The sequence below is a fragment of the Synechococcus sp. MU1651 genome, from assembly GCF_023630635.1.
Classification (GTDB): Bacteria; Cyanobacteriota; Cyanobacteriia; order PCC-6307; family Cyanobiaceae; genus Parasynechococcus.
In genome coordinates this window covers 111,671-167,247 of record NZ_JAKUHJ010000003.1, presented here as the reverse complement: position 1 = coordinate 167,247, position 55,577 = coordinate 111,671, and the positions used below count along the sequence as shown (strand labels likewise).

Annotated in this window: 56 protein-coding genes (2 of these 56 running past the window's edge); 19 read left to right on the top strand and 37 right to left on the bottom strand. The window is 61.6% G+C overall.

Translation table 11 applies throughout. The annotated features are described in order from the left end of the window. The 6 genes from purL to NCN05_RS04880 all read right to left on the bottom strand — a co-directional run. Window positions 1-1,346: the 5' portion of a phosphoribosylformylglycinamidine synthase subunit PurL gene (gene purL / locus NCN05_RS04905; RefSeq protein ID WP_250397231.1), read on the bottom strand. It extends 961 nt beyond the left edge of the window; 1,346 of the gene's 2,307 nt are visible here — the first part of the coding sequence; its start codon is at window positions 1,344-1,346; its stop codon lies beyond the left edge, outside the window. A 40-nt stretch (window positions 1,347-1,386) separates the two neighbouring features. Continuing rightward, window positions 1,387-2,142, bottom strand: coding sequence for an RNA methyltransferase (locus NCN05_RS04900; protein WP_115131421.1), 756 nt, complete (start codon window positions 2,140-2,142; stop codon window positions 1,387-1,389). A 1-nt stretch (window position 2,143) separates the two neighbouring features. After that, a complete protein-coding gene (gene dnaN / locus NCN05_RS04895) occupies window positions 2,144-3,301 on the bottom strand; it encodes a DNA polymerase III subunit beta (RefSeq protein ID WP_186509507.1) in 1,158 nt (385 codons plus the stop codon). A gap of 436 nt (window positions 3,302-3,737) precedes the next feature. Next, a complete protein-coding gene (thrC, locus tag NCN05_RS04890; protein ID WP_250397245.1) occupies window positions 3,738-4,796 on the bottom strand; it encodes a threonine synthase in 1,059 nt (352 codons plus the stop codon). A 101-nt stretch (window positions 4,797-4,897) separates the two neighbouring features. Continuing rightward, a complete protein-coding gene (locus tag NCN05_RS04885; RefSeq protein ID WP_250397230.1) occupies window positions 4,898-5,479 on the bottom strand; it encodes an alpha/beta hydrolase in 582 nt (193 codons plus the stop codon). 24 nt (window positions 5,480-5,503) lie between these two features. After that, window positions 5,504-7,363, bottom strand: coding sequence for an ABC1 kinase family protein (locus NCN05_RS04880; protein WP_250397229.1), 1,860 nt, complete (start codon window positions 7,361-7,363; stop codon window positions 5,504-5,506). Between the two features lie 77 nt (window positions 7,364-7,440). On the opposite strand from NCN05_RS04880, the gene recN reads away from it, so the two are divergent. The 4 genes from recN (at window position 7,441) to NCN05_RS04860 (ending at window position 15,955) form a co-directional block, all read left to right on the top strand. Continuing rightward, window positions 7,441-9,123 (top strand): DNA repair protein RecN, encoded by a 1,683-nt coding sequence (gene recN / locus NCN05_RS04875; protein WP_250397228.1) that lies wholly within the window; start codon window positions 7,441-7,443, stop codon window positions 9,121-9,123. A gap of 45 nt (window positions 9,124-9,168) precedes the next feature. Further along, window positions 9,169-12,132, top strand: a complete 2,964-nt coding sequence (uvrA, locus tag NCN05_RS04870; protein WP_250397227.1) for an excinuclease ABC subunit UvrA — start codon at window positions 9,169-9,171, stop codon at window positions 12,130-12,132. Next, window positions 12,132-13,625, top strand: coding sequence for an alpha/beta fold hydrolase (locus NCN05_RS04865; protein ID WP_250397226.1), 1,494 nt, complete (start codon window positions 12,132-12,134; stop codon window positions 13,623-13,625). Before uvrA ends, NCN05_RS04865 begins: the two co-directional genes overlap by 1 nt. Before the next feature lie 206 nt (window positions 13,626-13,831). Beyond that, window positions 13,832-15,955, top strand: a complete 2,124-nt coding sequence (locus NCN05_RS04860) for an HAD family hydrolase (protein WP_250397225.1) — start codon at window positions 13,832-13,834, stop codon at window positions 15,953-15,955. Here the strand turns inward: NCN05_RS04860 and purT are convergent. Next, window positions 15,941-17,119, bottom strand: a complete 1,179-nt coding sequence (gene purT, locus NCN05_RS04855) for a formate-dependent phosphoribosylglycinamide formyltransferase (RefSeq protein WP_250397224.1) — start codon at window positions 17,117-17,119, stop codon at window positions 15,941-15,943. The genes NCN05_RS04860 and purT overlap by 15 nt on opposite strands. A 137-nt stretch (window positions 17,120-17,256) precedes the next feature. On the opposite strand from purT, the gene NCN05_RS04850 reads away from it, so the two are divergent. Next, window positions 17,257-17,829, top strand: a complete 573-nt coding sequence (locus NCN05_RS04850) for a L,D-transpeptidase (RefSeq protein ID WP_250397223.1) — start codon at window positions 17,257-17,259, stop codon at window positions 17,827-17,829. Between the two features lie 101 nt (window positions 17,830-17,930). Here the strand turns inward: NCN05_RS04850 and NCN05_RS04845 are convergent, their stop codons facing one another. Then, window positions 17,931-18,530, bottom strand: a complete 600-nt coding sequence (locus NCN05_RS04845) for an alpha/beta hydrolase (RefSeq protein ID WP_250397222.1) — start codon at window positions 18,528-18,530, stop codon at window positions 17,931-17,933. Window positions 18,531-18,701: 171 nt separating this feature from the next. On the opposite strand from NCN05_RS04845, the gene NCN05_RS04840 reads away from it, so the two are divergent. Next, entirely contained in the window at window positions 18,702-19,124 is a 423-nt protein-coding gene (locus tag NCN05_RS04840) for a M23 family metallopeptidase (protein ID WP_250397221.1), read from the top strand. Window positions 19,125-19,128: 4 nt separating this feature from the next. Here NCN05_RS04840 and NCN05_RS04835 read toward each other — a convergent pair whose 3' ends face one another. The 4 genes from NCN05_RS04835 to NCN05_RS04820 all read right to left on the bottom strand — a co-directional run bounded on the left by NCN05_RS04835 (window position 19,129) and on the right by NCN05_RS04820 (window position 21,262). Next, window positions 19,129-19,296, bottom strand: coding sequence for a hypothetical protein (locus NCN05_RS04835; RefSeq protein ID WP_250397220.1), 168 nt, complete (start codon window positions 19,294-19,296; stop codon window positions 19,129-19,131). Beyond that, the gene (locus tag NCN05_RS04830) at window positions 19,296-19,544 is read right to left on the bottom strand and encodes a hypothetical protein (RefSeq protein WP_011365602.1); all 249 of its coding nucleotides are present in this window, start codon (window positions 19,542-19,544) and stop codon (window positions 19,296-19,298) included. The genes NCN05_RS04835 and NCN05_RS04830 overlap by 1 nt, the downstream gene beginning before the upstream one ends. Window positions 19,545-19,821: 277 nt before the next feature. Beyond that, complete coding sequence (gene mraY / locus NCN05_RS04825) at window positions 19,822-20,856, bottom strand: phospho-N-acetylmuramoyl-pentapeptide-transferase (RefSeq protein ID WP_250397219.1); 1,035 nt, start codon at window positions 20,854-20,856, stop codon at window positions 19,822-19,824. 136 nt (window positions 20,857-20,992) lie between these two features. Beyond that, window positions 20,993-21,262: a DUF3134 domain-containing protein gene (locus NCN05_RS04820; protein ID WP_114988803.1), complete on the bottom strand. Its 270-nt coding sequence runs from the start codon at window positions 21,260-21,262 to the stop codon at window positions 20,993-20,995. A 152-nt stretch (window positions 21,263-21,414) separates the two neighbouring features. Between NCN05_RS04820 and NCN05_RS04815 the strand changes: the two genes are divergently transcribed. Both NCN05_RS04815 and NCN05_RS04810 read left to right on the top strand, forming a co-directional pair. Beyond that, window positions 21,415-21,555 (top strand): hypothetical protein, encoded by a 141-nt coding sequence (locus NCN05_RS04815; RefSeq protein ID WP_170950503.1) that lies wholly within the window; start codon window positions 21,415-21,417, stop codon window positions 21,553-21,555. After that, window positions 21,555-22,766: an argininosuccinate synthase gene (locus tag NCN05_RS04810; protein ID WP_250397218.1), complete on the top strand. Its 1,212-nt coding sequence runs from the start codon at window positions 21,555-21,557 to the stop codon at window positions 22,764-22,766. The genes NCN05_RS04815 and NCN05_RS04810 overlap by 1 nt, the downstream gene beginning before the upstream one ends. Here the strand turns inward: NCN05_RS04810 and NCN05_RS04805 are convergent. The 4 genes from NCN05_RS04805 to NCN05_RS04790 all read right to left on the bottom strand — a co-directional run bounded on the left by NCN05_RS04805 (window position 22,758) and on the right by NCN05_RS04790 (window position 24,972). After that, complete coding sequence (locus NCN05_RS04805) at window positions 22,758-23,105, bottom strand: hypothetical protein (RefSeq protein ID WP_250397217.1); 348 nt, start codon at window positions 23,103-23,105, stop codon at window positions 22,758-22,760. The two genes, NCN05_RS04810 and NCN05_RS04805, sit on opposite strands and share 9 nt — an antisense overlap. A 41-nt stretch (window positions 23,106-23,146) precedes the next feature. Continuing rightward, window positions 23,147-23,521, bottom strand: a complete 375-nt coding sequence (gene rpsF, locus NCN05_RS04800; RefSeq protein WP_114988800.1) for a 30S ribosomal protein S6 — start codon at window positions 23,519-23,521, stop codon at window positions 23,147-23,149. Window positions 23,522-23,600: 79 nt separating this feature from the next. Then, window positions 23,601-24,113, bottom strand: coding sequence for a Tic20 family protein (locus NCN05_RS04795; RefSeq protein ID WP_255446152.1), 513 nt, complete (start codon window positions 24,111-24,113; stop codon window positions 23,601-23,603). Then, window positions 24,103-24,972 (bottom strand): shikimate dehydrogenase, encoded by an 870-nt coding sequence (locus tag NCN05_RS04790; protein WP_250397244.1) that lies wholly within the window; start codon window positions 24,970-24,972, stop codon window positions 24,103-24,105. Before NCN05_RS04790 ends, NCN05_RS04795 begins: the two co-directional genes overlap by 11 nt. A gap of 116 nt (window positions 24,973-25,088) precedes the next feature. On the opposite strand from NCN05_RS04790, the gene dnaK reads away from it, so the two are divergent. Beyond that, entirely contained in the window at window positions 25,089-27,002 is a 1,914-nt protein-coding gene (dnaK, locus tag NCN05_RS04785; protein WP_114988798.1) for a molecular chaperone DnaK, read from the top strand. A gap of 44 nt (window positions 27,003-27,046) precedes the next feature. Here dnaK and NCN05_RS04780 read toward each other — a convergent pair whose 3' ends face one another. Together NCN05_RS04780 and psbQ are read right to left on the bottom strand one after the other, a co-directional pair. Further along, on the bottom strand, window positions 27,047-28,114 hold the full coding sequence (locus NCN05_RS04780) for an NAD(P)/FAD-dependent oxidoreductase (protein WP_250397216.1): 1,068 nt from the start codon (window positions 28,112-28,114) through the stop codon (window positions 27,047-27,049). 14 nt (window positions 28,115-28,128) lie between these two features. Next, window positions 28,129-28,578, bottom strand: coding sequence for a photosystem II protein PsbQ (psbQ, locus tag NCN05_RS04775; protein ID WP_250397215.1), 450 nt, complete (start codon window positions 28,576-28,578; stop codon window positions 28,129-28,131). Between the two features lie 74 nt (window positions 28,579-28,652). On the opposite strand from psbQ, the gene purU reads away from it, so the two are divergent. Beyond that, complete coding sequence (purU, locus tag NCN05_RS04770; RefSeq protein ID WP_250397214.1) at window positions 28,653-29,507, top strand: formyltetrahydrofolate deformylase; 855 nt, start codon at window positions 28,653-28,655, stop codon at window positions 29,505-29,507. Further along, a complete protein-coding gene (locus NCN05_RS04765) occupies window positions 29,504-30,784 on the top strand; it encodes an O-antigen ligase family protein (RefSeq protein WP_250397213.1) in 1,281 nt (426 codons plus the stop codon). Before purU ends, NCN05_RS04765 begins: the two co-directional genes overlap by 4 nt. On the opposite strand, the gene NCN05_RS04760 is transcribed toward NCN05_RS04765, so the two are convergent. The 3 genes from NCN05_RS04760 to acnB are packed head-to-tail and all read right to left on the bottom strand — an operon-like array spanning window position 30,771 to window position 36,448. After that, entirely contained in the window at window positions 30,771-32,345 is a 1,575-nt protein-coding gene (locus NCN05_RS04760; RefSeq protein WP_250397212.1) for a B12-binding domain-containing radical SAM protein, read from the bottom strand. The two genes, NCN05_RS04765 and NCN05_RS04760, sit on opposite strands and share 14 nt — an antisense overlap. Before the next feature lie 56 nt (window positions 32,346-32,401). Then, window positions 32,402-33,847, bottom strand: a complete 1,446-nt coding sequence (locus NCN05_RS04755; RefSeq protein WP_250397211.1) for a ClC family H(+)/Cl(-) exchange transporter — start codon at window positions 33,845-33,847, stop codon at window positions 32,402-32,404. Window positions 33,848-33,865: 18 nt separating this feature from the next. Continuing rightward, the gene (acnB, locus tag NCN05_RS04750) at window positions 33,866-36,448 is read right to left on the bottom strand and encodes a bifunctional aconitate hydratase 2/2-methylisocitrate dehydratase (RefSeq protein WP_250397210.1); all 2,583 of its coding nucleotides are present in this window, start codon (window positions 36,446-36,448) and stop codon (window positions 33,866-33,868) included. Between the two features lie 96 nt (window positions 36,449-36,544). Here acnB and NCN05_RS04745 point away from each other — a divergent pair, with 96 nt between their 5' ends. Continuing rightward, complete coding sequence (locus NCN05_RS04745) at window positions 36,545-37,612, top strand: 3-deoxy-7-phosphoheptulonate synthase (RefSeq protein WP_250397209.1); 1,068 nt, start codon at window positions 36,545-36,547, stop codon at window positions 37,610-37,612. Window positions 37,613-37,628: 16 nt separating this feature from the next. Here the strand turns inward: NCN05_RS04745 and NCN05_RS04740 are convergent, their stop codons facing one another. From NCN05_RS04740 to NCN05_RS04725, 4 genes are all read right to left on the bottom strand, one after another. After that, a complete protein-coding gene (locus NCN05_RS04740) occupies window positions 37,629-38,240 on the bottom strand; it encodes a diacylglycerol/polyprenol kinase family protein (protein ID WP_250397208.1) in 612 nt (203 codons plus the stop codon). Between the two features lie 44 nt (window positions 38,241-38,284). Then, a complete protein-coding gene (locus NCN05_RS04735; protein WP_115009753.1) occupies window positions 38,285-39,271 on the bottom strand; it encodes an RpoD/SigA family RNA polymerase sigma factor in 987 nt (328 codons plus the stop codon). 203 nt (window positions 39,272-39,474) lie between these two features. Next, the gene (ppk1, locus tag NCN05_RS04730) at window positions 39,475-41,613 is read right to left on the bottom strand and encodes a polyphosphate kinase 1 (protein ID WP_250397207.1); all 2,139 of its coding nucleotides are present in this window, start codon (window positions 41,611-41,613) and stop codon (window positions 39,475-39,477) included. 45 nt (window positions 41,614-41,658) lie between these two features. Further along, complete coding sequence (locus NCN05_RS04725) at window positions 41,659-42,900, bottom strand: MFS transporter (RefSeq protein WP_250397206.1); 1,242 nt, start codon at window positions 42,898-42,900, stop codon at window positions 41,659-41,661. Between the two features lie 45 nt (window positions 42,901-42,945). Between NCN05_RS04725 and NCN05_RS04720 the strand changes: the two genes are divergently transcribed. Then, on the top strand, window positions 42,946-43,413 hold the full coding sequence (locus NCN05_RS04720) for a GNAT family N-acetyltransferase (RefSeq protein WP_250397205.1): 468 nt from the start codon (window positions 42,946-42,948) through the stop codon (window positions 43,411-43,413). Here the strand turns inward: NCN05_RS04720 and NCN05_RS04715 are convergent. Beyond that, entirely contained in the window at window positions 43,374-44,444 is a 1,071-nt protein-coding gene (locus NCN05_RS04715; RefSeq protein WP_250397204.1) for an anthranilate phosphoribosyltransferase family protein, read from the bottom strand. The two genes, NCN05_RS04720 and NCN05_RS04715, sit on opposite strands and share 40 nt — an antisense overlap. Window positions 44,445-44,516: 72 nt before the next feature. After that, window positions 44,517-44,666, bottom strand: a complete 150-nt coding sequence (locus NCN05_RS04710; RefSeq protein ID WP_350223285.1) for a cyanate hydratase — start codon at window positions 44,664-44,666, stop codon at window positions 44,517-44,519. 218 nt (window positions 44,667-44,884) lie between these two features. On the opposite strand from NCN05_RS04710, the gene cynS reads away from it, so the two are divergent. Beyond that, window positions 44,885-45,319, top strand: a complete 435-nt coding sequence (gene cynS, locus NCN05_RS04705) for a cyanase (protein WP_284500283.1) — start codon at window positions 44,885-44,887, stop codon at window positions 45,317-45,319. 52 nt (window positions 45,320-45,371) lie between these two features. On the opposite strand, the gene NCN05_RS04700 is transcribed toward cynS, so the two are convergent. The 5 genes from NCN05_RS04700 to NCN05_RS04680 form a co-directional block, all read right to left on the bottom strand. Continuing rightward, window positions 45,372-46,094 carry a HEAT repeat domain-containing protein gene (locus tag NCN05_RS04700; RefSeq protein ID WP_250397243.1) on the bottom strand — a complete coding sequence of 241 codons (723 nt, stop codon included), beginning with the start codon at window positions 46,092-46,094 and terminating at the stop codon, window positions 45,372-45,374. Between the two features lie 7 nt (window positions 46,095-46,101). Next, window positions 46,102-46,989 (bottom strand): formate/nitrite transporter family protein, encoded by an 888-nt coding sequence (locus NCN05_RS04695; protein ID WP_115081352.1) that lies wholly within the window; start codon window positions 46,987-46,989, stop codon window positions 46,102-46,104. 35 nt (window positions 46,990-47,024) lie between these two features. After that, the gene (locus NCN05_RS04690; RefSeq protein ID WP_006851080.1) at window positions 47,025-47,159 is read right to left on the bottom strand and encodes a hypothetical protein; all 135 of its coding nucleotides are present in this window, start codon (window positions 47,157-47,159) and stop codon (window positions 47,025-47,027) included. Window positions 47,160-47,229: 70 nt separating this feature from the next. Continuing rightward, window positions 47,230-48,771, bottom strand: a complete 1,542-nt coding sequence (locus tag NCN05_RS04685) for a ferredoxin--nitrite reductase (RefSeq protein WP_250397202.1) — start codon at window positions 48,769-48,771, stop codon at window positions 47,230-47,232. A 257-nt stretch (window positions 48,772-49,028) separates the two neighbouring features. Beyond that, window positions 49,029-49,334: a hypothetical protein gene (locus NCN05_RS04680; RefSeq protein ID WP_250397201.1), complete on the bottom strand. Its 306-nt coding sequence runs from the start codon at window positions 49,332-49,334 to the stop codon at window positions 49,029-49,031. A gap of 42 nt (window positions 49,335-49,376) precedes the next feature. On the opposite strand from NCN05_RS04680, the gene NCN05_RS04675 reads away from it, so the two are divergent. Then, on the top strand, window positions 49,377-50,024 hold the full coding sequence (locus NCN05_RS04675) for a DNA mismatch repair protein MutS (RefSeq protein ID WP_250397200.1): 648 nt from the start codon (window positions 49,377-49,379) through the stop codon (window positions 50,022-50,024). Beyond that, window positions 50,021-50,809, top strand: a complete 789-nt coding sequence (cobA, locus tag NCN05_RS04670) for a uroporphyrinogen-III C-methyltransferase (RefSeq protein WP_250397199.1) — start codon at window positions 50,021-50,023, stop codon at window positions 50,807-50,809. Before NCN05_RS04675 ends, cobA begins: the two co-directional genes overlap by 4 nt. 21 nt (window positions 50,810-50,830) lie before the next feature. On the opposite strand, the gene moaB is transcribed toward cobA, so the two are convergent. Beyond that, entirely contained in the window at window positions 50,831-51,328 is a 498-nt protein-coding gene (gene moaB, locus NCN05_RS04665) for a molybdenum cofactor biosynthesis protein B (protein WP_250397198.1), read from the bottom strand. 45 nt (window positions 51,329-51,373) lie between these two features. On the opposite strand from moaB, the gene NCN05_RS04660 reads away from it, so the two are divergent. Continuing rightward, the gene (locus tag NCN05_RS04660) at window positions 51,374-51,610 is read left to right on the top strand and encodes a MoaD/ThiS family protein (protein WP_115081347.1); all 237 of its coding nucleotides are present in this window, start codon (window positions 51,374-51,376) and stop codon (window positions 51,608-51,610) included. Window positions 51,611-51,613: 3 nt separating this feature from the next. After that, window positions 51,614-52,042 (top strand): molybdopterin synthase catalytic subunit, encoded by a 429-nt coding sequence (locus NCN05_RS04655; protein ID WP_250397197.1) that lies wholly within the window; start codon window positions 51,614-51,616, stop codon window positions 52,040-52,042. On the opposite strand, the gene NCN05_RS04650 is transcribed toward NCN05_RS04655, so the two are convergent. After that, a complete protein-coding gene (locus NCN05_RS04650; protein ID WP_250397196.1) occupies window positions 52,006-52,869 on the bottom strand; it encodes an NAD-dependent epimerase/dehydratase family protein in 864 nt (287 codons plus the stop codon). The genes NCN05_RS04655 and NCN05_RS04650 overlap by 37 nt on opposite strands. Window positions 52,870-52,928: 59 nt before the next feature. Here NCN05_RS04650 and NCN05_RS04645 point away from each other — a divergent pair, with 59 nt between their 5' ends. After that, window positions 52,929-53,738 (top strand): DUF3598 family protein, encoded by an 810-nt coding sequence (locus tag NCN05_RS04645; RefSeq protein ID WP_250397195.1) that lies wholly within the window; start codon window positions 52,929-52,931, stop codon window positions 53,736-53,738. Here NCN05_RS04645 and NCN05_RS04640 read toward each other — a convergent pair. The 3 genes in view from NCN05_RS04640 to NCN05_RS04630 are tightly spaced (each overlapping or abutting the next) and all read right to left on the bottom strand, a layout consistent with a single transcriptional unit that may run on beyond the window. Then, window positions 53,723-54,973, bottom strand: a complete 1,251-nt coding sequence (locus NCN05_RS04640; RefSeq protein ID WP_250397194.1) for a molybdopterin molybdotransferase MoeA — start codon at window positions 54,971-54,973, stop codon at window positions 53,723-53,725. The two genes, NCN05_RS04645 and NCN05_RS04640, sit on opposite strands and share 16 nt — an antisense overlap. Next, window positions 54,957-55,433, bottom strand: a complete 477-nt coding sequence (gene moaC / locus NCN05_RS04635; protein ID WP_250397193.1) for a cyclic pyranopterin monophosphate synthase MoaC — start codon at window positions 55,431-55,433, stop codon at window positions 54,957-54,959. Before moaC ends, NCN05_RS04640 begins: the two co-directional genes overlap by 17 nt. Further along, window positions 55,430-55,577: the 3' end of a carbonic anhydrase gene (locus tag NCN05_RS04630; RefSeq protein WP_250397192.1), read on the bottom strand. It continues 551 nt past the right edge of the window; 148 of the gene's 699 nt are visible here — the last part of the coding sequence; the start codon falls outside the window, past its right edge; it ends in the stop codon at window positions 55,430-55,432. Before NCN05_RS04630 ends, moaC begins: the two co-directional genes overlap by 4 nt.

The following is a 55,577-nucleotide window of genomic DNA, read 5'->3' as shown; positions in this document are numbered from 1 at the left end:
CGCACCACAGCGGCATCAGCGGCTCCAGACGAGACCACTGTGTTGGCCAGCACCTGCTGGTCGTACTGACGGTGAACCCACTGCTTGCTCGCAATGGTGGGGTCATCCAGAAGCTGAAGCAGGGCTGCCGCTGCATCGCTCAGCTCCGGAAGCTCCTGCTCGGTCCAGCTCCAGAGCGCCTGAAGGTCTGCCGGGGGCTCCTGCAACAGGGCATGTTTTTCGATTGGGGTGTCATCGGCAAGAGCCGTGGCCGGCACCTCAGCGGCGACGGCACCGTGATGCAACACCCGCACAATCGGTTCACGAAGCACCTTGCCCACAACCGCCGCCTGCAGGCCCCAGCGACGGAAGCGCTGCATCAAGGCGTCCTCCCGGCCGGCCTTCACCACGAACAACATCCGTTCCTGGGATTCCGACAACAGGAACTCGTAAGCCGTCATCCCGGTTTCACGGGCCGGAACACGGTCGAGATCCAGTTCCACCCCCAGGCCCCCTTTGGCAGCCATTTCCGAACAGCTGCAGGTGAGACCAGCGGCGCCCATGTCCTGAGCAGCCACCACATCACCACTGGCGAAGGCCTCAAGGCAGGCTTCGATCAGCCCTTTCTCCAAAAACGGATCGCCCACTTGCACGGCAGGACGATCATCCAAGGAATCGGCACTGAGCTCAGCACTGGCAAAGCTGGCTCCCCCCATGCCGTCCCGACCGGTGGTGCTGCCCACATACACCACAGGATTGCCGACGCCGATCGCACCGGATTTGACGATCTCCTCGGTCTCCATCAGGCCAAGGGCCATGGCATTCACCAGCGGATTGCCGGAATAGGAGGGATCAAAAGCCACCTCGCCACCCACCGTCGGCACCCCAACGCAGTTGCCGTAATGGGCAATGCCGGCCACAACGCCTTCCATCAGGCCAACGTTGGCAGGATCCTCAAGAGGGCCGAAGCGCAGAGCATTCAGCAGCGCGATCGGACGGGCCCCCATCGTGAAGATGTCACGCAAGATGCCGCCCACCCCTGTGGCCGCCCCCTGAAAGGGTTCGACGGCGGAGGGGTGGTTGTGGCTTTCGATCTTGAAGGCCAACCGATGGCCCCCACCGAGATCCACCACACCAGCGTTTTCGCCGGGTCCCACAAGGATGCGTGGTCCCTCCGTAGGGAAGCCACTCAGCAAAGGCCGGGAATTGCGATAACAGCAGTGTTCGGACCACATCACGCCGAACATGCCCAGTTCGGCTCGATTCGGCTCGCGGCCGAGACGCCGACAGATCTCATCCCAGTCACTGGGCTTGAGCCCTTCCTGCTTCAGGGCTGCAGCTATGTCGTACGCAGGGGAGGAAACCACGAATCGCGGAGCACCTCCCCCCAGTGTTGCCGACCGCCCGTCAGACCCAGGGATCTTCGTCCTCGCGACGGCGGCGAGAGGGGGGCTCATCCCAGCTTTCGTCATCCCAGACTTCAGGTCCAGACACCTCTCTTGGTTCATCCTCGTCGTCGGATCTGAAGCGCACGCTTTCCGATCGCAGCTCATCGATGGGCGAGTCGTCCAACCAACCCTCCAGGCGATCGCTGGCCCGATCACCCATGGAACGCAACTGGTCCCGCCAGTGTTGGGTCCGTTGGAGCAGATCGTGCCGAACGCTGGCGCGGGCCATGGGCAGATCGTCCAATCCCATCAGGCCAGTTTGGATCTGACCCGGTTGTTGATCAAGGATGCGATCGGGAGCCAAACGCCATCGGGAACTCCCCGGCAACCGCGGGTCGCTGCGGGCGATCAGGTAGTGAAGAATCGCGCCATCGGCAGGTCGAAAATCAAGGTCCACTACGCTGCCGATCCGCTCACCGTCACGATCCAGCAAGGCTGCATCCATCAGCGTGGGCAAGCGCTCCAGAGTCACCTGATCGGTGACCGCCGGCTCGCCACGGACAAACACCTGTTGATCGCTCAAACCACAACACTGGTTCAAACGCCAGACATCCCGTGACATGCGCAAGGCTGATGGACGGCTGACCCAGCCCAGAAGACGATGCACCGGCGGATGCATCCAGGCCATGACCCCAGGCCCGTGATCCAGACCCAGATCACAACGAACCGTATGACTCAGAAGATCACTGAGGAGCAGCTGATCCGGTAGCGACACATCAGGAACGAATCTGAACAGGCATCACCAGATAGGTGAAGGCTTCGGACGCTTCCTCGGAACGGAGCACAGCCGGCGTGGTGGGCGCGTTGCAGTGCAGAACAATCCGATCAGAGCCCATGGCTTTCAGGCCATCCAGCAGATAGCGAACATTGAAGGCAATCTGCATGGCGTCACCCTCCAAGTTGGAGGGAAGCGATTCAGAGCCACTGCCCACATCCTGAGCATCAGCACTGATCTGGACAACACCGTCCTCGGGCTGACTGCTGAATTTCACAACGTTGTTGTGTTGATCAGCGAGAACAGCAATCCGCTCCAAAGCAGCGATCAGAGCGCGACGGTCCATTCCAAAGGTGCGGGTGAAACCATCGGGGATCAGCTGGCCGTAATTGGGATAGGTACCTTCCAAGGTGCGGCTGGTGACCATTTGGTCGGCCGCAAGAAACACCACCTGGCCGCGATCACAGAACAAACTGACCGGTTCATCGGACCGCCAGGACGCCATCAGCCGCTCCACCTCCCGCAGTGAGCGCGATGGAAGCGTCACGGCGAACCCCTCGTCGTCCACCGCATCGGTCACGGCCGCATCCTGCAGGGCATCTTCAACATTGAGCACGGCAAGGCGGTGACCATCGGTGGCAGCCGCTTCCAGAGCTCGCTGGTTGAACTTGAGATGCACGCCGGTGAGCAGTTGCTTCGCTTCATCAGCACTGCTGGCAAACAGGGTGCCTTTGAGCGCCTGCACCAACCGTTCAGGTTGCAGCTTGAGCGTCATGCCGCTCTCCACCATCGGAAGATCGGGATAGTCGTCAGCGCTCATGCCGCGCATCTGATAGCTACCGCTGAGGCTGGTGAGCTGAACCTGCTCACCGGAATCGTCTACGGCGAGGGTGACCGGAGAATCGCTGGACAAGCGCGACACGATCTCTCCCAGCAGCCGGGCCGGCAATGTGATGGCCCCGCTGGTTTCCACACTCGCGGCGAGGGACGTCTGAATTCCCAGACTCAGGTCAAAACCGGTCAGGCTGAGGCGGTTGCTGCCGGCATCGGCGGTGAGCAAAACATTGGCCAAAACCGGGTGCGTGGGGCGTGTAGCGACTGCACGGCTCACCAATTGCAGAGCGCTATTCAGTTCGGACTGTGAACAGACCACCTTCATCGTCCTGAAGACCTGAGCGCGCTGAGGTGTCCCACGGTTTCACAGGCTGAGGGGAAGTGCAATGGCCAACGGTTCGGGAGCCTTTGCTCGGCTGTTTGGTTCTTATGGATTTAAAAAATAAAAAACAAAAACAGCCGTCGTAGGGCCTGGGGAAAAGGGGGAAAGGAGCTCAGAAACCAGCGTTCATCACAGTTCTCGATGAGCCAGGGCTGAGGAGAATTTTTCACAGGATGGGGAGTGAGGCTTCGTTTTCCACCTCTTCACAGCGGGTGGAAAACAGGCGAGGCAAACGGGTGGATAGTTCTCGCCTGTTTTCCCCAGCTTGTTGGGATGGTTTTCGGGCGTCTTCCGCAGCCGCTTTGTCGGTTGGTTTTGTCTTACGTCCATAAAAAAGCCCCCTGACGGGGGCAGAAGTGCGTTGATGCAAGGCGGTGTGTCAGAAGCCCATCACACTGGCGACGGTGCCCAGATCAGGATTGAGGTCCGTGTGGAAGGCGGCGTCGTTGTTGCTGATGGCGCAGTCGGGATCCTTGAGGCCGTTGCCGGTCAGAACGCAGACCACCGTGGCGCCGGCTGGCACTTCATCTTTGCGCTTGAGCAGGCCTGCCACAGAGGCAGCGCTGGCGGGTTCACAGAAGATTCCCTCCTGGCCGCCTAGAAGCTTGTAGGCCGCGATGATCTCCGCGTCAGTCACATCCAGGAACGCGCCATTGCTGGCTTCGCGAGCTGCCAGGGCCTTAGCTCGGTTGACCGGGTTGCCAATGCGAATGGCGGTGGCGATGGTTTCGGGGTCCGTCACCGTGGTGTTGTTCACCAGAGGGGCGGATCCGCTGGCCTGGAATCCCATCATTCGGGGCAGGCTGCGGCTCCGGCCGGCCTGTTGATATTCCTGGAAACCCATCCAATAGGCGGTGATGTTTCCGGCGTTGCCCATGGGAATGCACAGCCAGTCGGGTGCATTACCGAGGGCATCCACGATTTCGAAGGCCGCCGTTTTCTGGCCCTGCAGCCGGTAGGGATTCACCGAGTTAACGAGGGTGACGGGATACTTCTCTGCCGCTTCGCGAACGATGTCGAGGGCGCGGTCGAAGTTGCCGCGGATCGCCAACACCTCAGCGCCGTACACCAACGCCTGAGCCAGTTTTCCCTGGGCGACATAGCCATCCGGGATTAAGACGAAGGCACGCATCCCACCCCGCCTGGCATAGGCCGCAGCCGCAGCACTGGTGTTGCCCGTGCTGGCACAAATCACCGCTTCACAACCGGCTTCCTTGGCTTTGCTGATGGCCATGGTCATGCCCCGGTCCTTGAAGGACCCCGTGGGGTTCAGGCCGTCGTATTTCACGAACACCTTCACGCCCTTGCCGATCTGTTCCGCAACCGATGGCACGGGGATCAGAGGGGTGGCGCCTTCACGCAGGCTGATCACGGGCGTCGCATCGCTGACGGGCAGCCAGCTGCGATAGGCCTCAATCAGTCCAGGCCAGTCCTGCATCACAGGGGTGGCAGTGAAACGCCGACGGAGGTTCTGAAACAGGGACACCGGCTGGGATGGGGGGATTGCCGGAATCTAGGCGGCGTCCGTTCAGGGCTTGGTCAGGGTTGCGCTTCCTTCAATCCGTCCAAGGGGGAGTCGGAGAAAAACTGCACCAGACCGGCGATGGATTCCGCTTTTTCGATCACTCCAAACAGAGCCGGAAGATTCACCGCCATGACGGCATTGGGGTAGCTCTTCAAAAAGCTCACTGCCGTGAGGCCATCTTCGTTCTGCAATCCACTGATCACTCCGGCGCGGATCGCCGGAACACTCACCTCAGGTTCCGGTGTGTAGATCGGATGAATGATGCGTGCGACACGACGCAGGATGGCCTCACCGATCCGTGTGTTGATCAGACGGCTTGTGAGCACCAGGGGAAGCTCGAGGCTCTGGTTGAGCATATGCGCCACTTCGATGGGGTCCTGCCCGGAGAGCTCCAGCAGATCCTCCAGCAGACCAGTGGCATCACCGGTTTCGGCCAGGTGTTCGATTTCTTTCACCGGAATGGAGCGGCGGAAGGCACCACTCACCAGGGCGACTTCCGTGGCGGCATGCAGGGGTTGCATGACGCAGCTCCAACTCAGCCCAAGCCCTGCCGCCATGGCCAGCAGAGAGGAACCGGTGAAGGGCTTGGGGAGCATCACGCTGAAGGTGTTGGCCGGAAGTTAGGCCGGAACTCCAGCAGCGACCCGCACCAGGCGGACAACTCCCCGTTCGGCCAGCCCCTGAGCCACCTTGAAGCCCATGCGCCGGGTGTCTGGTTCATTGAGCACCCTTGGCATTCGACGCAGCAAAAGCTCAGGGGTGAATCCCGGCAACGATTGCAACACCTGGATCAACTCCCGCACCGGCTCCAGTTGCATCAGTGGATCGGAGAGCCCGGGAGGTGTCTTGGCAAGGGCGGAGGGTTGCAGTCGTTTGGGGAGGCGTCGACCCAGGCGTTGCATCGTCGACCAACCCAGGGCATCCAGACGATCAACCGTGGCGGTCACCAGTTGATCCCGAAGCAGTCCTGCCTTGGGTGAGAACAGGAAGTCGAGCAGTTGATCGAGCAAGGCCTCCAGATCCAGCTGGGCCTGGCTTGCAGCGCTGGACACCAGATTTTCCAGACGGGTCCAACGGAACGCGTCCCCGTCGAACAGCATCTCCTTAAGGCTCTGACGCAACTGGGGATCGGGATCCTCCATCAGCCGCCTGGCGAAGTAGGGGTAGGCAGCACCGAGGATCTTGAAGTTCGGATCAACACTGAGGGCGATGCCTTCCAGGGTGACCAGCGATCGAATGATCAGGGCGTAATAAGGCGGCACCCGGAAGGGGAATTTGTACATCACACCGGACATGTCGTCGGTGACCGCTTTGAAATCCATGCGGTTGACGCCGGCTTCCAAGGCCTGGCTGAAGACCTTTTCAAAGGCGGGAACAATCGGTTCCAGGTTCACGTCTTCCGCCAGGAACCCCAGGGTGACGAAGTCTTTGGAGAGCTTCCCGAAGTTCCGGTTCACCAGATGAACCACGGCCTGAATCAAGCCGGTGCGTGACTCGCGGCTCACTTCGCTCATCATCCCGAAGTCGAGATAACAGAGGCGACCGTCCTCCAGAGCCAGGAGATTGCCGGGGTGGGGATCGGCATGGAAGAAGCCATGCTCCAGCAACTGTTGAAGGCTGCAGTTCACGCCCACTTCCACCATGTCGTCCGGGTCCACACCGAGCTCGCGAACCGCATCAAGGTTGGTGAGCTTGACGCCGTCGATCCACTCCATCGTCAGCACCCGGCGGCTGGTGGCGTTGCGATAAATCTTTGGAACAGCGATGCGAGGGTTGTGTTGATGCAGCTCAGCGAAGGTCTCAGCGTTCGAGGCCTCGTTGAGGTAATCCATCTCTTCGAACACCCGTCGCCCCAGTTCATCGATCAGGGCGACGAGGTCACTGCGGATCAATCCGATGTTGCTGTTCAACCAGGCGGCGATGTTGCGCACGATGTACAGATCCAGGGTGATCTGTTCGCGCAGCCCCGGGCGCTGCACCTTCACCGCCACCCTTGCGCCACCCTTGAGGATTCCCTTGTGCACCTGACCCAACGAAGCGGCTGAAATCGGTTCCCGGTCCAGCTGCTCGAAAATGTCATCCACCGGTGCGCCCAGGTCTTCCTCGATGCAGGCCATGGCCAGGCCGCTGTCGAAGCCGGGCAGTTGGTCCTGGAGCTGGGCCAGTTCTTCCAGCAGCAGTGGGGGGACGATGTCCGGTCGGGTGGAGAGCGCCTGGCCGGCCTTGATGAAGGCGGGACCAAGATCCACAAGAAGTTCAGCGCATTCGCGAGCTCGAGCCCGGGCCCGTTCCTCATCCTTCAGCAACTGGAAGATCCAGTCGAAGGCGACGCCCAGCAGCAACAGGCCGATGGGTACGAGGGTTTGCCAGAGCCGGCGGATCAGCCGCTGGGGATGGCCGGCATAAATACGTGTGATGGCGGCGGGGTCGTACTCGAGCAACCCAGCGGCTTCGATGAAATCCCCGAGCTCCTGCGCCATCAATTCATCGGGATGTCAGACACCCCTTCTAAACGAACCGAGCTGCCGCTACGGTCGGCATCATCACAGGGCTGGACGTGCTCACCGGTCTGCTGCTGCAGAACATCGCTCTGATTGAGAGTCTTGAACTGGAGTTCAGCTCGGGTTTCACGGTGCTCACCGGTGAGACCGGCGCCGGTAAATCGATCCTTCTTGATGCCCTCGATGCGGTGCTGGGTGGAGCGCAGGGTTCCAGCGGCGTTCGTCTGCTGCGGACGGGTGCGGATCGCGCCAAGATCGAGGCTGCGTTTCAACTCAACCCAGTCCTGGAGCAGTGGTTGATTGCGGCGGAGTTTGATCCCGAAGAGGAGCTTCTGATCAGCCGGGAATGGAAACGGCAGGAGGGTGATCGTTATTCCAGTCGTTGTCGGCTGAATGGCAGCACAGTGAACCGTCAGCAGTTGCTTGAGCTGAGGCCGCTGTTGATTGATCTCACGGTTCAGGGACAGACCCAGCTGTTGTCGCGGGCGGGGCAGCAACGGCTCTGGCTTGACCGTCTCGGTGGATCTGCATTGGCTGAGCTCAAAGTTCAGGTGGCTGATGCCTGGACCGAATGGCGCCAGGTTGCAGATGCCCTGACGGCACTTGAGCAGGAGCAGCAGCGCTCCGAACAGGTGCAGGCTGAACAGGAAGAGCAGTTGGAGCAGCTGCAAGCTGCCGATCTCGACGACCCCGACGAGCAGCAGCGGCTGGAACAGGATCAAGACCGCCTCGTCCATGGCGTGAGGCTGCTGGAGGGTTTGGCCTTGTTGTTTGGGCGTCTCCGCGACGGTGTGGATCAGGCGCCTTCCCTGCAGGATCATTTCGCGGCGTGCATCCAGGAGCTGCAGGCCATGGCGCAGCTGGATGGTTCGCTTGAGCCCCTGCGTGATCAGGCGCTGGATCTCGAAGCAGGTGTGGAAGGTTTGTTGCGCTCCCTCGATCAATACGGTCTGGCGCTGGAGAGCGATCCAGACCAGCTGGAGCGGATTCAGGACCGTCTGTCGGTTTTAAAACGCCTGCAGCGCCGTTATGGCCTTGATCTGGCCGGTTTGATTCAGCGGCGCGACGAGCTGCTGCATCGTTTGGGATCGGAAGGCTTCGCGGCGGATCTCGCCCGCCTGCAACAGGCCGAAACCGTCCGTCGCCAGACGCGTGATCAGGCCAATGCGGCCTTGCGTCGCGAGCGGTCCAAGGCGGCGGAGGCTTTAGAGGCCTCGTTGCTGAAACTGTTGCCGCCCATGGGCCTGGCCAATGTGCGTTTCAAGGTGGATCTCACCCTCTGTGACCCAGCTGAGCATGGTGCGGACGCTGTTCAATTCCTGTTCTCCGCCAATCCCGGCCAACCGATGGCGCCGCTGACGGAGGTGGCGTCCGGCGGTGAGATGTCCCGTTTTCTGCTTTCGCTCAAGACCACCCTTGCCGCGGTGGATGGCTCCAGCACGCTGCTGTTCGATGAGATTGATGCCGGCGTCAGTGGACGCGTTAGTGGAGCGATGGCGGATCTGCTTCAGACCCTGGCCCGTCAGCGTCAGGTGTTCTGCGTCACCCACCAACCGCTTGTGGCAGCGGTTGCCGATCACCATTTCCGCGTGAGCAAGCATGTGGAAGACGGTGTCACCCACTCGCGAGTGTCCCGACTGCGGGACACTCAGGAACGCCGCCAAGAGCTGGCAGACCTCGCTGGTGGCGAACAGGCTGATGCCTATGCAGCAAGCCTGCTGGACCAGCGAACAGCTTGAAGGTTTCGGTTCTTCCTAAGCTCTTGAGCTTTCCAACGGGTCCTGATGGCGCGAGCTGCTGCCAAGATCGCTGACTCAGCTGGCCCACTGGCGACTCAGGACGATGTGATTCGAGTGAGGGGTGCCCGGCAGCACAACCTCAAGAACGTCGACGTCACCATTCCCCGCAACAAGCTGGTGGTGTTCACCGGGGTGAGTGGCAGCGGCAAGAGTTCACTTGCCTTTGACACGATCTTTGCCGAGGGACAGCGCCGCTACGTCGAAAGTTTGTCGGCCTATGCCCGCCAGTTTCTCGGGCAGGTGGACAAGCCCGATGTCGATGCCATCGAGGGGCTGTCTCCGGCGATTTCGATTGATCAGAAATCCACCAGTCACAACCCCCGCTCCACGGTGGGCACCGTCACGGAGATTCAGGACTATCTCCGTCTGCTGTTCGGCCGTGCCGGCGAGCCCCACTGCCCCAAGTGTGGCCGTTCGATCAAGCCGCAGAGCATCGACGAAATGGTCGATCAGATCCTGCTGTTGCCGGAGGGAACCCGCTATCAGTTGTTGGCGCCGGTGGTGCGCGGCAAGAAGGGCACCCACACCAAATTGATCAGCGGTTTGGCGGCCGAAGGTTTCGCCCGGGTGCGCATCAACGGTGAGGTGCGCGAGCTGGCCGACAACATCGAGCTCGACAAGAACCACAGCCACAACATTGAGGTGGTGGTCGATCGTCTTGTGGCCCGTGAGGGGATCCAGGAACGGCTGACCGATTCGTTGCGAACGGCCCTCAAACGCGGCGATGGTCTGGCCTTGGTGGAGGTGGTGCCCAAGAAGGGGGAGGAGCTCCCCGAGGGCGTTGAGCGGGAGCGTCTCTACTCAGAGAACTTCGCCTGCCCCGTGCACGGCGCTGTGATGGAGGAGCTGTCACCGCGGCTGTTTTCGTTCAACAGCCCTTACGGCGCCTGTGAGGCGTGCCATGGCATCGGCCATCTGCGCAAATTCACCGTGGACCGTGTGATTCCGGACCCAACGCAGCCGGTGTATTCCGCGGTCGCTCCCTGGGCCGAGAAAGACAACAGCTACTACTTCTCTCTGTTGTATTCGGTGGGGGAAGCCTTCGGCTTTGAGATCAAGACCCCATGGAATGAACTCACGGATGAGCAGCGGGATGTGCTGCTCAACGGAAGCCGCGAACCGATTCTGATCCAGGCCGACAGCCGTTACCGCAAAGGCAAAGGGGGATACACCCGGCCCTTCGAAGGCATTCTTCCGATCCTCGAGCGGCAGCTCCGCGATGCCAGTGGTGAAGCCCAGCGTCAGAAGTTGGAGAAGTATCTCGAGCTGGTTCCCTGTGAAGCCTGTGGCGGACAGCGGCTCCGCCCTGAAGCCCTGGCGGTGAAAGTGGGGCCGTACCGGATTCCAGAACTTACGGCCGTCAGCGTCGGTCAGACCCTGGAACGGATCGAAAAACTGATGGGTGTGGGCGCCTACGAGGGTTCAGAGCCCTTGCTGAATGCCCGTCAGATCCAGATCGGTGATCTGGTGCTCAGGGAAATCCGCCTGCGTTTGAAATTCCTGCTTGATGTTGGTCTGGACTACCTGAGCCTTGATCGACCGGCGATGACGCTCTCCGGCGGTGAAGCCCAGCGCATCCGTCTCGCAACCCAGATCGGTGCCGGTCTCACCGGGGTGCTCTATGTGTTGGATGAGCCAAGCATCGGCCTGCATCAGCGGGACAACGACCGTCTCCTAAACACCCTGGTGCGGCTCAGGGATCTTGGAAACACCCTGGTGGTGGTGGAACACGATGAAGACACCATCCGTGCTGCCGATCACGTGGTGGACATCGGTCCTGGTGCCGGCGTCCATGGGGGCCACATCGTTGCGGAGGGAAGTTTCGATGACCTTGTGGCTAGCAGCGAATCCCTCACCGGCGCCTACCTGAGTGGCCGTCGCTCGATTCCAACGCCGGCCGAACGCCGCCAGAGCGGTTCGCGCTTACTCAAGTTGATCGATTGCAACCGCAACAACCTCAAGAACGTTTCGGTTGAGTTCCCCCTGGGCCGTTTGGTGTCGGTCACCGGAGTGAGCGGCAGCGGCAAGAGCACCCTGGTGAATGAGCTCCTGCATCCCGCCCTGGAGAACGGCCTGGGTCTGAAGGTGCCTTTTCCGCAGGGTCTGGGGGAGCTGCGTGGGTTGAAGTCGATCGACAAGGTGATCGTGATCGACCAGAGCCCGATTGGACGCACGCCCCGCTCCAATCCAGCCACCTACACCGGTGCCTTTGATCCGATCCGTCAGGTGTTCGCCGCCACGGTGGAGGCCAAGGCTCGCGGTTACCAGGTGGGTCAGTTCAGCTTCAACGTGAAGGGTGGCCGCTGTGAGGCTTGCCGTGGTCAGGGCGTGAACGTGATTGAGATGAACTTCCTGCCGGATGTGTACGTCCAGTGCGACGTCTGCAAGGGCGCCCGGTTCAACCGCGAAACCCTGCAGGTGAAATACAAGGGCCACACCATCGCGGATGTGCTGCAAATGACGGTTGAGCAGGCCGCTGAGGTATTTGATGCGATTCCTCAGGCGGCAGATCGCTTGCGCACCTTGGTGGATGTGGGCCTGGGCTACGTGAAGCTCGGTCAGCCGGCACCAACCCTCTCGGGGGGTGAGGCCCAGCGGGTGAAGCTCGCAACGGAGCTGTCACGGCGGGCCACTGGCAAGACCCTTTATCTGATTGATGAGCCCACCACCGGCCTCAGCTTCTACGACGTCCACAAGCTGATGGATGTGATGCAGCGGTTGGTGGACAAGGGCAACTCGATCATCTGCATCGAGCACAATCTTGACGTGATCCGTTGCAGCGACTGGATCATCGATCTCGGTCCTGAAGGCGGTGACAAGGGTGGTGAGATCCTGGTTACCGGCACTCCAGAGGAAGTCGCCCAGCACCCCACCAGTCACACCGGCCGTTACCTGGCTCGAGTTTTGGAGCAGCATCCACCAGAACTCCCCGTTTCCCTCGCGGCTTGATGGCCCGACTTCGCACCGACCTGGCGGCCCTGGCGTTTGGCACGTCACTGGCCCTCAGCGGAGGGCCTGCTTCAGCCTTAGAGCGGTTCGTCTTGCGTCTGCCGTTTCTGGAGACGGAGATCACGATCAATTTCGCTGACGGTGAGTCGGCTGAACAATTGATTCAGGCCAGTCCAGACCTGCAGGATCTGGAATTGGCCAGTGGTGGCAAGTTGTTGCCGCTGCTGCGCCAGGTGTTCCTGACGCCACTGCCCCTGGAGACCAAGGCCCTGCTGGCGGGATCGACCGGTCAGCCGCTGCTGGAGCAGGCCCTTTATGCGGCGACGCAGGTGGTGGATCTTGAGGGGGTGGAGCTGGACGAAAGCGGACGGATGCTGACCGAAGCCTTGATTCGTGCTGAACGCCGGGGGCAACCCAACATTCTTGGCTTTTTGAGGGAGTTGCCTGGAGAGCAGGCATCGATCGATTTATCCCGCCTCGCTGAGGTGGCCAACCGGCTTAAAATCAATCTTGAGGAGGGGGTTGCCTTGGCCCGTTCCCTTGAGGCTGCATCCGCGACGGCCGCTCTGCGGGAGCTACTGCGCTCCGGTTGGTCCCGTGAGGTTGTTCAGGTGTCCGTGCCCCATCGGCCCAAACCCTTGCGGGTTCTGACGCTTCAGCCTGCAGCGCCAGCCAACGGACGTTTGGTCGTGATTTCCCACGGGCTCTGGGACGATCCGGAATCCTTTGAAGGTTGGGGTGAGGTGCTGGCTGCCCATGGCTACACCGTGCTGCTGCCAGACCACCCCGGCAGTGATTTCAATCAGCAGAAGGCGATGCTCGCTGGTGATGCGCCACCGCCTGGGCCTGAAGAGTTGCGGCTTCGGCCCCTTGATGTGTCCGCTTTGTTGGATGCGGTCAGTGCAGGGCGTCTTCTGCCTGGGGCCAGGTTGAACACCGATGCCGTTGCGGTGGTGGGCCACTCCTGGGGAGCCACCACCACGCTTCAACTGGCCGGTGGTATCCCAACTGATCGACAACTCAAATCCCGTTGCAACGACCTCAAGGATCCGGAGCGCAACATCAGCTGGGTGCTCCAGTGCAGTTGGCTTTCGGGGGTGAACCAGGCCGCTGTTGCCGATCCAAGGGTCAAGGCTGTTGTGGCCGTCAGCCCACCCTTGCGTCTTTTATTCGACGGCAGCCGCCTGGAGAGCCTTCCAGCCAAGTTGTTGCTGATCAGCGGTACCCGCGATTGGGTGGTGCCTTCGGGTCCGGAAGCGATCGCTCCGATGCGTGAAAGCAAGGCCGCGCGCTTGGGTCACCGCTTGGTGTTGGTGCAGGGGGCAGACCACTTCAGCCTTCGCAGTTTTCGCGGTGAGCTGTCCCCGGCACAGGTTGGGCCGGTCATCCTTGGCTGGATCAACGAGCAGCTTGAGGTGGATGGCTCCACCTTCTCTGCGGGTGGTTGGGGTGACGAGCGGCGCAGCCTTGTTGATGTAAGCGCCCGCCTCTGACGTTGCTGGCTTGTTACAACAAGCCGAGCCTTTGACTGTTGTCCCCACGGCTCAGATCCATTGCACGACAACACAACTCAGCTTTCTTGCTCGGTTTGATTCGCAGGTCTTCTAAGGTTTTTTTCATTTTTTACCCCTTCTTCCGCCTCTAAAGAAAAAACAACGGCACCGAATCTGCGTCCCGTTGTTGTTTGTGAGTGGAGCGAATGGGGATCCGGTTGTTGCATCTGCACCTTCACGGTCTGTTTCGTTCCCATGAGCTCGAACTGGGGCGGGATGCTGATACCGGTGGCCAGACGTTGTATGTGCTGGAGCTCGTGCGCAGCCTGGCGCAGCGGGCGGAGGTTGAGCAGGTTGATGTGGTCACCCGCCTGATTCAGGACCGTCGGGTCGATCTCGATTACAGCCAACGGGTCGAAGCCATTGCTCCAGGGGCCCGCATCCTGCGCTTCCCCTTTGGTCCGAAGCGGTATCTGCGCAAAGAGTTGCTTTGGCCCCATCTCGAGGAGCTGGCTGATCAGCTGGTGGAACATCTGAGCCAGCCCGGCCAGAGGGTGGATTGGATTCATGCCCATTACGCCGATGCCGGTCTGGTGGGTGCACTCGTTAGTCAGCGGTTGGGGATTCCGCTTGTCTTCACCGGCCATTCCCTCGGCCGGGAGAAGCAGCGTCGTCTCCTGGCCGGTGGCTTGGATCGCTCTCAACTTGAGCAGACCTATGCCATCAGCCGGCGCATTGACGCTGAAGAGCGGGCTCTCGCCCAGGCGGATCTGGTGATCACCAGCACCCGTCAGGAGGCGGATCAGCAGTACTGCCGCTACGGCCACTTTCAGGCGGATCAGGCGGCGGTGGTGCCCCCTGGCGTTGATGCTTCCCGGTTCCATCCCCACGGTTCATCCCAGGAATGCTCCGCGTTGCACAGCCTGTTGCAGCCTTTCCTCAGGGAGCCGGATCGTCCGCCCCTGCTGGCGATTTCCCGTGCGGTGCGGCGCAAGAACATTCCCGCTCTGGTGGAAGCCTTTGGTCAGTCGCCGGTGCTGCGGCAGCGTCACAACCTGGTGCTTGTGCTGGGCTGTCGGGATGACCCGCGTGAGCTCGAGAAGCAGCAGCGCGATGTGCTCCAGCAGGTGTTCGATCTGGTGGATCGCTTTGATCTCTATGGCCAGGTGGCCTATCCCAAACAACACAGCCGTGCCCAGATTCCTGCCCTTTATCGCTGGGCGGCGCGTCGTGGGGGGCTGTTTGTGAACCCGGCGTTGACCGAACCCTTCGGACTCACCCTTCTGGAGGCCGCGGCCTGTGGTTTGCCGATGGTGGCCACCGACGATGGGGGTCCACGGGACATCCAACACCATTGCGACAACGGTCTTCTGGCGGACGTCACCGATCCCAGGGCACTTCAGGAGGCCCTGGAATTGGCCGGCAGTGATCGCTCCCGTTGGCGCCGTTGGAGTGACAACGGGGTTGAGGCCATCAGTCGGCACTTCAGCTGGGATGCCCATGTGTGTCAGTACCTCGCCCTGATGCAGCAGAAAGTTCGCGTGTCACCTGTGCGTGGAATGTCGGTGGTGCGGCGGCCCAGCCCCGTCTCCAGGCTGTTGGCGCTGGATCTCGACAGCTGCTTGGAGCTGCCAGAGGAACGCTCCCTTGCGCATCTGCGCGATCGGCTTCAGGCCGAACCCTTCGCCGCGTCGACAGGCTTGGTGATTCTCACGGGGCGGTCGCTGGATCAGGCGCGTCAGCGCTACCAGGAGTTGCATCTTCCCGACCCCAAGGCCTGGATCTGCCGGGCTGGAACCGAGATTCACCACAGCTCGGATCGCGCGGAAGATCCCGTTTGGGCGAAGCGCATCAGCCAAGCCTGGGATCGCGAGGCTGTGCTCGCAGCGATGGGTCAACTCGAGGAACACCTTCAGCTTCAGGACCCGGATCATCAGAGTCCCTTCAAGGTCAGCTACCTGTTGCGTGCTTTCAACCGCGGCCTGATTGGTTTGGCCCGTCAGTGCCTGCGCCGCCATGGTCTGCAGGCGGAGCCCCAGCTCCGTTGCCATTGGTTTCTGGATGTTCTTCCCCAGCGCGCGTCCCGCAGTGAGGCCATTCGTTTTCTGGCCCAGTCCTGGCAGCTCCCCCTGCAGCAGGTTCTGGTGGTGGCCAGTCAGCAGGGGGATGGAGAGTTGCTGGATGGTTTGCCCGCCACCGTGGTTCCTGCGGATCACGATCCCTGCCTGTTGGGCCAACGGACTCAGCAGCGGGTGTACGTCTCGAAACGCCCCAGTGTTGGAGCCGTGTTGGATGGCTTAACCCACTACCGGTTTTCAGGCAGCCGTTGATCCTGGAATCACGGTCACACAGGCGGCTGCCCTGTCGGCCTTTGCTTGTGCTTCCTCCCGGTCTCCTCCCCTTGCCAGGGCCACACCCATGCGACGACCGGGGCGGGCTGTGGGCTTGCCGAACAGCAGCACTTGGGTGTCAGCTTCCGTGAGCGCTTGTTCGACCCCTTCAAAAGCCACGGAGTCCATGTTCGTTTGGGCCAGGATCACGCGGCTGGCGGCCGCATCGGCTGCCGTGATGGTGGGGATCGGCAGACCGAGAACAGCGCGCAGGTGCAGTTCGAACTCGCTCAGGTTCTGGCTGATCAGGGTCACCAGGCCAGTGTCGTGCGGCCGGGGCGACAGTTCAGAAAAAATCACCTCATCGCCACAGAGGAAAAATTCCACCCCGAAGAGACCGGCACCGCCCAAGTTGTCGGTGACGGTTTTGGCCATTGCCTGGGCTTGACGCAGTTGTTGGTCGGTGAGTTGAGCCGGCTGCCAGCTGCATTGATAGTCCCCTCCCTCCTGTTCGTGGCCGATCGGCGCACAGAACAGGGTTTCGCCATTGCGCTGAAGGATGGTGAGCAGGGTGATCTCCAGATCGAAATGAAGAAATTCCTCCACGATCACCTGGGTTGAGGTGCCCCGTGCACCGGCCATGGCGGCCTCCCAGGCTTTGGGCAGATCGTCTGCACAGCTCACCACGCTCTGGCCTTTGCCGGAGGAACTCATCACTGGCTTCACCACGACGGGCCAGCCCAGTGGTTCCGCCACTGCCGTGAGTTCTTCAGCACTGGAGGCATAGGCGAAGCGGGCGGTGCGGAGACCGAGTTCGCCGGCTGCCAGGTCGCGGATGCGGTCTCGGTTCATCGTGACGGCCGTCGCGCGGGCTGTGGGAATCACGGTGATTCCCTCTTGTTCAAGTTCCGCCAGGGCATGCACGGCGAGTGCTTCGATCTCCGGGATCACTACGTCGGGTTTGTGGCGCCTGACCACCTCCAGCAAGGCATCGGCATCGGTCATCGGCAGCACTTCGGCCACGTCCGCTACCTGCATGGCCGGGGCAGCGGCATAGCGATCGCAGGCGATCACCCGGCAGCCAAGCCGTTGGGCAGCAATGGCCACCTCCTTGCCCAGCTCCCCGCTGCCCAGCAGCATCACGGTGCGTGGAAACGACGGCATGGTGATCCTTGAATGGCCTGCCTGCATCATCAATCAACGCAAGTCCTGAGACTTTCCGCAGCCTGGGGTGCAGCGCCCGATCTCCCGCTAGGTCAAGGATGCGTTCTTGATTGAGTCCAGTGCTTCGGGCGACGTTGTTGGCGGTTCTTGCTGGAGCCTGTCTCCAGCTTGAGTCTGTTCAGGCCAGGCCTGCGGATCCGATTCCACCGGTTGCCCCCTGGCTCAGTGATGCGGAGGCACTGGCCTTGCTGCCCGCTGCTGTTCGTTCCCGTGCCAAGAAGCAGCTGGTGCTGCATCGTTCCAGCCGTCAGCTGATTCTTCTGGAGCAGGGGCAGCTTCGTTTGCGTGTGCCCGCTGCTGTCGGCACTCAAGGCTGGGAAACGCCTCTCGGCGAGCATCGGGTGCTGTTCAAAGCGGTGGATCCTGTCTGGCGGCATCCTGGCACCGGTGCTCTTGTACCCCCCGGAGGCCGCAACCCCCTGGGATCACGTTGGATTGCCTTCTATCAGGACTGCTCCAATCCCGGTGGTTGGGATGGCGAAAAGGTGGTGCAGGTCCGCGGCTGCTCCCATGTCGGCTTGCACGGCACGCCCCACCGTTGGACTGTCGGACGGGCCGTTTCGCATGGTTGCGTTCGCCTCTATGACGAGCACATCCGCAGGGTTTTTGACCTTGTGGATGTGGGCACTCCGGTGGTGGTCCTGCCCTGATGGTTGTGTCGTGACAGACCGAGGCACAAAAAAGGAGGTATGAAAAAAGCCCTGGGTCCACCCAGGGCTTGGTGGACGTGTTTTGTCGTTCGGCCGTTAGATCACCAGAGTCCCTGAACAGGAGCAGCGGGAGCCGGCTCGGGTGCTTTGGCGGTGTAGGCCTGGATGCAGGCCGGGGTGTTCATGTACCAGCTGAGCAGCGAGGTGTCCTTGTGGAAATCACCTTGTGCTTCGGCATTGCAGACCTTCATGGCACCTTGCAGGCGCTGATCGGTCGGCAGCTTGGCCATCATTCCGTAGCTGGAAAGCTTGCCATCTTCAGCATCAAGAATGATGGCGCTGCGAACGGCCTGGAGATCGTTCTGCTGGCTGTAGTACGGGTGATAGTTGCCGTTGATGCTTTCCTTGAGGAAGGCCTCGCCTTCAGTGGAATAGAGGAAGCGAGTGACGTCAGCAACGTCGACTTCGTACTGCTTCTCCAGACCTACCTCGAGTTCTTCGCGGGTCCAGCCGGAGAGATCGCTCAGATCCTCAGGCACGGGATTGGAGACGGCCTTTTTGCCACCGAGGGGCAACAGCACGTTGGAGCGAACGAAACCGTTGGTGACGGTGCGGGCGGTTTGTTTGGGGGCGGCGAAGCTGGGAAGGCCAGCGGCGGCGACCATCAGGCCGGCACCGGTGAACAGAAGTGCTCTGCGCATGAGCTGCAGTTGATTTGCCTTCGAACCGTCGCCAGACCATCGGCGCAGTGGCCCAGAACCACAGGGTTTTTTTCTTTTAAGAGAGCGTTAACGAAAAAATGGGAACGCTGTCTTTCCTCTCGCGGAAGTGATCGTGTCTTAAGATTCTCTTCCGATTCTCGTTTTGATTGCTTGCTGGGTCTGTTTGCCGCGTTGCTTGTGCCGATGTCGGGTGTGGTGACCCAAGGCGTCGAACAGGACCATCCAGCCTTGGACATTTCCTGTCGTGTGGGTCGCCCTGTGCGTGCCGCCCATGACGGGGTCGGTCGGAGTCGCTGGACAGCCACCCACGGATGGACGTTTCATCTGGCCGGGGCAGGCGTCAAGACGCGTTACAGCCATCTCAACACTGGTGCTCCAGCAGGCTCCTATGAACGCGGCCAGATCATTGGTCTTTGCGGCAACACGGGCCGGTGGTCGACCGGTCCTCATCTCCACTTCGAAGCTGAACCCCTGCATCTCCTGGACGTGCTTGAGAGCCCCAGCACAGAGCAGCTGAAATCGATGGAGCAAACGCCTCAATGGCGTCAGCGCTCGGTGGAAGCGAGCCGTTGAGGGTTCAGTTCGAATCGGTGCTGCTCTGACGGCGCACTTCTCCGACCAGCCACACGCCCATGAATCCAAGCGACGACACACCGAAATAGATCAGCACCCACCGCAGAACCCGATCAGGATCCGCAGCTGCATTGGCGAGCAGCTCAGCGGTTTTGGCAAGCAGGTTGTCCATCAGTTCTGAAGATCGGGGATCAGCGTGAGTTGGCGGACCGGTGATTCTTCGCTGACGAAACCCCAGGCTTCAAACACGCTGGAATCGGGATGCGTGATGCGCTGCTCCGTTCCCTTGCGTTCCAGTTGGAACCCTTCGCTTGACATGCGTCGCATCAAACTGGCCGACTCCTCAAACCGGGCAGCCATCGCCTCGAGGCTTGAGCAGTCAGCTGTGAGACCGGTTTCACGCCAGGTGAAGTAGGTCATCCTGCCTTGCCACCTGAAAACAGGACTTTAGGGGATATCAACAATCCCCTGGCCACCGGCTATGCCGTTTAGGCCTCCATTCAAAGAGACACAGTGATGTGGTCACTCAAAAAGCTTGAAAATGTCGGTCATTCTTTTCTGTATCAGGGCCATTTTTAAGAAGGTATTGACTTTCTGCGCTACGCAACCAAGTTCAATTTCGTTGTCGATCTGAAGCAACTGCATCCTTCAGTTCACTTCAATGATGGTCCTCAGGATTGGATCAAACGATCGACGCTCAGGGACGCAGCATCAGTCCGAGGAGGACAAGCCCTGCTGTGACCAGCCAGAACGCGGGCACCACGCTTCGTTCATCGGTGCCGCCCAGCTCAAAGTGGTGATGCAGTGGCGCCATGCGGAACACGCGTCGCCCCTGACCATCAGCTCCTTTCGTGGCCTTGAACACCCAAACCTGGATGATCACGGAGAGGGATTCAGCGACGAAGACGCCTCCCATCACCAGCAGGGGCCAGAGGCTGTTGGACAACAGAGCCACACCGCTGAGGGCGGCTCCCATCGCCAGGGATCCCGTGTCGCCCATGAAGGCCCGAGCCGGGTTTCGGTTGTGCACCAGAAAGCCAAGCCATGCCCCGGCCATGGTCATGCAGAAGCCAGCCAAGGCGGGATCTCCGTTGTCTCCTCGGAGCATCAGTTGAAGTGCCAGACCGGTAGACACCAGTGCTCCGCAGCCGCTGGCCAAGCCATCCAGGCCATCGGTGAGGTTGGTGGCGTTGCTCTCCGCTAGAACGACAAACAGCCCCAGTGGCCACATCAGAAGCCCTAAGGGCAGTTCAAGGCCAAAGGGCAGAGCAATGCTGTTGCTGATCCAGCCCTGCCAGGCAGCGATGGCCAGAAAGGTTGCGGCTGCCATGGCTTGCAGCAGCAATTTTCCTCGTGCCGTCAGGCCAGCATTGGTGTGCTTGGTGAGGCTGCTCCAGTCATCGATGCCGCCGATCAGCATGAACGTCAGGGTCAGGGCTGCCAGGCTGAGCAGCTGTTGTGACGCCACGGCGTCCCGTGTGATCAGGCTCCCGAGAATGACCCCGACGGGAACCACCAGAAGGCCCCCCATCGTTGGCGTTCCCGCCTTGCTCTGATGGGCTTTGGGTCCTTCCTCACGGATGAACTGCCCCATCTTCAAGCGCCGCAGAAGGGGAATGCCCAAGGCTGCAGTCGCTGTTGCGCAGACCGCTGAAATCAAGAGTGGCAGGCTCAGTTGCGCATTGGTGATCCACTTGTCGGCTGCAAAGCTGGTCATCAAGACCACCAGCATCAGCAAGCTGGCACTCAATGAGCCGTTCTCCCACCAAGGGCGGCGGTTCGAATCCGTGGATTGCAAAGCACACTGGACTGGTCGGTGGGACCCTAGGTGAGTCGCTCAGTGGCGACCAGTCAGTGCTTGAGGGACGTCAGTCCTCCCACTGCTCCTCGTTTTGCTCGTCATCCTTGTTGTAATCCTCTTTCTCACCCATGAGCGCGGAGAGTTCCTCCTCTTCGACGGTGCTCACTTCAGGTGAACCGGATTCTTCGTCGGCAACGAGACGGCCGCTGGTTTCCAGCCAGGACAGGAGGTCAGGCTCCTCACGCAGGGGCAGCACGGGTGCAGGGTCGCGGCGCCCGTAGCGGGTGAGGGACGGGTTGACGCTGTCCAGGGCGTTTGAATCAACCAGAGCGCTCATGCAGGGAGGGACGCGGGCCAATCAACCAAGATAGACGATGAGCTGTTTTTGATCTCCCACTGAACAAATCTGCGCTGCTCGTTTTTCTGTGGGGTCTGGCCCTGATCATCAGCTCTGGTCTTCATTGGTGGGGTTTGCAGCGGCCTGAACCGTTGCAGACCTCCTGGACCCTGGCGCTGCTGCTTGTCTTTGTACCGGCTGCAGCATTGGCTGCATGGTTGCTTGCGGCTTCTCCACAGGTGGCGACCGGCGAGACGAGAGAATCAGACGATTGTGATCAGGAGACCCATTGATGGGCCGCGCCAAGAAGGTGGTACTCGCCTATTCCGGGGGAGTGGATACCAGTGTCTGCATCCCATACCTGAAGCAGGAATGGGGTGTTGAGGATGTGATCACTTTTGCCGCTGATCTCGGCCAGGGCGATGAGCTGGAGCCGATTCGTCAGAAAGCGCTGGATGCGGGTGCCAGTCAGTCGCTGGTGGGAGATCTGATTGAGCCCTTCATCAAGGATTTCGCTTTTCCGGCGATTCGCGCCAACGCCCTCTACGAAGGCCGTTACCCCCTCTCCACGGCCCTGGCGAGGCCTCTGATCGCGAAGCGCCTGGTGGAGGTGGCCCGGGAAGTGGGTGCCGATGCTGTCGCCCATGGATGCACAGGCAAGGGCAATGATCAGGTGCGTTTCGATGTGGCCATCGCTGCGTTGGCACCGGACCTCAAGGTGCTCACCCCAGCCCGTGAGTGGGGCATGAGCCGTGAGGAGACCATCGCCTACGGCGAACGCTTTGGTCTGCCCGCACCGGTGAGCAAGAAGTCGCCTTACTCGATCGATCTCAATCTGCTGGGCCGCAGCATTGAAGCCGGACCCCTTGAAGACCCGATGGTGGCTCCGCCGGAGGAGGTGTTTGCGATGACGCGATCGGTGCAGGCGGCTCCGGATGCCTCTGAAGAGATCGAGATTGCCTTTGAAGCAGGCAATCCTGTGGCGATCAACGGTCAGCAGCTGGACCCGGTGGCCTTGATCCGTGAAGCCAACCGCCTGGCGGGCACCCATGGCATCGGTCGTCTCGACATGATCGAGAACCGTGTGGTGGGGATCAAATCCCGGGAGATCTACGAAACGCCCGGCCTTTTGCTGTTGATCCAGGCCCACCAGGAACTTGAAAGCCTGACCCTGGCCGCCGATGTGCTGCGCAGCAAGCGGCAGTTGGAAATGCAGTGGGCCGATCTCGTCTACCAGGGCCTTTGGTTTGGCCCTCTCAAGGATGCTCTGGACGGCTTCATGGACCGCACCCAGACCACCGTCAATGGTGTCGTTCGTCTCCGGCTGCACAAAGGAACGGCCACGGTCACCGGCCGCGGTTCAGCCGACAGCAGCCTGTACGTCCCCGAAATGGCGTCCTACGGCAGTGAGGATCAGTTCGATCACCGCGCTGCAGAGGGCTTTATCTACGTCTGGGGTCTGCCGACTCGACTCTGGTCAGCGTCCCAGCGCCGTTCAAGCTGAGCGCTGCCGCTTCTGCAGGAAGTTGAGAAGCCTCAGGCCCGGAAAACGCACAACGTTGTCCGGGTCTGAGCTTCCAGGCAGGGCTGGCTGAGGCCGTTCGATCTGGTCTTGATCAACCTGTTCAGCCAGCAGTTGATAACGCTCCATCAACGGCTCAAGCCGCTGTTGGAAACGTCGTTCAAAGACGTCCGGCAGTTCGGCCAGAAGCTCGTTGTAGGCCTCGATCTCGCCCTCGAGCTCGGAAATTCTCTGTTTCAGCAACTGAATCACTTCAGCGTCGCCATGACGCTCGTTCCAAACAGGTTCGGTTGGCTGAGGTTGGTCGTGTTTCGAATCCATGGGCGGACGGTATCGCCCACCCACGAATCCAACAATGCTGATCAGTCAGCTGATGCAGCGGCTTCGGCCTGTTGCTGTTGAGCAGCTTCGCTGCCGGGCATCACCCGAGGTGCGGGAAGGGGACCTTCCTGCTTCACGGTCAGATAGCGGATCACATCCTCACTGAGGCGCATTGCCTTCTCGAGAACAGCAACGTGCTGGCCATCGCCGTTGTGGCTTAGTTGCACGTAAATGCCTTCCTTGTGCTTCGCAATCGGATAGGCCAGACGGCGCTTGCCACGCATCTGGTTGTCAAGCACGTCGGCACCAGCTTCCACGAGCATGTCGCGGTACTTGGTGAGATGGCTTTCAACTTCCTCCTCCGGAATGTCCGGACGAAGGATGTACATGGTTTCGTAATACGGATCGTGCGTCATGGGCAGCACCGAAGGGGCATCAGGCTCACCGAAGTGAGCGACGGATCCAACACCATATCCCCTGGCGTGCCCCCAAGCTTCAGTAGAGCTGCATGCGTACGGCTTGGCTGATGCCGGGCAGATCCGGTTCGCGACCGCGCCAGCACTCCACCAGGGCGAACAGAAGGATCGCCAGCACCGCCACCACAACCGTGCTGGACAGGGTGCTCAGCAGCAGGCTGCCTCCGGCAATCGGTTGGAGAAGGATCCCAAACGCGAAGCTCAGCACAACGATCACGATGTCGGTGAGCAGGGCCTGCAGGGTGTTGAAGCGCAGGAAGTAGGGAACGGCCGGATTCCGCACCACCGCCAGAAAAAGCACGAAGAACAGCAGCAGGCCACCGAAGGGAACCCCCCGATCCAATTGGATCAGCGGTACTGCAGGAACGATCAGCAGTCTCAGCAACGGGATCTGGTTGAACACACCGTCAGCCCCGAGGCCAAAGGGAATGGCGTCACTCCAGGGGAGCAGGTACACCAGCGGTGCAAGCAGCCGCTGCCAGAGGGGAATCTGCACGGTGGAGCTAGGGATTGTTGGGACCTTAGGTCGCAAGAGCAGTGGTGGCGGCGCTGCGCATCGCCGCGACAGGAACGTCGTCGCGTCCACTCCAGAGCCGCAGCGAGGCAGCACCCTGCTGCACCAGCATCTCGAGGCCATCGATGCAGCGGTGGCCCCGTTGTTGCCCAGCGGCGAGCCAGCTGGTGGGCCTTGGTGTGTAGATCAGGTCGTACAACACCGCTTCTCCGTCCAGGTCTTGCCAGAGCTCGGCCCCCAGTGGCATCGCCTCGGGGTCACCGTGCTGGGCCATGCCCACCGGGGTGGTGTTCACCACGAGAGCGGCTTGAGCCACGCTCTCGTTGAGCTGAACAGCGGTGTCGAGACAGGCCGTCAGGGGGGCGTGGCTCTGCTGCAGATCAGTGATGAAGGCTTGCAGTGCCTCGCTTCGCCGTCCCACAACGGTGATGCTGCTGAGGTTCAGGGTCTGCAGACCGGCGACCACGGCTCGAGCTGATCCGCCGCAGCCGATCACCACGGCATGGAGTCCTGCCCAGGCGTCGTTGGCACCGAGGGGCGCCAGAAAGCCTTCCACATCGGTGTTGGTGCCGAACCAGCCACCGCCCGCTCCCGGAATCAGGGTATTGACGGCACCGAGCCGTTTTGCCAGTGGACTCAGCTCCTCGCAGAGCTCGGCGATGGCTTGTTTGTGGGGGATGGTGACGTTGAGGCCCTGGCAGTCAATGGCTCTGAGACCCTTCAGCACCTGATCAAGGTTTTCGCTTGTGCAGGGCAGGGCCAGGTAGCGCCAGTTGAGCCCCATGCTTTCGAGGGCGGCGTTCTGCATCACCGGCGAAAGCGAGTGGCGCACTGGATTGCCAAGCAGGCCCACAAGGCTGGTGTCGCCGTTGATCATTGCCAGGGCCGGATCGCTCCACCAGCCTGCCTGTTCGGGAACCACACCTCGCCTGTCACCGGGTCTGCTGTGGAGGATGAGCCCATTCAAATCACCATTTCTGGAGGTGGGCACCGATGGGCAAGGTTGTCGGCATTGACCTTGGCACCACGAACAGCTGTGTTTCCGTGATGGAGGGCGGCAAGCCCACCGTGATCGCGAACGCCGAGGGCTTCCGCACCACGCCCTCCGTGGTTGCTTACACCAAGAACCAGGATCAGTTGGTGGGTCAGATCGCCAAACGTCAGGCGGTGATGAACCCGGATAACACTTTCTATTCCGTCAAGCGTTTCATCGGCCGTCGGGTTGATGAGGTGAACGAGGAATCGAAAGAGGTGAGCTACGGCGTCGAAAAGGCCGGCTCCAACGTGAAGGTGAAGTGCCCGGTTCTCGACAAGCAATTCGCGCCTGAAGAGGTTTCAGCTCAGGTGCTGCGCAAGCTGGCCGAGGACGCCGGTAAGTACCTCGGTGAAACCGTCAGCCAAGCGGTGATCACCGTTCCCGCCTACTTCAACGACTCCCAGCGCCAGGCCACCAAGGACGCCGGCAAGATCGCTGGCCTTGAGGTGCTTCGCATCATCAACGAGCCCACCGCTGCGGCTCTGGCCTACGGCCTCGACAAGAAGAGCAACGAACGCATCCTCGTCTTCGACCTGGGTGGCGGCACCTTCGATGTGTCCGTTCTGGAAGTTGGCGACGGCGTGTTTGAGGTGTTGTCCACCGCTGGTGACACGCACCTCGGTGGTGACGATTTCGACAAGGTGATCGTTGATCACCTGGCCGAGACCTTCAAATCCAACGAAGGCATCGATCTGCGTCAGGACAAGCAGGCCCTGCAACGCCTCACCGAAGCCGCTGAAAAAGCCAAGGTGGAGCTGTCCAACGCCACCCAGAGCGAGATCAACCTGCCGTTCATCACGGCAACACCTGAGGGTCCCAAGCACCTGGATCTCACCCTCACCCGCGCCAAGTTCGAGGAACTGGCCTCCAAGCTGATCGACCGCTGCGCCATGCCTGTGGAGCAGGCGCTCAAAGACGCCAAGCTCTCCTCCGGCGAGCTGGACGAGATCGTGATGGTGGGTGGTTCCACCCGCATCCCGGCCGTGCTGGAGCTGGTTAAGCGCATCACCGGCAAAGACCCCAACCAGACGGTGAACCCCGATGAGGTGGTGGCTGTCGGTGCTGCCATTCAGGGCGGTGTGCTGGCCGGCGAGGTGAAGGACATCCTTCTGCTCGACGTCACGCCCCTCTCCCTGGGTGTGGAGACCCTCGGCGGTGTGATGACCAAGATGATCACCCGCAACACCACGGTTCCCACCAAGAAGACCGAGACCTACTCCACGGCTGTGGATGGTCAGACCAACGTGGAAATCCACGTGCTCCAGGGTGAGCGCGAGATGGCCTCCGACAACAAGTCGCTTGGAACCTTCCGTCTCGATGGCATCCCCCCGGCTCCCCGGGGCGTGCCTCAGATCGAGGTGACCTTCGACATCGACGCCAACGGCATCCTCAGCGTCACCGCCAAGGACAAGGGCAGCGGCAAGGAGCAGTCCATCTCGATCACCGGTGCGTCGACCCTCTCGGATTCCGAGGTCGACAAGATGGTCAAGGACGCCGAGGCCAACGCCAGCGCTGACAAGGAGAAGCGCGAAAAGATCGACCTCAAGAACCAGGCCGAAACTCTCGTCTACCAGGCTGAAAAGCAGATGGGCGAACTGGGCGACAAGGTCGATGCCGACGCCAAGGCCAAGCTGGAGGAGAAGCGCCTCAAGCTCAAGGAAGCCACCGAGAAGGATGACTACGACGCGATGAAGACTCTGCTGGAGGAACTGCAGCAGGAGCTCTACACCGTGGGCGCTTCCGTCTATCAGCAGGAAGGGGCTGCAGCTGGTGCTGGCGCGCCTGGCGCTGATGCCGGTGCCGGAGCCAACGCCGGTGGTGGCGATGCCAGTGACGACGTCATCGACGCGGAGTTCACCGAGACGAAGTGATCGGTTGATTCCCGAACTCACTAGGGCCCTGCGGGGCCCTTTTTTTATGCCTGCTCGAGTGATCTCTGCTCGAGTTCAGCGGCGACCCACTCGGCGGTGCCAGGCGTGAGCAGAACGCCGTTGCGATAGTGCCCACTGGCAAGGATCAACCCGGGTTCCAGCTCCTCCAGTAGAGGGGCCGGGCGATCCACGGGCCGGGCCCGCAGGCCACTCCAATGGCCAACTACCGTGGCTGAGCGCAGCCACTCCGGTGCCCGCTCATTCAGGTTGCGCATCAGGCTCAGAGGATCCTCCGAAGCGCGATCGCCCGGTTCCACGGTGGCCCCGAGCAGCAATCGCCCGGGTGCGGTTGGAATCAGGTTGAAGCCCTGATCCACCAGCACCGAGGGCCAGTTGCTCCACGTTGTCGGACCCGTTGTCAGTTCCAGTGACAGGGCCTGGCCCAACACCGGTGTCATCGGTCGGGCCTGGCCCAGCGGTTCCAGCAAGACATCCGAGCTCAGGGCTGTGCAGAGCACCACAAAGTTGTGAACGGAGCTGTCTCCATCGGCGCGATGCACACGCCAGTGGTTGTCGTTGCGCTCCAGATGGACCACCGCCGAGGCATTCAGCTCCACGCTTTGCTCTGCCAACGCCTGTCGCAGGGCCCGTTGCAGCAGCAGGGGATCCACACGACCGTCGTGGCGCGAGTGCAGGCCACCGTGCCTGGCCGTCGGCCAGACCGCTGCCAGGTCGGCGTTGGTGATCATCTGCAGGCCCAGGTCAACGCGCTGGGCGGCCAGCGATTCCATCCGCTTAGCCGCTTGTTCGTCTTCGGCGATTTGCAGCAGGCCCGGATGGAGTTTGAGCTCTAGTTGGTGAGCCTGCAGCGTTTCGATCCACTGCGGCCAGAGCTCCATGCTCCGGAGGCGCAGCCTCCAGCCCCGCCCGCTGCTGCGGCGAAACACGTGGCCCATCAGCACCCCGAGGGATGCTGAGGTTCCACTCAAATCGTTGGCTGATCCCTCGCGATCAACGGACTGGTTCAGGCCAGGGTCGTAAACAGAAACATCGTGCCCTTGCTGGGCCAGATGCCAGGCGGTGCCGAGGCCGATGGCCCCGGCACCAATCACTCCAATGGAGCGGTTCAGTTGAAGGCCTCAGCGGGGATCAGATCGCTGTAGGCATCAAATCCGGCAGCCACGGCGCTGTAGGACTTCTGCAGACGGCTGAAGTCCTGCAGGCGCGCCGCTTCATCCAGATCGGCCAGAGCTTCTTTCAAGGAGCGGGCCACTTTGGTGGCTTCCTTGCGCTCGCTCTTGTCGAGGCGCTGATTGATGTAAAGCATTTCCCGGCTCACTTCCTGCATGGGGCCATGCAGGAGGTTGCGGGTGAACACCCAATCCTTTTCACTCACCAGCCGGGCCAGATCAGGCAGACGGGACTTTGCGTCTTCAAAGGCTGCGGCCTGGCGGCGGATCACGCCCAGGTCGTCAGGACTTATCGCGGCAGCATTGGCAGCAGCCGGGGCCATCAGACCCAGGCTCAAAGCGACGCAGAGGCAGAACGCGGCAAGGCGGCTCAGAGCCTTCAGCATGGTGATCGAAAATTTCCCTGCGACTTTAACCAGCCCCTCCTGCGCGGGAGAATTTTGTTTTTCAAAGCGTTGTTGTGAGTGATGCCACGGTCATCCTTCAGATGATCTGCCCTGATCGGCCGGGCCTGGTCAGCGAATTGGCGGGTTGGGTGGCGGCCAATGGCGGCAGCATTCGTCATGCCGATCACCACACGGATGCGGGAGCCGGGTTGTTTCTCAGCCGGATTGAGTGGCAGCTCCAGGGATTCGGCATTCCCCGGGATGTGCTTCCTGAAGCGGCCCAGTCTCTGGGACAGCGGCTTGGTGGCGAAGCGCAGCTCCACTTTTCAGACGACCATCCCCGTGTGGCGATTTTTGCCAGCAAGCAGAGCCACTGCCTGCAGGATCTGCTCTGGCGGGTTCAAAGCGGGGAGCTGCCGATGCAGGTTCCCCTGGTCATCGCCAACCATCCGGATCTGGAACCCCTGTGTGCATCCTTTGGGATTCCATTTGTTTGTGTTCCCGTCAGTCGGGATACCAAAGCGGAAGCGGAGCAGCGGATTCTGGAGCTGCTTGAACAGAACAAGGTTGAACTTGCGGTGTTGGCCAAATACATGCAGGTGCTGAGCAGTGATTTCCTCGAGCGTTTCCCCCAGGTGATCAACATCCACCATTCGTTTCTGCCAGCGTTCAAGGGTGCTCAGCCGTACCACCGGGCCTGGGACCGTGGGGTCAAGCTCATCGGCGCCACAGCCCACTACGTCACCGAAGATCTGGATGACGGCCCGATCATTCAGCAAACCACCGTTTCCGTCAGCCATCGGGACGAAGTGGAGGATCTGATCCGCAAGGGCCGTGACACGGAACGCCTTGCTTTGGCGCGGGCCCTTCGCTTGCATCTGCGCCGTCAGGTGATGGTCTACCGCGGGCGTACGGCTGTTTTTGCATGACGGCACGTCTGTACGCATGGCTGAGAGGCGACTGTCCGGTCGCCGCATCCCCCTGGGGTTGGTGCTTGTTTCAGCTCGGACTGCTGTTGCTTCCCTCGTCAGTGTTGCTGGCAAGCCTGTTGTTTGTGCCGGCCTTGGTCTTGGGCAGCCTCCGTCGTGAATGCGCCTACTGGCATGACCGCTGGAACTGGCCGCTTCTGTTGGCTGGCGGGCTCATGTTGCTCGGCTGTTTCAGCGCCTTGCGTGCTGACCTGGCTTGGGCAGGTCTGGCTAATTGGCTTCCTTTCTTTTGGGGATTCTGGGGGTTCCAGCCCTATGTGGCGGAGGCGGGGGCACGCCGCCGAACGGCGCTCTGGATGGTGGCGGGCACGGTGCCTGTTGTGGTGACTGGATTGGGTCAGTTGTGGTTGGGTTGGCAGGGTCCCTGGCAGTTCTTGGGGGGCCTGGTGATCTGGTTCATGGCTCCTGGAGGTGAGCCGGAGGGCCGGCTGTCGGGTTTGTTCGATTACGCCAACATCGCCGCGGCCTGGTTGGCGCTGGTGTGGCCGTTGATGCTGGCGGCCCTGGTGCAACCCGGACTCGATCGCCGACGTCGGAGTGTTGTGCTGATCCTGGCTGTCGCTTTGGTGACGGCTCTCGTGCTCACGGAATCCCGCAACGGCTGGGGCGCATTGGTGCTGGCGGTGCCCCTGGTGCTTGGACCGGTGAGTTGGTCCTGGTTGCTGCCCCTGTTGGCCCTGGGATTGATCCCTGTTCTGCTGGCGGTGTGGCCCGGTATCCCGGAGCTGCTCCAGGACCCTGCCCGGGCCTTGGTGCCTGAGTCGGTGTGGTCACGGCTCAGCGACAGCCGCTATGCGGGGGAGCGTGTCTTGGCCTCTACCCGTCTCAGTCAGTGGGGTGTGGCTTTGCAGTTGATCGCTGAACGCCCATGGCTGGGCTGGGGTGCTGCCGCTTTTTCTGTGCTGTACCCCTTGCGCACGGGCAAATGGCATGGCCATTCCCACAACCTGCCATTGGAGCTGGCTGTTAGCAGTGGGGTGCCGGCGGCGCTTGCGCTGGTGGCTCTGGTGCTGGCGTTGTTGATCGTCTCCTTGCGCTGCGGTCGCATGGGTTTGTTTGATCGTGCTTGGTGGGCTGCGGTGCTGGTGCTGGTGGTGCTTCACGGCACTGATATGCCGTTCTTTGACAGCCGCCTCAACATTGCCGGTTGGATTCTGTTGGCCGGGCTGCGCAGTCGGATTCGGCAGACCAAGACAGCAGCGTTTAGCCCAGGTTGAGGGCCTCTTGCCTGTGTTCCTGCAGCTTCTCCTGACTCAAGGGGCCATCGAGATGGCACCAGGGCAACACCGCGTCAGAGGCCCATTCATCGTGCACCACGCTCTCCCAACTGGGAGGCAGCGGTAAGACAACGCCTGCGCTGCGGGCTTCAGGAAGTTCACCGGCCAGGGCCGCTCGGTAGGCCTTTTTCCAACCCCCCAGGCTTTCCTGGGAGCCGCGCACCGCTGCGATTACGGGGGCCAGGCGCCGGTCGCTTCGAGACAGCAGGGCCTGAATCACGCTCCAGCCATAGCTTTCCGGGCGCAGATCAATGCCTTTGGGTTTGAGACGTTTCGCCAGCAGCTTCAGGCGTTTTTCCGCTTCGGGGCGTACCCCTTGCCATTGGAACGGGGTGTGTGCCTTCGGCACAAAGGTGCTCACCCCCAGGGTGAAGCGCAGCCCAGGGGTGCCTTTCTTCAGGCTCAGCAGCAGCGCTGCAGTGCTTTCCACATCGTCGTTGTCTTCACAGGGAAGTCCCACCATTCCGTAGAGCTTCAAGGCCTTGAGGCCTCCTTGCTTGGCATGGCGGGCGGCGGCTTCGATTTCTTCGCCGCTGAGCTTTTTGTTCACCACGCGGCGCATGCGCTCGCTGCCGCTTTCGATTGCGATGGTGAGGGATTTGCTGCCTCGCCCTGCCAACACAGCCGCCAGCTTCGGAGTGACCGTTGCGGCCCGCACGGAACTGACGCTGACGCGTAGGTCATCGAAGCGATCTTGGGCTAGCCAATGGAGTAGATCGCTGAACTGGGGGTGCTGGGTTACGGACGCTCCCAGTAGGCCGAGGCGTTTGGTGGCTTTAAGGCCTTTCTCGACCGCCGGGATCAGCCCGTCATCCAACGACGGTGTTCGGAACGGCAGGGTCAGATAGCTGGCCAGGCAAAAGCGGCACAGTTCCGGGCAGCTGCGCACCACTTCCACCATGTGGATGTCAGGCCACGCCGCTTCCGGCGTGATCACCGTCGAGTGGCTGAGGCTGTTGCCGCGCCATGTCTGTTTGGCCACCCGTTCTGGAAGAGTTGCATCCACCGGTGCCACCCCTAAAAGGGTGCCGTCCGCTGCATAGCGGGGTGCATGGAGCTCCGGCACGTAGATCCCTGGAACTCGGGCTAGATGCTGCAGTTGTTCGGCTCGGGGTTGGCCCTTCACGCTCTGCAGGGCATCGATAAAGGCGGGCAGCAGATCCTCGCCATCGCCCAGCAGCACGACATCAAAAAATGGTGCAAGGGGCTCGGGATTGGCGGTCAGTACAGGTCCGCCACCAAACACGATTGGATGCTCGTCGGTGCGCGCGTGGCTCCAGATCGGGATGCGCTGCTGTTCCAGCAGATCGAGCAGGACTGGTCCGTCGAGTTCCCAGCTGAGAGAAAGCCCAAACAGGTCGCAGTGCCGGTGGGGTGGATCTCCTTGATCCGTGAACAGCCGGCGCACGTCGACGTCGGTCCGCATCGCGAGGGTGGACCAAACGATCTGATAACCAAGGCTGGTGATGCCCACGGTGTAGGTGCTGGGAAAGGCCAGCACCGTGCGCAGGGCTCCGGGTTCCGGCGTGGCCGGATCGAACAGCAGCGTTTCCTGGTTCAGCTGGGGCCTCCTGGTGGGCCTGATGGCGGGGTTGGCGGCGTGAACGGACGTCTGTAGCGGTTGAGCTTCATGGCCATCCGATCTTCAGCGTCGAGTTCCATGCCCATCTGACGTTCGTAGATCGAGTGGGGGTGGAACAGTCGGGCGATCACAAAGCTGGTGAGGCAGGCCACCAGGATCGGTTTGAGGATCAGCAGATCCTTGGTGAGGGCAAAGGCCAGGAACATCGCCGAGATCGGCGTGCGGGAACAGCCGGCCACGAAGGCGCCCATGCCCGCGAACACATAGGTGGTGGGCACATGGCCGGTGAGGGCCTCAACGCCGGATCCACCGGCCAGGCCAATGGCCCCTCCCAGCGTCAGCATCGGCATGAACAGTCCCCCTGGCGCTCCTGAGCCCGCCGCCAGTCCGGTGCTGAAGAAGAGCACCACAAAGCTGGCGAGGGCCAGGCTGATATCGGCTTTTCCGGCTCCAATCAGATGCTTCAGTTCGCTGGGGTTATGGAAGGCATCCGGCAGGGCTGCATAGACGCAGCCCAGCACGAGCCCGCTCACGGTCATGCGCAGGATCAGTCGGTCCCCGAACCAACGGTTGCCCTGCCGCTGCATGGTGAGCACGTAGCGGGTGTAAAGCTCCGCCAGCACACCGATCACCACACCGAGAGCCACCAGATACAGCAGATCCACTGGTAGGAAGCGCACCAGGGGGGTGTACTCCCGTTCCAGTTGAAATCCGATGGTGCTGTTGAGCCCGCCGCCCCCGGGGTTGAGGCCGAGAAAGCCGAGCACATCCGCCAGGGTGTCGGCCGAGAAGGTGGTGATGATCACCAGCAGCAGCACCACGGGCCTGGCGGAGTGGAGCAGCTCCTCGATCGCGTAGATGAATCCACCGATGGGAGCACTGAACACGGCGGCAATACCGGCACCACCACCGGCGGCCACAATCACCCGGCGAAAGGCCACCGGTGCCCGCAGCCAGCGGGACATCTGCCAGGCCACGGAGCCGCCCATCTGAACGGCGGGGCCTTCCGGGCCCAGGGGGAAACCTGAGCCGATGGCAATGATGCCGGCCACCAGTTTCACCAGGCCCACCCGAAGCCCCATCGGAACTGACCGGTGGCGCAGGAAGCCCATGATGTGGGTTATCCCGGCTCCGCCAGCGGCCGGAGACAGGTTGGTGATCAACCAGGCCGAGACCATGCCGCCGATGGCCCCGAGGGCGGGGAGCACCACCCAGGCTGGAAATTCATCGAGCAGGTCGAGTCGCCAATCCCGCAGCAGGTTGATGCCGCTGGTGAACAGCAGGCCGGTGATCGCAGCCCCAAGGCCCGTGAGCGCCAGAGCCAGAACCACCACCAGCCAGCGGCGTTCCAACAACCTCCTGATGCTTCGGCTGGAGCCCAGGAGGTGGCGTCGTTGCTTGGGTTCGCTCAGGGATGGCACAGATGAGGTGATCCGGGATCAGGCCTGAGCCAGAACAGTTGCTTCGTCGTCAGCACTGACCACGCGCCCTTGGTCTTCAAAGCCGCTGATCTGATCGAAGTTCAGGTAGCGGTAGAGCTCATCGGAGAGGGGATCGATCTTCTCGGCCGCAATGCTGCGGTATTCCTCCGGGGTGGGAATGCGTCCCAGCTGGGCGCAGACGGCGGCCAGTTCGGCGCTGCCCAGGTACACCTGAGCACCTTTGCCCAGGCGGTTGTTGAAGTTGCGGGTGCTGGTGGAGAACACGGTGGTGTTGTCCTCCACGCGGGCCTGGTTGCCCATGCAGAGGGAGCAACCCGGCATCTCCATGCGGGACCCGGCGGCTTCGAAGGTGGCGTAGTAGCCCTCCTCTTTCAGGGTCTCTTCGTCCATCCGCGTTGGGGGACAGACCCACAGGCGCGCCGTGTTCTGGCCGGTGCCTTCCAGCACCTTGGCCGCGGCGCGGTAGTGGCCAATGTTGGTCATGCAGGAGCCGATGAACACCTCCTGCACAGGGTCACCAGCCACCTCGCTGAGCAACTTCACGTTGTCGGGATCGTTGGGGCAGGCGACCACCGGTTCGGTGAGCTCGTCGAGGTTGATTTCCAGCACTTCCGCGTACTCCGCGTCTGCATCAGCACTCATCAGCTGGGGGTTCGCCAGCCAGGCCTCCATCTCCTTGATCCGGCGGGCCAGGGTGCGGGCGTCGCTGTAGCCGCGGGCGATCATGTTCTTCAGCAGCGCCACGTTGCTGCGCAGGTATTCGCTCACGGTGTCTTCGGAGAGCTTGATCGTGCAGCCGGCGCAGGAGCGTTCGGCGCTGGCATCGGTGAGTTCGAAGGCCTGTTCCAGCTTCAGGTCGGGCAGACCTTCGATCTCCATGATCCGGCCGTTGAACAGATTCTTCTTGTTGGCCTTTTCAACGGTGAGCAGTCCCCGCTGAATGGCCACCCAGGGGATGGCATTCACCACGTCCCGGAGCGTGACACCCGGTTGCAGGGAACCGCTGAAGCGCACCAGCACCGATTCAGGCATGTCCAGTGGCATGGCGCCGATGGCGGCTGCAAAGGCCACCACCCCAGAGCCGCCTGGGAAGGAAATGCCGAGGGGGAAGCGGGTGTGGCTGTCGCCGCCGGTGCCGACGGTGTCGGGCAGAAGCATCCGGTTCAGCCAGCTGTGGATAATGCCGTCACCGGGCCGAAGGGCCACGCCACCGCGCTGGGCGAAGAAGTCGGGCAGTTCGTTCTGGGTCTGCAGATCCACCGGCTTCGGATAGGCGGCGGTGTGGCAGAAGCTCTGCATCACCAGGTCGGAGGAGAAGCCCAGGCAGGCCAGTTCCTTCATCTCGTCCCGCGTCATCGGGCCGGTGGTGTCCTGGGAGCCGACGGTGGTCATCAGCGGTTCGCAGCTGGTGCCGGGTCGGACGCCTGCAAGACCACAGGCCTTGCCCACCATCTTCTGCGCCAGGGTGAAGCCCTTGCCGGTGTCTGCCGGGGCTGAGGGGCGGATGAACAGATCCGAAGGGGTGAGGCCAAGCTTGGCGCGCACCTTGTCGGTGAGGGCGCGACCGATCATCAGGGGGATGCGACCACCGGCCCGCACCTCGTCGCTGATCGTGGTGGGCTTCAGCTCGAACCGACTCACCACCTTGCCGTCCCGTTCGATCGTGCCGGCGTGGGGGCGAATGGTGATCACATCACCGGTGTTCAGGTCGGTGACATCGCATTCGATCGGCAGGGCACCGGAGTCTTCAGCGGTGTTGAAGAAGATCGGGGCGATCTTGCCGCCAAGGATCACGCCGCCTGCCCGCTTGTTGGGCACATGGGGGATGTCATTGCCGGTGTGCCAGAGCACCGAATTGATGGCGCTCTTGCGGGAGCTGCCGGTTCCCACCACATCACCGACATAGGCCACGGGATGGCCTTTCTCTTTCAGGCTTGCGATGGTCTGCAGCCCCTCTGGATCGCGGGTCTCGAGCATCGCCAGGGCATGGACGGGGATGTCCGGCCGGGTGGTGGCGTGGGTGGCCGGCGACAGATCGTCCGTGTTGGTTTCGCCTTCAACCTTGAACACCGTCACGGTGATGCTCTCGGCCAGTTCGGGCTTGGCGGTGAACCACTCGGCTGCGGCCCAGCTGTCCACAACTTGCTTGGCGAAGCGGTTGTCCGCCGCCAGATCCATCACTTCGTTGAAGGCGTCGTAGACGAGCAGCGTTCGGCTGAGTCCTTCAGCAGCACAGCCAGCCAGCGCAGGGTCGGAGTGCTTCAGCAGCTCGATCAGGGCGGCGACGTTGTATCCCCCCACCATCGTTCCCAGCAGGCGGGTGGCCTCCAGTGGTGACACCAGGGGGCTCTTGGCGTCTCCCTGAGCCACGGCACTCAGCCAGGTGGCCTTCACGTAAGCCGCTTCATCCACCCCCGGGGGGATCCGCTCGCTGAGCAGGTGCAGCAGGAACTCCTCCTCGCCGGCGGGAGGGTTGTGCAGCAATTCGGTCAGTCCCTGGGTCTGCTCGGCGTTGAGCGGAAGAGCGGGAACGCCCTGGGCTTCCCGGGCGGCGGCCAGCTCGCGGTAAGCGCTCAGCATGGAGATCTCTGTTCAGGGATGACCACCATTCTTCCGGACCGTGTCTGTTGCCAGTGAGCGGGGTGCGTAGCCTTGGTCGGAGTCTCGCGTCCAGTCATGGCCACCACCTCCGATTTGCATGTGGTGGAGACACGTCCCTTGGTGGCTCCTGCCGTGTTGCATCAGGAGCTGCCCATGGACGCGGCGGCGCTCGAGACCGTGGCGTCTGCCCGCCGGCGTATTCAAGAGATCCTCAGTGGCCGTGATCAGCGTCTGCTGGTGGTGGTGGGCCCCTGCTCTGTTCATGACGTCAAGGCTGCCCGGGAGTATGCCCAGCGCTTGGCTCCGATCCGCGAGCGCCTGAAGGATCAGCTCGAGGTGGTGATGCGGGTGTATTTCGAGAAGCCGCGCACCACGGTTGGTTGGAAGGGACTGATCAACGACCCCCATCTCGACGACTCCTACGACATCAACACCGGTCTGCGGCGGGCCCGGGGACTGCTGTTGGATCTCGCCCGGGAGGGGATGCCTGCTGCAACGGAACTGCTCGATCCCGTTGTTCCGCAGTACATCGCTGATTTGATCAGTTGGACCGCGATCGGCGCCAGGACGACGGAAAGTCAGACCCACCGTGAAATGGCCTCAGGGCTGTCGATGCCGATCGGCTACAAGAACAGCACCAACGGCAGCGCCACCATCGCGATCAATGCCATGCAGGCGGCAGCCAAGCCGCATCACTTCCTCGGCATCAATCGCGATGGTCATGCCTCGATCGTCAGCACCACGGGCAATCCCTACGGCCACCTCGTGCTCCGCGGCGGCAGCCAGGGCAGCAATTACCACTTGGAAGCTGTGCAGGAGTCCGCAGCCGAGTTGAGCAAAGCCGGTCTGCAGGATCGTCTGATGGTGGATTGCAGCCATGCCAACAGCAACAAAGACTTCCGCCGACAGGCGGAGGTGCTGGCCAGCGTTGCCGAGCAGTTGCGGGGGGGCTCCAATCACGTGATGGGCGTGATGATCGAGAGCCATCTGGTGGAAGGCAACCAGAAGCTCAACGCCGACCTGACGCAGCTCATCTATGGCCAGAGCGTCACGGATGCCTGCATCAGCCTCGAGACCACCGAAACCCTGTTGGAGGATCTGGCCGCGGCCGTGGCCAGTCGCAAACAGACGGTTACCGCCTGAGCATCAACGCCTTGGTTCAAACCACCAGTTGACTCCACAGCACCCCCACGCTGAGGGGAACGCTGAGGTTGTCGAGACCGCTCCAGCTGAGCTGCTCCAAACCGGTTGCTATGGCCACCATGCCAAGGGCTGCTGGCAGGGACAGGTCCGCCCCCGACCATCGCGCCAGGCCGATCAGCACCAGGCCTGAGACAACGGCCATGGTCATCGTGCCGACGCTTGATTTGGTCTGACCAAACAGAACCCACTTCGGGGACGCGACGTTGCGGCCGATCAACCCTGCAAGGCCATCCCCCAGGGCCATTACCAGAACCCCGGCGGACACCGCATCGGCTCGGGTTGGCCAGAACAGTAGAAGCAGCGTTGTGATTGCGATGCCGTAGGCGATGGTGCCGTAGCTGTTGCGATCAACATCCTCAACGGCGGGGATGAAGCGCCATTGGTGGTTAATCGTCGTCAAAACGGTGATCACCGCCGCAACAGGCAGGGCAACAACGAAGGGAATTTCAAAGAACCAGGCCAAAGGAACCACGGCTCCGGTTCCGATGTGCACGATTTTTCGGCTTAGTTCCCGTTGATTCGGCCGAAGCCGACGGCACAACACCGCGCCCGCTATCACCATCGCCATCCAGGTCAGGATGGCGATGGGTCCGGTGATGGAAAGCAAGTGGCTTAGGCGGCTTGTTGGTGGTTGGTCATAGCGCGCAGCTTGAGAATCGCTTTGGCCTCCAGCTGTCGGACGCGCTCACGCGACACATTGATCTGACGACCGATTTCGGCAAGGGTCAGAGGCTCTTCACCACCAAGACCGAACCGCAACTTCAGAATCTTCTGCTCGCGCTCGTTCAACTGCGAGAGCCAGCCCCCCAGATGTTCCTTCTGGATGCTGCGATCCATCCCCTCCATCGGTTCTTCACCGTTGGGATCCGGGATCAGTTCACCCAGGGTGCTGCGATCTTCCTCGCCACGAGCATGGGCATCTAGGGATGCACAAGGTGCGCTCTGGGAGATCAGATCCTCCAGTTCCCGGGGCTCGATGCCCATGGCACTCGCCAACTCCAGCCGATTCGGTTGACGACCGAAGCGGTGGGACAGTTCCCGGGAGATGCGACGCATCTTGGAGAGCTTTTCGCTGATGTGGATAGGCAGGCGAATGGTGCGGGCGCTGTTGTCGATGGCCCGCGTCATGCCTTGGCGAATCCACCAGTAGGCATAGGTGGAAAATTTGTAGCCCATGGCGGGGTCGAACTTGTCGACCGCTCGCTCCAGGCCGATGGCACCTTCCTGAACCAGATCGAGCAGCTCCAGGCCCTGGTTCTGGTATTTCTTCGCCACGCTCACCACGAGGCGGAGGTTGGCGGCCATCATCCTGTCGCGGGCCCGTTTGCCCATGCGGATCTTGTGGCGATGCCGGGAGGTCAGCTCCTCTTCCGGTAGCTCCTGAAGTTGCTTCATCGCTTGCACATGGTGTGCAAGTTCGATCTCTTCAGCTGCCGTCAGCAAGGGGATACGCCCGATGCTGCTCAGATAAAAACCGATGGAGTCGGTGGCAAGTCGCCCACCTTGTCGAGTTGATGGTCGACGTCCGGTGGACGGCAACGCAGGTTCCTTCCTGGACGACTGTTTTGTCGTGCCGGAAGATTCCAGAGGGATCCCCATCACCCTGGTCTCCTGAATGAATTTGGGCTGAACTTAGCACCAGGCAACAGTGTTGACTGTTTCGAATCGAAAGAATTTCAGGAGCTGAATCTTTGGGCTTTCAAAACAACTGATTTGGCTGTGATCGTGCAGGCTTCAAGTTTGTTTTTGAAGGAATGTTGTATCGGATGTCACGGACGCAATCCCTTTGAAAACCAAAAGAATCACAAGGATTGGATGCCGTTGCTCCATTCCTTGATCAATTGAATCTGGGAATTGCGTTCTGAGGTGTCGTTTTCGGGTTTGCGCTGCACAAATGTGCCGTCGCTCTGCATGTCCCAGGCGGCCTGGTTGTCATTCAAGTACAGCTGTAGCAGGCGTTCCAGTTTCTGGCGATGCTCGGGGTCTTCGATCGGAGTGACTGCTTCAATGCGGCGGTCGAGGTTGCGGCTCATCCAGTCGGCACTACCGATGTACACCTCCGGTGAGCCGCCGTTGGCGAACGAAAAGATTCTCGAGTGTTCCAGGAACGGGCCGATGATGCTGATCACACGAATGTTTTTACTCAGTCCTTCACATCCGGGATAGAGGCTGCACATGCCGCGAATGATCAATTCGATCGTCACTCCGGCTTGGGAGGCTTCATAAAGAAGCGCAATGATCGTTGGGTCCACCAGGGAATTCATCTTGGCTCGGATCACGGCTTCTCGGCCCTGCTGAGCATGTTCAATTTCGCGGCGAATTAACAGCTCCATGCCTTTCCGCAGGGTGACGGGGGCCACGAGCAGGCGACGAAAACTTTGCTGCTTGGAAAAACCGGTGAGGTAATTGAACAGTTCCACCAGGTCTTGCCCCAGTTCCTGGTTGGCGGTGAGCAGGCCCAGGTCGGTGTAGAGCTTGGAGGTTTTGGAGTTGTAGTTGCCCGTGCCGATGTGCACATAGCTCTGCAGCTTGTCTTTCTCCTTGCGCACCACCAGAACAATCTTGGTGTGGGTTTTCAGCCCCAGCACCCCGTAGACCACATGCACTCCGGATTGCTCCAGGTGCCGGGCCCATTGGATGTTGTTGTCTTCGTCAAATCGTGCTTTCAATTCCACCAGTGCCATCACCTGCTTGCCGTTTTCGGCGGCACGGATCAGTGCAGCGATGATCGGCGAGTCTTTGGAGGTGCGGTAGAGCGTCATCTTGATGCCCATCACCTGGGGATCGTCCGCTGCCTGGTTGATGAACTCTTCGACGGTTGTCGAGAAGAGGTCATAGGGATGGTGCAGAAGGATGTCCTGACGGCGAATCACCGAGAAGATCGATCTGAACTCATCCGGCTTGATTGCTCCCTCGTCCAGCAGGTGTTGCTGACTGCGGGCTAGCACCGTCGGTGTCTGACCTCCGTGGCTTTGGCTCTTGAGTTTCGGCAGCGGTAGGGCAGTGAGGCTGAGCAGGTCGTCCAGGCCCAGAGGACCATCAATCACATAGAGGTCTTCCTCTTCAACGCTGAGTCCTGTCATCAGCATCTCCACCACGTCCTGAGGCATTTCGTTGGGCACCTCGAGGCGCACCACCTCACCGCCCATGCGTCGCTTTCGCAGTCCCTGTTCCAGGGCCAGCATCAGGTCATCGGCTTCCAGATCCCTCAGTTCCAGATCCGCATCCCGCGTCACGCGGAAGAAGTAGTGCCCCTCGATCGTCATGCCAGGGAACAGCTCCTTCAGGTTGAAGGCGATCACCTGCTCGAGGGCGATGGCGGTGTGAACGGGTTTGTGCTCCAGGCCGCTCAGATTCGAGGGGATGGCGATGAAGCGAGGCAGATTTTTCTGGGGAACTTTCACCCGGGCAAATTGCCGTTGCCCTGTTTCCGGATCAACAACCACGGCCGCAACATTGAGGCTCAGGTTGCTGACGAAGGGGAACGGATGGGCCGGGTCAACCGCCAGGGGGGTGAGCACCGGAAACACTGAGGTCTGGAAGGTGTCGTCAACCCACTGGCGTTGGTCGTCGTTCAGCTGTTTGTAATCGAGCAGCTCAACCTTCTGTTCCAGCAGCTTCGGCCTCAGTTGCTGGCGGTAATGCAGCTGTTGCTCCCGCAGCAGGGGAATCAGGCGCTCTCGGATCGCCAGCAGTTGTTCCAAGGGCGATTTGCCATCCTCACTTGGCTTGCTGACGCCCGCCTCCACCTGAGACTTCAGTGACGCCACGCGAACCATGAAGAATTCGTCGAGGTTGTTGCTGAAGATGGCGCTGAACTTGGCTTGATCGAGCAGAGGTGTGCGTGGATCCAGGGCCTGGGCCAGCACCCTCTCGTTGAAGGCGATCCAGCTCAGCTCCCGGTTGATGTAGTGCTCCGGAGCTAAGGCTGCTGCGCACATGGGCTGAACGGCTCGGCGCTTGTGTCGTTAGCCGAAACGTAGCAATCAGGACTGGCTTGGTTGTGTGTCGGAGATGTCCGGCAGTGGGCTGCCGGCCACCAGGCCGATCACGATCACCAGCACGGTTGCCGCAGCTGCAAACGGGCTCACTGGACCCAGCAGGTCGTAGCTCAAGCCCGCCAGGGGGGGGCCGAGGAAACTGCCCAAACTCTGCAGGGCCTGAAGGCTGCCGAGGGCGCTGCCTTGCCCCTCCCGACCCAGGCGCCGTGACACCAGGCTGCGCAGGCTTGGTGTGACCAAGCCGGTGCCTAAGGCGAGGATGCCGACGGCGGTGAAGATGACGCCGGCCCGATCGGATGCGCCGACGCTGGGGATCAGCAGGCATCCAATGATCACCAGGCCCAGGCCCAGCAAGGTCAGACGCCATTCACCAAACCGTTTCACCAGCGGCCCGATCAGCCCTCCCTGGACCACGGTGGCGACGACCCCCACCACAAGGAAAGCGGTGGTGGCCAGCTCAGGGCCCCAGCCGAAGCGTTGTTTGAAATAGAGCACCAGGATGGCGGTGAAGCCATTGAAGGCCAGGAAGAACAGGAAAAAAGCTCCGCACAGTCGCCCCACGCTGGGATTCATCAGCACCTGGCTCAGCCGTGCAAACGGATTGAGGTCGCGTTTTCTGGGCAGGTCTTTGCGGGACTCCTGGGGATGGGTTTCCGGCAGCAGATTGAGCACCACCAAGAGGTTGAGTGCAGCGAAGCCTGTGGCCACCCAAACGGGAAGGGACACGGCCACCCGGGCCAGTTGCCCGCCAACGAAGGGGCCGAGGATGAACCCCAAGCCAAAGGCCACGCCGATCAAGCCAAAGGCACGGGCTCGCTTGTCGGGAGGCGTGATGTCGGCGAGCACGGCGCTGGCTGTTGCCGCTGTACCGCCACTGATGCCGTCAATGATTCGTGCTGCGAACAGCAACAGCAGGGGCAGCAGGCTTTGGCTGGGCCAAGGCAGTGAAACCGTCACCGCAAACAGGCCGAGCCCCACCACGGATCCTGCGACGCAGATGCTGATCACGGGGCGGCGGCCGTAGCGATCACTGAGTGCTCCGATCAAGGGAGTGACGAGGAACTGCGCCAGGGCATAGCTTCCCGCCAACAGTCCCAGGGTTCGTCCGTCTGGGGCGAACTGGGCTAAGAGAAAGGGCAACAGCGGAAAAACAATGCTTTCGCTGAGGCGGTCGTTGAGCAGCGTGAGAAACGCGCTGAGCAGTGTGGGAATCCGAGGACGCTGCAAGCTTGCTGCCACGCAGGAGAGACTCACATTCCCACAGGCGGCTCCATGGCTTTGCGTCCGATCGCTCCGGAAGATCACCCGCTGTTGCGGGAGATCTATGCCGATGCGATCGAATCGCTGGCTCCCCTCCTTTATTCAGAGGAACAAGTCAGGGCCTGGGCGGCCTTGGCTTGGTTGCCCGGCGTGCTCGATGCGAGTTTTCGGGAGGGCTCGGGATGGCTCACCACGGATGGTTCGGCCTTTGCGATCCGCCATCCGGAAGATCGTCTTTCGTTGCTTTACTGCCGCGGTTGTGCCTCGAGGCGGGGGCATGGCAGTGCCCTCCTGAACCGGATTGAGGCGGATGCGCTGGCGTCCGGCGTTCAACAATTACGAACGGAGGCCAGCCAGTTCAGCCGACCGTTGCTGGAGCGATGGGGCTGGTGTGTGGAAGCGCCGGAGACGATCCTGATTGGAGGCGTTCCGTTCGAGCGCTATCGGATGGTCAAGCTGCTTCGCCAAGCGCAGAGTTGATCAAGCTGGGCTTGGGCCTGGCCCGTCTCCAGAACGGACGCTGCCCGTTGAATGCCCTGTTCCAAGGAATCACTGCAGCCGGCGAACCACAGATAGGCGCCGGCGTTCCAGCGCAGGGCGTCGCAGAGAGGACCCTTGTTCTGAAGGGCGTTTCGTGCCTGCTCAGCCCAGGTGGTGTCGTCAGCCCATTCCACGTCGGCGTCGTGACAGCCATGGTCACGGGGGTGCAGGATCAATCGCTCCGCTTTGCCATTCCGCACCCGGGCCGTGATGCAGGCTCGGCCGATGGGCAGGTCGGTGCCTCCTTCCAACCCCTTCACGGTGAGTACATCGGTTTCGCCGGCTTGCTTGAGGGCTTCCCAGGCGCGGGCTTCTGTTGGTGGGTGGACAAAGCCACTCACAAGGAGGTGGTCGCCTTGGTGGGGTGTCCAGAGCAGTTCCAGGCTGGCAACCGGGGGACGCTTGCCCAGTTCTTCGCGGTAGCCGATCAGGGTTTCCGCGATGGGGAAATGATCCGGCTGGTGAATCAGGGCGAAGCCGTTCTGCTGGAACCCGTCTGCAACGGCGCTGATCGGTAGACCTGTGAGGTCCAGATCGAGAAGGCGCAACAGATCAACAGCGGTGACGCCGTATTTGATTGGCATCCGGTCACCGCCCTGCAGAACCACCGGCTGACCACAGGCCAGCAGCACCAACGCGGTGAGCGGGTAAATCGGCGCTGTACGCGTGCGCCCGTCGTAGGGCATGCCGAAACACAGCGGTGCTCGACTGCCAGCAGTGGATTGCAGCACCGGGCCGTGGGCTCGGTAGGTGTCGAGCATCCCCGTGAGTTCCTGAGGTTCGGGCCGTCGGATGCGATGGGCAATCAGGAAGGCGCCGATCTGTGCGGGCGTTGCTTCGCCCTGCAGCATCAGCTCCATGGCATCAGCCGCTTCCTCGCGACTCATGCCTTTGCTGGTGTGTTCACCGCTTCCCACCTTGCGCAGATGCTGCTTGAAGCGGTCGCGGCCGGAGAGAACTGCGTTCGTCAAGGGTCCGGCCTCAAGCTGTGGGCAGTCTTCAGGAGCGACTGACCCGGCAGGGGTAGCAATTGCTACGAAAGTTCAGGGGCTGCTCAGCCGGGATAGCCCCTCGAAGCTGCCATGGCGTGGATGCTGCGGGTGGTGGCGTCCTTCGGCGTAATAAAGCCGCTCCAGCATCAGGTGCGGAGCGGTGGTTGATGGCAGAAATTGCGCCTGAAGCAGGGTCGCCATGGATTGGAAAAATTGGCTCATTTCAAATTCCTTCATTAGAAATAATTCCACACGCATCATGGGCCTGTTGGCTGTGCTTGTTGCTTCAAAATGGGCTGTTGTTTTGTAGTTAATGCTTCATTGTTCAGTCAGCGTTTGCGCAACAGTTTCACTGCTGCTGAGACGTTCCAGCTTGGAACGCTGTTTTTGAAGCGGCCATAACAAATTTTCGTTCAATCATGACTGTTACTGCTGCCTTGATGGCTGCCAAGAAAGCCAAGGCCATGAGCTTTGCCGATTTGGAGGCGGCCATGGGCCTTGATGAGGTCTGGATTGCTTCCTTGTTCTATGGACAAGCCACGGCCTCCAAGGAAGAGGCTGAAAAGCTGGCTGAGCTGCTCTCCCTTGACCCAGCCATCACCGCCGCTTTGCAGGAGTTCCCCACCAAGGGAAGCCTCGATCCGGTTATCCCCACTGATCCCTTGATCTACCGCTTTTACGAGATCATGCAGGTTTATGGCATGCCCCTGAAGGATGTGATCCAGGAGCATTTTGGTGACGGCATCATGAGCGCGATCGACTTCACGCTTGATGTGGACAAAGTGGAGGATCCCAAAGGTGATCGCGTCAAAATCACCATGTGCGGCAAGTTCCTGCCTTACAAAAAGTGGTGAACAACCAAGTGTCTTGATTGAAGACATCAAGCCCCGCTGTTGCGGGGCTTTTTTATTGGCGGAATTGTTGGCTCAGTTGGGTGCTGGCCATTTTCCGCCGAACGTCATCATTCAGCTCCTGGCTCAACTCAAGCAGGCAGCGCTGACTGGCGGGTGTGGCGATGCAACCGAGCGCGCGGAAGGCTGCCTCGGCAACAGGCAGGGAACCGTTGCCACAAAGTTCTGCCAGCTTTTCGCTGATTAACACGCCATCGCGGCGTTGCAGAACCCGAATTGCGGCCACAACGACTGGATCGCGAAAATCATTCAACACCTCTTGGCAGAACTGCAGCAGTTCACCGTCGTCCAGGCAGTGGGACCGGAAGCTGAGCAGTTGAAGACCGGCAAGTCGGTGCAGTTGGCCCGGGTGATGCAGGCAATTCACCACCACCGATTCGGGAACTTCGGCCCCCCAGCAGGCGAGAGCTTGAACCACCATCAGGTTGGCGTCCTCATCGTCTGAGGTTTGCTCGAGTTGAGCCAACAACCAATCGCGGGCCTCGCTTTGGTGGCACAGCCCTGCCGCCATCACCAAATCGGGCAGAACCCCATGGCTGGCAAGGAGGTCTTGGATTACGGGCCAGCCGCGCTCGGCCTGCATGCCCAGTTTTTCGCAGAGGGCTCGCCGCAGATCAACAGAAAGGCTGGGGGAGTAGACCTCCCCCAGCCAAGCGGGCTCCAAAGGAGCGCGTCGAGATCGGGCGAGCCGTTCCCAGAGAACGGCTTCGTCGTTCATGGATGGATCAGCGGGCACCCAGTTCAGCAGCGAGCTCACGCTCCAGCTTTTCATCGTGCTCGGTGGGCAGCACGTTCTCCATCGGTGTGCGATGGGTGCTGTAGAAGAGCATGCCGATGAACACCATGCCGCCCACGATGTTGCCGAGGGTGACAGGCAGGAAGTTCCAGAAGATCACCTTGGTGAAGGGGACGCCCGAACCGAGGATCGGGCCAGCGGTGTGCAGGAACTGGTTCACCACGATGTGCTCCATGCCCATCGATTGGAAGGCGGTGATCGGAAGCCAGCAGGCCAGGATCTTGCCGGGAACGCTCTTGCTCACCAGAGCCATGGTCACGCCCAGGCAAACCAACCAGTTGGCCACAAGTCCGCGCAGGAAGGCGAGGAAGAAGCCCATGCTTCCCAGGGCCTCGTACTTCTTCTCAACGTTGATTTGATTGAGGGCCATGATTTTCTGGGCCACGGCATCCCAGATCGGCGGGCCGACGTTGTCAGCAGCGCCATCCATGGTGCCGCTGGTGAGGCTGATGGCCATGATCACGGCCACAACGGCGGTGCCGATCCAGTTGCCGATCCACACCCAGACCCAGTTGCGGAACGTGGCACCCCAGGTGCTCTTGCCGGCCCAGGTGGCCATCGGCAGCAGGGCGAAGTTGCCGGTCACCAGCTCCATGCCGAACAGCACGATGCTGGCGAAGCCGAAGGGGAACAGCAGCGAGCCCACAAAGGGGGCTTTAACGGTGATGCCCACGGTGAGGGCCAGGATCACCGCCAGGCCAAGGATGGCCCCGGAGTAAAAGCCACGGATCAGCAGGTTCTTCACGCTGACCGTTGATTTTTTGCCGCCGGCGGCAATCATGCCGTCGACAAGCTCATTGGGTAGGACGTAGTCCATCAGATGAGATTGAGAGTTGGACGAAGGTTTTGATGTCAACCGCTGATGCGGTTCATCAGGCGGGAGAACAGATCAGGGCTGCCGCCCTGACGGTTGATGGCGGCTCCGTCGCGACCACTGGCGCTGAGCCAGTTGACGAAACGAGAGAACACGTCGTTGCGGTTGGCCATGACGGTGAGGGGGAGTGGTCGATGCGGGGAGCCGTGACTTCAAAAGGAAGCGTCACGGCCAAAGCAGCGATCAGGCCTTAGGGGTGGCCCCGAACTTCTCGATCAACACCTCTTTGAGAGCGGTCTTGATCTCATCGGCCGGGATAGCCTTGCGGTGGATTTCGCCGATGCTTGGGTTGGCGCCTTGGGAGCCACCGATGGTCATCGTGTAGCCCTCGCCCATCTCGCCTTCACTGTTTTTGGCCTTGGTGCCGGTGAGGCCGATGGCGCCCATGTAGGCCTGGCCGCAGGTGTTGGGGCAGCCGGTCCAGTGGATCTTCAGCTCTTCAGGAAGATTGAGCTCTTGGTCGAGTTCCCTGGCTGCTTCGAGCGCTTGGTCCTTGGTGTTGGTGAGGGCGAAACCGCAGTAGGTGTTGCCGGTGCAGGACACCGTTCCTGCGGAGATGTGACCGGGCTCCAGCGGGAAGCGTTGCACCAGGGCGTCTGCCTTCAGGGCGTCGAGCTTGTCGTTGGGAAGGCCAACGAGGATGACGTTTTGATCTTCGGTGAGACGCACCTCACCACTGCCGTAGTTGAGGCTTGCGGTTGCGAGATCCTGCAGATCCTGGGCGGTCAGGCGACCCACAGGAACGTGCAGTCCGGCGTAGGAGAGCCCTTCCTGTTTCTGGGGATGGAAGCCGTAGTGGGAGCGGGGCGTGGTGTTGAAAACAGAGCCCGGGTCGGGGGTCAACGGACCGAAGAGTTCTTCCACCTGGCTGCGGAACACGTCGTGGCCCACTTGATCCAGGTAGAGGCGGAAGCGGCCTTTGGGGCGCTTGTCCCGCTCACCGTTGTCACGCCAGAGCCGGATCACGGCATCGGTCATCTTGCAGATTTCCTCTGGCTTCACCCAGGCGTTTAGGGGAACGGCATAGGCATTCATCTGTGATGACAGAACACCGCCGATCCAGACGCCAAATCCCATCACCCCATCCCGTTCCACGGGGTGGAAAACGATGTCGTTGTGGAGCAGGAAATTGTCCTTTGCACCGGCAACGGCGGTGTTCCACTTGCGGGGCAAGTTCGAATACTCCGGGTTGCCCTGGCAGTTGTTGGTGAGGAAGTTCTGCAGCTCGGTGGTGTAAGGCCGCGTGTCGACGATCTCGTTGGGATCAATGCCGGCGATGGGGTTGCCGGTGACGTTGCGGGGGTTGTCGAAGCCGGATTGGATCGTGCTGAGGCCGGCTTCCTTCAGCCGCTTGAGGATTTCCGGCAGGTCGCCCAGCAGCACACCGCGCAATTGCAGGTTCTGACGGGTGGTGATGTCGCAGCTGCCGTTTTCGCCGTAGCGCTCAACGATGGAGCCAACCACCCGCAGCTGATCGGCCGTCAGCACACCATTGGGCACCCGCAGGCGCAGCATGAATTTGCCTGGCGTTTTCGGACGCCAGAACATGCCGTACCACTTCAAACGCAACTGAAGGTCGGTTTCATCCACCTGCTCCCAGCCAAGCTCGGCGAATTTTTCAATCTCGCTACCGACCAACAGGCCATCTTTGGCCGCCTTGTTCTGCTCGATCTTGTTGAGCTTCTTGCCATCCAGGTAAGGCCTGGAGGGAGAGCTAATGGTCATAAGTCGAATAACGATTGGGCGGATTGATTGCTCAAAGACGAGGCGCGAATCAATCGAGATGGCCCGAAGACCGGCAACGCTTCAAAACGAAGGGGAGCGTTGGGTTGACTGAATAAACACTGCGACGGCGACCCTGGTCCGTAACAATGAAAACACTTTTGGTGTTGATCAATCCCAGGGGTTTGTTCTGCCTGATTTGTAATGCCGGCTACACCTGGTGGTTCCCGTGAGGCCGTAAAAGGCAGCCTGCTTTGGCTTCAGTATTGGCGTCCAATTTCGCCAACCATGCGCACCGCTCCGGCCCGGAGCATCTGCCAAACCCGCTTCATCGCAGCGAAGTCTTGGTCGAGTTCGGAGGGTCCGGTGGGGCGGTCGAAGCTTCGGTCGTACCGGTCATGCCGGTCGTAACAATCCTCCCTGGGGTCGTATCCCCGGCTGTACCTCTCGTCCCGGACGTCGTACCGGTCGTCTCGGAAGTCGTAGCGCTCAATCCGTCCGTCCAGCGGCTCCCGGTAGGAGCGGCTGTCCAATGGGGCACGATCAAAACGACGGCGGGGCGCCATGACTCATTCAACGTTCACAACAACCCGATGACATCAGCCGGCATGGTCATCGATCCGTGGCCATTGCTACGGAATGACGCTTCCGATGGGGAGCGGCATGGGTTGCATCTGGTGGTGCATGGCCGCAGTGGCGGTGTTGTCCCTGAGTGTTTGGCCTCTCTGCCTGAGCTGCTGGCTCAGCGGCGTTCGGCGCCCGTGCAGTTGGAGGTGCTGACGGCTGAACAAGCCGTATCGGCGCTTCCCCAAGCTTCTTGGATCGTTCCGTTGCTGCTGCTGCCTGGTTCGCACGCCCGCACGGATGTGCCGGTGATTCGCAACAGGCTTCGTGGGGCCGGAGCCAGTGTGCGTCTGCTGCCCTTTCTGGGCTCTTGGACCACGTGGTGGAACGCTGTGCTCTCAGCACTTCCGTTGTCTGAGCGCGCTGATGCCGTGCTGGTGCACCACCCTTTGCGCCCGGGTGTGGCAGATCGCTTCCTCGCGATGCTGGCGTCTCGCCTGGCTTTGCCCTTGGTTCCCTTTAATGCCTGGCCCGAGTTCCAGCAGCGCCACCCCAGGGCCCGGCCACTTCCATTAACCCTCGCTCCAAACCGCATGACGGATGCGTTGAGCGAAGCTGGTGGATTGCCTCCTCTGCTGGAGCATCCCCCCACCCGTCAGGCCCTGATTGATCTGCTTGTTTCTCTGCCGTGACCACCGCTGAACAAACCGGAACCGTTTATCTGGTGGGAGCCGGTCCCGGCGATCCCGAGTTGCTCACGCTGAAGGCGCATCGGCTGCTGAGCCAGTGCGATGCCCTGGTGTACGACTCCCTGGTGCCCGAGGAAGTGCTGGATCTTGTGCCGGCAACCTGCGAACGCCGTTTTGTCGGCAAGCGTCGCGGACATCATTCGGTGCCCCAACCCAGCACCAATGCAGTGCTCGTGGAAATGGCCCAGAAGCACAGCACCGTGGTGCGCTTGAAGGGGGGTGATCCCTTCCTGTTTGGCCGTGGAGGGGAAGAAGCCGCTTACCTGGCGGAGCGAAACATTCCTGTTCAGGTGGTGCCTGGTGTCACCGCTGGCATTGCTGCCCCTGCCTACGCCGGAATTCCGGTCACCCACCGGCGGGCGGGGTCATCGGTGACCTTCGTCACCGGTCATGAGGAAATCGACAAGCGCCGTCCTTCCGTGGATTGGCGTGCTCTGGCTGCGGCCAGTGACGGATTGGTGATCTACATGGGGCTGCACAACCTGCCCCGGATTGCAGAGGAGCTGATGGCGGGTGGTTTGGCCGCGACTACTCCCGTGGCGGTGATCCAGCAGGGCACGGTGGCGGGGCAACGCTGCCTCAAAGCCACCTTGGTTGACGTTGCCAATCAATGCCGAGCTGAAGCCTTCAAGTCACCCTCGATCGTTGTGGTGGGTGAGGTGATTGATCAGCAGGTTGAAGCCTGTAGGCCCACTCCGGCAGCGGTCACGATGCCGATTCCGTTCTGAACAGCTCCGCTTGATTCCGCTCTATTCCTTCAAGCGAGCCCGGAGCTGGGCCAGGTTGCACGGTCGGGTGTCGGCATCGAGCTGAGCCCGGATGAGCCGGTTCCAAGCCGTGGTCACCGCATCCAGAGATCCCGGCAGCACAAACACAAACGTTCCGTTGGCCACGCCGGCAAGGCAGCGGCTTTGCAGGGTGCTGGTGCCGATGCTCTCGAAGGAGAGCACGCGGAACAGCTCTCCGAATCCTTCGATGGTTTTGTCCAGCAGTGGTGCTACCGCTTCGGGGGTGCCATCGCGGCCTGTGAGACCGGTGCCTCCGCTCGTGATCACCACATCAACCGCAGGATCGGCGATCCAGCGGCTCAGTTCATGGCGGATTTGATAACGATCATCCGGGCAGAGTTGTCGCTCCTGAAGGTGATGCCCCGCGTCTTCAAGGCTGCGCTGCAGCTGATCTCCGCTGCTGTCGTCCGCCAGGGTGCGTGTGTCGGAGATGGTGAGCAGGGCGATGGAGAGGCCCATGGCACAGCGGCGGAGCCCTCGGACGCTAGAACCGCTCCAGCTGCCATGGACGTGGTGCTGAAGGTGCTGCTGTTCGCTTCGCTGCGAGAACGCGCCGGTTGGGCCGAGCGTTCCCTTCCGTTCACACCAGGCGTCTCGACGGCCCGTGAGGTCTGGAACCAGTTGGATCTTGGTCCGCTGGAGGGCATCAGCATTGCGGTGAACCAGGAGTTGGTCGGTGCCGATCAGCCGTTGCAGGCCGGTGATGAGCTGGCCTTTCTTCCGCCGTTCACGGGGGGTTGAAGCGTGACCGATTGCCGCGTGGAGGTGTGCCCGGATCCCTTTGATCCCTGGCAGCAACTGGCGCTATGGAGCGGGGATGCCGCGGCCGCGGCGATCTTTATGGGTCGGGTGCGTCCCACCACCATGGATGGCCGGTCTCTGGAGGCACTGGAGCTGGAGCACTTCCCCGGCCTTTGCGAACGTCAGATCACGGCCATGGCGCAGCGCCTGCAGCAGGAGCACCGGACGGGGCCGATTCTGGTGCTGCATCGGGTGGGCAAGCTCGCCCCCGGTGAGCCGATCGTGCTGGTGGCGGTGCAGGCCGATCGTCGTGGGGCGGCGCAGCGCTGCTCGGCCGCCTTGTTGGAGCAACTCAAGCATCAGGCCCCGTTCTGGAAGCGGGAGTGGTGCGCTGGTCAGGGCACCTGGCTGGAGGCCAACACGCCACTTTGATCAAGGCGCGGGTGCTGCAGCTGGTAGCCCAGCTGTTTGAGCCGGGTGTTGCGGATCCGCCGGCCCCCTGAACCCGGTTCGTCATGCCCAAGCCAGCGCACGGGGGCCAGACCCTGGCGCTGCAGGCTGCGCTCCACCAGGTCCCGCAGCCGAATCGGCTCGTCGTTGACCACATTCACCAGACCGGCCCATTCAGCATCGAGAGCTGCTTCCAGGGCACCGGCGGCATCAGCTACATGCAGCCAGTTGCTGTAGGTCGCTCCGCTGCCAGGGCGTTCCTGTCCGGCGAGCCCGCGCAGGCGTCGGTCGAGATCGCGGCCGGGGCCATAGAGCGCCCCAAGGCGCAGGATGCATACCCGCCGGCCGCTGATGCCGCTGAGCAGTTGTTCGCTTTGCAGCAGAACATCGCCATGGCCGCGGCCTGGCGCGGGTGGCGTTTGTTCATCTACCCAGTCCCCCGCGGCATCGCCGTACACCGAGCAACTGCCCGTGTAGACGATCTGCCGCAGTTTCGGCAGTTGTGGCAACAGCGACGTCAGGCAATGGAAGCTGTCGACGAAGGTGTGGCGGTAGCCGTTGGCATCCACCTGGCGATCTCCCTTAGGCCCGAGGCAGAACACGGCGCTGCTGCTCTGCCGCAGGGCGTTCCGCAATTGCAGGGGGTCTGTGGCGTCGCACAGCTCCACCCGATCGGCCAGGGGGCTGAGTTGCTCCAGCCGTTCGCTGCTGGTGGTGGTCAGCGTCAGCTTCAGCTGGGGGCGTCTTGGTTGCAGCCGCTCCGCCAAAGCGAGTCCCACGTAGCCGCAGCCAACGATCGTCAGGTCCATGGCGGGGATGGCTGCTCGGGCGACCCTAAGGAGATCGACCGTTCCATGCCGTCACGGACATGACTGATCAATGGACCCTCAACCGCCGCAATTTTGCGGGCCATTGGCAGGGCTGTGGTTCTTGGTTTGAGCGGGACGGCAGCGGTCGGCTGGATCTGCAGCATCCGACCCGTCGGATCGACCCCACCACCTACGCGATTTCCTTTTCCGATGACGACCACGGGGTGTGGGATGGATCGGGTCTGGCCTTTGCCCCTGGGGGTAAGGCCACCTATCCCATCAGCCGGGCCACCTACAACGCCGGCGGAGGCTGCTGGCAGTTCCCCGGGGCGGGCGGTCAGTCCAGCCGGGGGTTGGATGCCGAGCGTCCCCGCTTCGGCCATGAGATCAACCTGTTCTGCGGTCGCTCCCGCTCGATGCTGGTGCTGCTCTGGGAACCGCTTGACGGCGGCTGGCGTTTGCAGCGTGTTGGGGTGGTGGGTTTTCGTTGCATGAACGGCACCGATCCCGAACCTGACCGTCCCGCATGCGGGACACCCGAGGCCCTGCTGGCGCCGGTGCAGGGATGGAGTGGCGAGCGGCAGATGCTCAAGCCGCAGGCGGGGGTGAACGGCCAGGCGGAGGACGCCGCTTCGCTGGTGTTCGATCCAAGCCAGCTGTTGCATAACGACTGCTCAGCGGTGATGCCCGACGGCCTGGTGTTCTCGGTGCCCAGTGAGCTCCCCAGTGCGCCCTTCAGCCTCGAGATCGGTGGCCGTCTCGGCGCTGACCTGTTTCAGCAGATCAGCATCCATTTCGATTCATCGGGCCAGCTCATGGCCTGGGAGCGCCGCTGCTTTCAGCCTGATACGGCTCAGAAAATCCGCTGACGAATCAGCTGGGCCCAGAGACGGGTGCCGCTTTCGAGCGGGCCGGCTTCCGCTGGCAGTTCCAGCAGCAGATCGGCCTGTTGCAGAGAACCGATCCTGGACGAGGCCTGCGAGCCATCCACCCGTGCCAGCAGCATTCCTGCGGCGTTGGTGTCGAGGCGGGCCCGAGCCAATTCCGGCCGTCCCGGTCGGCGGGACAACGGGTCGGCGAGTTCCACCATCACCCGGGGGAACAGTTCCGGTTCGCTCTGGCCCTCCAGAACCTGCAGGGCGGGCCAGAGCAGTTGCAGGGCGGTGACCGCCGCCGCCACGGGATTGCCCGGCAGACCGAAAAATGGCACGCCTTCGCCGATGCTGCCGAAGGCGAAGGGGCGCCCCGGGCGTAGGAACAGTTTCCAGAAGTCCACGGCACCCAGCTCCGCCACCAGTGGTCGGATCCAATCGGTGTCGCCAGCGGAGACGCCGCCGGTGCTCACCACCACGTCGCAGTCATGGGCCAGATCCAGCAGGGCCTGGCGCAGGGCGTCGGGTTGATCGGCCACCACCCGTCGCTGGGTCACCGATTGCCCGAGGGCCCGGAGCATCGTCTCCAGCAGCGTGCCGTTGCTCTCCCAGATCGCACCGGGTTGCCGCGCTGTTCCGGGTGGCACCAGCTCGTCCCCGCTGATCAGCAGCCCGATGCGGGGTTGCTGAGCAATGGTTAGGTCGGCAATGCCGCAGCCGGCGAGGCGTGCGAGATCGGCCGCACCGAGGCGCTCTCCAGCGGCCAGCAGCAGGTCTCCCGGTCTGCATTCCTCATCCTCGGGGCGAATCCAGGGACGATCCGACGCCTCTTTCACCAGTTGGAGGTTGGTGCCGTCCACGCTGATCAGCTCCTGGGGCAGCACCCAGCCGGCACCGTCCGGCAGTGGAGCGCCGGTGAGGATGCGGATTGCATCGCCGGTGGCCAGGGTTCCGTTGAAGGGCTGGCCGGCGGCGGAGCGTCCCTTCAGCTGCCAGGTGTCCCCAGGTTCGGGCTGGTGGCTCTGCCCCAGGGCGTAGCCGTCCATGATCGAGGCCCGAAACCCCGGAACGGCCGCGCTGGACAGCACATCCGCAGCGCTCACCCGGCCGAGGGCCTGCTGCAGCGGCACTGTGTTGCTGGCTGTGATCGGCTGAAGCGCCGCCAGAACCCGTCGACGTGCCTCTTCGAGGAGTAGCCCTTCGCGTCCGTAGGGCTCAGCGTTTCCAGACACCGTTCCGCCCTCCTTCCTTGAACTCCAGCTGGATCGCCTCGATCGTCATGGCTGGATCAACCGCCTTGAGCATGTCGTAAAGGGTCAGCAGCCCCACGGACACGGCCGTCATCGCTTCCATTTCCACCCCGGTCTGGCCGGTGGTGCGGCAACGGCAGTGGAGCACCAGGCCAGGCAGGGAGGCGTCGGCGTCGATCGACACATCCATGCCACTGAGTGGCAGCGGATGGCACAGGGGAATCAGCTCCCAGGTGCGTTTGGCAGCCTGGATCGCTGCCACCCGGGCGACCGCCAGCAGATCTCCTTTTGGTGTCTCGCCCCGCTGGATCAGGCTGAGGGTTGAGGCGTCCATGCGAATGGCGCCACGGGCATGGGCTTCGCGGTGGGTGGCCGGACGGTCCCCCACGTCCACCATGTGAACCTCGCCTTGCTGGTTCAGATGACTCAGGTTTTGCGTCATTCGATCAAGCTGACAACACCGCTGTTGAGTTGGAAACAACCCACCACCAGTTTCAGCGCACCGCTGGCTTTGGCCTCAGCCAGAACGGTGCTGCGTTGAATCAAGGTGGAGGCGCTGGCGAGGGCGTTGCGCCTCACGGCGTCC

Bases quoted from the DNA above. Each gene is read 5' to 3' on its own strand.
- dnaN (WP_186509507.1), bottom strand. From the start codon at position 3,301: ATGAAGGTGGTCTGTTCACAGTCCGAACTGAATAGCGCTCTGCAATTG.
- thrC (WP_250397245.1), bottom strand. From the start codon at position 4,796: ATGCAGGACTGGCCTGGACTGATTGAGGCCTATCGCAGCTGGCTGCCC.
- NCN05_RS04885 (WP_250397230.1), bottom strand. From the start codon at position 5,479: ATGCTCCCCAAGCCCTTCACCGGTTCCTCTCTGCTGGCCATGGCGGCA.
- NCN05_RS04880 (WP_250397229.1), bottom strand. From the start codon at position 7,363: ATGGCGCAGGAGCTCGGGGATTTCATCGAAGCCGCTGGGTTGCTCGAG.
- uvrA (WP_250397227.1), top strand. From the start codon at position 9,169: ATGGCGCGAGCTGCTGCCAAGATCGCTGACTCAGCTGGCCCACTGGCG.
- NCN05_RS04865 (WP_250397226.1), top strand. From the start codon at position 12,132: ATGGCCCGACTTCGCACCGACCTGGCGGCCCTGGCGTTTGGCACGTCA.
- NCN05_RS04860 (WP_250397225.1), top strand. From the start codon at position 13,832: ATGGGGATCCGGTTGTTGCATCTGCACCTTCACGGTCTGTTTCGTTCC.
- purT (WP_250397224.1), bottom strand. From the start codon at position 17,119: ATGCCGTCGTTTCCACGCACCGTGATGCTGCTGGGCAGCGGGGAGCTG.
- NCN05_RS04845 (WP_250397222.1), bottom strand. From the start codon at position 18,530: ATGCGCAGAGCACTTCTGTTCACCGGTGCCGGCCTGATGGTCGCCGCC.
- NCN05_RS04835 (WP_250397220.1), bottom strand. From the start codon at position 19,296: ATGGACAACCTGCTTGCCAAAACCGCTGAGCTGCTCGCCAATGCAGCT.
- NCN05_RS04830 (WP_011365602.1), bottom strand. From the start codon at position 19,544: ATGACCTACTTCACCTGGCGTGAAACCGGTCTCACAGCTGACTGCTCA.
- mraY (WP_250397219.1), bottom strand. From the start codon at position 20,856: ATGCTGGTGGTCTTGATGACCAGCTTTGCAGCCGACAAGTGGATCACC.
- NCN05_RS04820 (WP_114988803.1), bottom strand. From the start codon at position 21,262: ATGAGCGCTCTGGTTGATTCAAACGCCCTGGACAGCGTCAACCCGTCC.
- NCN05_RS04810 (WP_250397218.1), top strand. From the start codon at position 21,555: ATGGGCCGCGCCAAGAAGGTGGTACTCGCCTATTCCGGGGGAGTGGAT.
- NCN05_RS04805 (WP_250397217.1), bottom strand. From the start codon at position 23,105: ATGGATTCGAAACACGACCAACCTCAGCCAACCGAACCTGTTTGGAAC.
- rpsF (WP_114988800.1), bottom strand. From the start codon at position 23,521: ATGACGCACGATCCGTATTACGAAACCATGTACATCCTTCGTCCGGAC.
- NCN05_RS04790 (WP_250397244.1), bottom strand. From the start codon at position 24,972: ATGATCAACGGCGACACCAGCCTTGTGGGCCTGCTTGGCAATCCAGTG.
- dnaK (WP_114988798.1), top strand. From the start codon at position 25,089: ATGGGCAAGGTTGTCGGCATTGACCTTGGCACCACGAACAGCTGTGTT.
- psbQ (WP_250397215.1), bottom strand. From the start codon at position 28,578: ATGCTGAAGGCTCTGAGCCGCCTTGCCGCGTTCTGCCTCTGCGTCGCT.
- NCN05_RS04765 (WP_250397213.1), top strand. From the start codon at position 29,504: ATGACGGCACGTCTGTACGCATGGCTGAGAGGCGACTGTCCGGTCGCC.
- acnB (WP_250397210.1), bottom strand. From the start codon at position 36,448: ATGCTGAGCGCTTACCGCGAGCTGGCCGCCGCCCGGGAAGCCCAGGGC.
- NCN05_RS04745 (WP_250397209.1), top strand. From the start codon at position 36,545: ATGGCCACCACCTCCGATTTGCATGTGGTGGAGACACGTCCCTTGGTG.
- NCN05_RS04740 (WP_250397208.1), bottom strand. From the start codon at position 38,240: ATGGCGATGGTGATAGCGGGCGCGGTGTTGTGCCGTCGGCTTCGGCCG.
- NCN05_RS04735 (WP_115009753.1), bottom strand. From the start codon at position 39,271: ATGGGGATCCCTCTGGAATCTTCCGGCACGACAAAACAGTCGTCCAGG.
- ppk1 (WP_250397207.1), bottom strand. From the start codon at position 41,613: ATGTGCGCAGCAGCCTTAGCTCCGGAGCACTACATCAACCGGGAGCTG.
- NCN05_RS04720 (WP_250397205.1), top strand. From the start codon at position 42,946: ATGGCTTTGCGTCCGATCGCTCCGGAAGATCACCCGCTGTTGCGGGAG.
- NCN05_RS04710 (WP_350223285.1), bottom strand. From the start codon at position 44,666: ATGGCGACCCTGCTTCAGGCGCAATTTCTGCCATCAACCACCGCTCCG.
- cynS (WP_284500283.1), top strand. From the start codon at position 44,885: ATGACTGTTACTGCTGCCTTGATGGCTGCCAAGAAAGCCAAGGCCATG.
- NCN05_RS04700 (WP_250397243.1), bottom strand. From the start codon at position 46,094: ATGAACGACGAAGCCGTTCTCTGGGAACGGCTCGCCCGATCTCGACGC.
- NCN05_RS04695 (WP_115081352.1), bottom strand. From the start codon at position 46,989: ATGGACTACGTCCTACCCAATGAGCTTGTCGACGGCATGATTGCCGCC.
- NCN05_RS04690 (WP_006851080.1), bottom strand. From the start codon at position 47,159: ATGGCCAACCGCAACGACGTGTTCTCTCGTTTCGTCAACTGGCTCAGC.
- NCN05_RS04685 (WP_250397202.1), bottom strand. From the start codon at position 48,771: ATGACCATTAGCTCTCCCTCCAGGCCTTACCTGGATGGCAAGAAGCTC.
- NCN05_RS04680 (WP_250397201.1), bottom strand. From the start codon at position 49,334: ATGGCGCCCCGCCGTCGTTTTGATCGTGCCCCATTGGACAGCCGCTCC.
- NCN05_RS04675 (WP_250397200.1), top strand. From the start codon at position 49,377: ATGGTCATCGATCCGTGGCCATTGCTACGGAATGACGCTTCCGATGGG.
- moaB (WP_250397198.1), bottom strand. From the start codon at position 51,328: ATGGGCCTCTCCATCGCCCTGCTCACCATCTCCGACACACGCACCCTG.
- NCN05_RS04660 (WP_115081347.1), top strand. From the start codon at position 51,374: ATGGACGTGGTGCTGAAGGTGCTGCTGTTCGCTTCGCTGCGAGAACGC.
- NCN05_RS04650 (WP_250397196.1), bottom strand. From the start codon at position 52,869: ATGGACCTGACGATCGTTGGCTGCGGCTACGTGGGACTCGCTTTGGCG.
- NCN05_RS04645 (WP_250397195.1), top strand. From the start codon at position 52,929: ATGACTGATCAATGGACCCTCAACCGCCGCAATTTTGCGGGCCATTGG.
- moaC (WP_250397193.1), bottom strand. From the start codon at position 55,433: ATGACGCAAAACCTGAGTCATCTGAACCAGCAAGGCGAGGTTCACATG.